55 protein-coding genes and 1 pseudogene (2 of these 56 running past the window's edge) are annotated in these 55,829 nt (G+C 63.7%); 12 read left to right on the forward strand and 44 right to left on the reverse strand.

Going from position 1 to position 55,829, the window contains the following annotated elements; translation table 11 throughout:
• Window positions 1-2,280, reverse strand: a pseudogene (locus tag ABQZ00_RS08785) (hypothetical protein) (its annotated part extends 876 nt beyond the left edge of the window); the annotation flags it as partial.
• Between the two features lie 555 nt (window positions 2,281-2,835).
• Between ABQZ00_RS08785 and ABQZ00_RS08790 the strand changes: the two are divergent.
• Window positions 2,836-3,093, forward strand: coding sequence for a hypothetical protein (locus ABQZ00_RS08790; RefSeq protein WP_323537068.1), 258 nt, complete (start codon window positions 2,836-2,838; stop codon window positions 3,091-3,093).
• Window positions 3,094-3,103: 10 nt separating this feature from the next.
• Here the strand turns inward: ABQZ00_RS08790 and ABQZ00_RS08795 are convergent, their stop codons facing one another.
• The 38 genes from ABQZ00_RS08795 to ABQZ00_RS08980 all read right to left on the reverse strand — a co-directional run bounded on the left by ABQZ00_RS08795 (window position 3,104) and on the right by ABQZ00_RS08980 (window position 40,902).
• Window positions 3,104-3,751, reverse strand: coding sequence for a DUF1629 domain-containing protein (locus ABQZ00_RS08795; RefSeq protein ID WP_228316116.1), 648 nt, complete (start codon window positions 3,749-3,751; stop codon window positions 3,104-3,106).
• A 497-nt stretch (window positions 3,752-4,248) separates the two neighbouring features.
• A complete protein-coding gene (locus ABQZ00_RS08800) occupies window positions 4,249-4,572 on the reverse strand; it encodes a hypothetical protein (protein ID WP_228316117.1) in 324 nt (107 codons plus the stop codon).
• A gap of 67 nt (window positions 4,573-4,639) precedes the next feature.
• Window positions 4,640-5,218, reverse strand: a complete 579-nt coding sequence (locus ABQZ00_RS08805; protein WP_274342056.1) for a hypothetical protein — start codon at window positions 5,216-5,218, stop codon at window positions 4,640-4,642.
• Between the two features lie 137 nt (window positions 5,219-5,355).
• A complete protein-coding gene (locus tag ABQZ00_RS08810) occupies window positions 5,356-7,626 on the reverse strand; it encodes a helicase-related protein (protein WP_323537067.1) in 2,271 nt (756 codons plus the stop codon).
• 99 nt (window positions 7,627-7,725) lie between these two features.
• On the reverse strand, window positions 7,726-8,031 hold the full coding sequence (locus ABQZ00_RS08815; RefSeq protein ID WP_323537066.1) for a hypothetical protein: 306 nt from the start codon (window positions 8,029-8,031) through the stop codon (window positions 7,726-7,728).
• Between the two features lie 83 nt (window positions 8,032-8,114).
• Window positions 8,115-8,441 carry a methyltransferase gene (locus ABQZ00_RS08820; protein WP_323537065.1) on the reverse strand — a complete coding sequence of 109 codons (327 nt, stop codon included), beginning with the start codon at window positions 8,439-8,441 and terminating at the stop codon, window positions 8,115-8,117.
• A gap of 58 nt (window positions 8,442-8,499) precedes the next feature.
• A complete protein-coding gene (locus tag ABQZ00_RS08825) occupies window positions 8,500-9,609 on the reverse strand; it encodes a DUF6094 domain-containing protein (protein ID WP_323537064.1) in 1,110 nt (369 codons plus the stop codon).
• A 65-nt stretch (window positions 9,610-9,674) separates the two neighbouring features.
• Complete coding sequence (locus tag ABQZ00_RS08830) at window positions 9,675-10,328, reverse strand: hypothetical protein (RefSeq protein ID WP_323537063.1); 654 nt, start codon at window positions 10,326-10,328, stop codon at window positions 9,675-9,677.
• A gap of 75 nt (window positions 10,329-10,403) precedes the next feature.
• Complete coding sequence (locus ABQZ00_RS08835) at window positions 10,404-10,664, reverse strand: hypothetical protein (RefSeq protein ID WP_323537062.1); 261 nt, start codon at window positions 10,662-10,664, stop codon at window positions 10,404-10,406.
• 14 nt (window positions 10,665-10,678) lie between these two features.
• Complete coding sequence (locus ABQZ00_RS08840) at window positions 10,679-11,086, reverse strand: hypothetical protein (protein WP_323537061.1); 408 nt, start codon at window positions 11,084-11,086, stop codon at window positions 10,679-10,681.
• A 104-nt stretch (window positions 11,087-11,190) separates the two neighbouring features.
• Complete coding sequence (locus ABQZ00_RS08845; RefSeq protein WP_503064254.1) at window positions 11,191-11,661, reverse strand: hypothetical protein; 471 nt, start codon at window positions 11,659-11,661, stop codon at window positions 11,191-11,193.
• Window positions 11,628-12,308 carry a DUF3275 family protein gene (locus ABQZ00_RS08850; protein WP_323537060.1) on the reverse strand — a complete coding sequence of 227 codons (681 nt, stop codon included), beginning with the start codon at window positions 12,306-12,308 and terminating at the stop codon, window positions 11,628-11,630. Before ABQZ00_RS08850 ends, ABQZ00_RS08845 begins: the two co-directional genes overlap by 34 nt.
• 94 nt (window positions 12,309-12,402) lie before the next feature.
• Window positions 12,403-13,230, reverse strand: a complete 828-nt coding sequence (locus tag ABQZ00_RS08855) for a DUF932 domain-containing protein (protein WP_323537059.1) — start codon at window positions 13,228-13,230, stop codon at window positions 12,403-12,405.
• Window positions 13,231-13,386: 156 nt separating this feature from the next.
• On the reverse strand, window positions 13,387-14,295 hold the full coding sequence (locus ABQZ00_RS08860; RefSeq protein ID WP_323537058.1) for a DUF3577 domain-containing protein: 909 nt from the start codon (window positions 14,293-14,295) through the stop codon (window positions 13,387-13,389).
• 348 nt (window positions 14,296-14,643) lie between these two features.
• On the reverse strand, window positions 14,644-15,009 hold the full coding sequence (locus ABQZ00_RS08865; RefSeq protein ID WP_323537057.1) for a DUF3085 domain-containing protein: 366 nt from the start codon (window positions 15,007-15,009) through the stop codon (window positions 14,644-14,646).
• An 82-nt stretch (window positions 15,010-15,091) separates the two neighbouring features.
• The gene (locus ABQZ00_RS08870; RefSeq protein ID WP_323537056.1) at window positions 15,092-15,868 is read right to left on the reverse strand and encodes a GTPase; all 777 of its coding nucleotides are present in this window, start codon (window positions 15,866-15,868) and stop codon (window positions 15,092-15,094) included.
• A gap of 222 nt (window positions 15,869-16,090) precedes the next feature.
• Window positions 16,091-16,459, reverse strand: a complete 369-nt coding sequence (locus ABQZ00_RS08875) for a hypothetical protein (RefSeq protein ID WP_323537055.1) — start codon at window positions 16,457-16,459, stop codon at window positions 16,091-16,093.
• Between the two features lie 101 nt (window positions 16,460-16,560).
• Window positions 16,561-16,953, reverse strand: coding sequence for a hypothetical protein (locus ABQZ00_RS08880; protein WP_323537054.1), 393 nt, complete (start codon window positions 16,951-16,953; stop codon window positions 16,561-16,563).
• A gap of 18 nt (window positions 16,954-16,971) precedes the next feature.
• Window positions 16,972-17,229, reverse strand: a complete 258-nt coding sequence (locus tag ABQZ00_RS08885; protein ID WP_323537053.1) for a hypothetical protein — start codon at window positions 17,227-17,229, stop codon at window positions 16,972-16,974.
• Between the two features lie 343 nt (window positions 17,230-17,572).
• Entirely contained in the window at window positions 17,573-17,857 is a 285-nt protein-coding gene (locus ABQZ00_RS08890) for a HigA family addiction module antitoxin (RefSeq protein WP_323537052.1), read from the reverse strand.
• A 689-nt stretch (window positions 17,858-18,546) separates the two neighbouring features.
• Entirely contained in the window at window positions 18,547-19,971 is a 1,425-nt protein-coding gene (locus tag ABQZ00_RS08895) for an HNH endonuclease (protein ID WP_323537051.1), read from the reverse strand.
• Window positions 19,972-20,651: 680 nt separating this feature from the next.
• The gene (locus tag ABQZ00_RS08900; RefSeq protein ID WP_323537050.1) at window positions 20,652-22,115 is read right to left on the reverse strand and encodes a DNA cytosine methyltransferase; all 1,464 of its coding nucleotides are present in this window, start codon (window positions 22,113-22,115) and stop codon (window positions 20,652-20,654) included.
• A 521-nt stretch (window positions 22,116-22,636) separates the two neighbouring features.
• A complete protein-coding gene (locus ABQZ00_RS08905) occupies window positions 22,637-24,679 on the reverse strand; it encodes a DNA topoisomerase III (RefSeq protein ID WP_323537049.1) in 2,043 nt (680 codons plus the stop codon).
• Between the two features lie 174 nt (window positions 24,680-24,853).
• Complete coding sequence (locus ABQZ00_RS08910) at window positions 24,854-25,240, reverse strand: single-stranded DNA-binding protein (protein WP_228316139.1); 387 nt, start codon at window positions 25,238-25,240, stop codon at window positions 24,854-24,856.
• A gap of 131 nt (window positions 25,241-25,371) precedes the next feature.
• Entirely contained in the window at window positions 25,372-25,911 is a 540-nt protein-coding gene (locus ABQZ00_RS08915; protein ID WP_323537048.1) for a DUF3158 family protein, read from the reverse strand.
• Window positions 25,908-26,729: a PFL_4669 family integrating conjugative element protein gene (locus tag ABQZ00_RS08920; protein WP_503064255.1), complete on the reverse strand. Its 822-nt coding sequence runs from the start codon at window positions 26,727-26,729 to the stop codon at window positions 25,908-25,910. The genes ABQZ00_RS08915 and ABQZ00_RS08920 overlap by 4 nt, the downstream gene beginning before the upstream one ends.
• A 354-nt stretch (window positions 26,730-27,083) precedes the next feature.
• Window positions 27,084-28,346 (reverse strand): STY4528 family pathogenicity island replication protein, encoded by a 1,263-nt coding sequence (locus ABQZ00_RS08925; RefSeq protein WP_323537047.1) that lies wholly within the window; start codon window positions 28,344-28,346, stop codon window positions 27,084-27,086.
• Between the two features lie 4 nt (window positions 28,347-28,350).
• On the reverse strand, window positions 28,351-28,911 hold the full coding sequence (locus ABQZ00_RS08930) for a DUF2857 domain-containing protein (RefSeq protein WP_323537046.1): 561 nt from the start codon (window positions 28,909-28,911) through the stop codon (window positions 28,351-28,353).
• Window positions 28,912-28,924: 13 nt separating this feature from the next.
• On the reverse strand, window positions 28,925-30,562 hold the full coding sequence (locus ABQZ00_RS08935) for a ParB family protein (RefSeq protein ID WP_349775718.1): 1,638 nt from the start codon (window positions 30,560-30,562) through the stop codon (window positions 28,925-28,927).
• A 246-nt stretch (window positions 30,563-30,808) separates the two neighbouring features.
• Window positions 30,809-31,660 (reverse strand): ParA family protein, encoded by an 852-nt coding sequence (locus ABQZ00_RS08940; RefSeq protein ID WP_323537426.1) that lies wholly within the window; start codon window positions 31,658-31,660, stop codon window positions 30,809-30,811.
• Between the two features lie 35 nt (window positions 31,661-31,695).
• Window positions 31,696-31,929, reverse strand: coding sequence for an AlpA family transcriptional regulator (locus ABQZ00_RS08945; protein WP_323537044.1), 234 nt, complete (start codon window positions 31,927-31,929; stop codon window positions 31,696-31,698).
• Between the two features lie 58 nt (window positions 31,930-31,987).
• Window positions 31,988-32,830, reverse strand: a complete 843-nt coding sequence (locus ABQZ00_RS08950) for a hypothetical protein (RefSeq protein WP_323537043.1) — start codon at window positions 32,828-32,830, stop codon at window positions 31,988-31,990.
• Window positions 32,831-33,219: 389 nt separating this feature from the next.
• Entirely contained in the window at window positions 33,220-33,621 is a 402-nt protein-coding gene (locus ABQZ00_RS08955; protein WP_323537042.1) for a DUF2628 domain-containing protein, read from the reverse strand.
• 73 nt (window positions 33,622-33,694) lie between these two features.
• A complete protein-coding gene (locus ABQZ00_RS08960; protein WP_323537041.1) occupies window positions 33,695-35,356 on the reverse strand; it encodes a tetratricopeptide repeat protein in 1,662 nt (553 codons plus the stop codon).
• Between the two features lie 236 nt (window positions 35,357-35,592).
• Window positions 35,593-36,000: a hypothetical protein gene (locus ABQZ00_RS08965; protein ID WP_323537040.1), complete on the reverse strand. Its 408-nt coding sequence runs from the start codon at window positions 35,998-36,000 to the stop codon at window positions 35,593-35,595.
• Between the two features lie 124 nt (window positions 36,001-36,124).
• Complete coding sequence (locus ABQZ00_RS08970) at window positions 36,125-39,187, reverse strand: TonB-dependent receptor domain-containing protein (protein WP_323537039.1); 3,063 nt, start codon at window positions 39,185-39,187, stop codon at window positions 36,125-36,127.
• A 106-nt stretch (window positions 39,188-39,293) separates the two neighbouring features.
• A complete protein-coding gene (locus ABQZ00_RS08975; RefSeq protein WP_323537038.1) occupies window positions 39,294-40,346 on the reverse strand; it encodes a FecR family protein in 1,053 nt (350 codons plus the stop codon).
• The gene (locus ABQZ00_RS08980) at window positions 40,327-40,902 is read right to left on the reverse strand and encodes an RNA polymerase sigma factor (protein ID WP_323537037.1); all 576 of its coding nucleotides are present in this window, start codon (window positions 40,900-40,902) and stop codon (window positions 40,327-40,329) included. The genes ABQZ00_RS08975 and ABQZ00_RS08980 overlap by 20 nt, the downstream gene beginning before the upstream one ends.
• Before the next feature lie 187 nt (window positions 40,903-41,089).
• Here ABQZ00_RS08980 and ABQZ00_RS08985 point away from each other — a divergent pair, with 187 nt between their 5' ends.
• Window positions 41,090-41,752, forward strand: coding sequence for a LuxR C-terminal-related transcriptional regulator (locus tag ABQZ00_RS08985; protein WP_323537036.1), 663 nt, complete (start codon window positions 41,090-41,092; stop codon window positions 41,750-41,752).
• A 147-nt stretch (window positions 41,753-41,899) separates the two neighbouring features.
• On the opposite strand, the gene ABQZ00_RS08990 is transcribed toward ABQZ00_RS08985, so the two are convergent.
• From ABQZ00_RS08990 to ABQZ00_RS09000, 3 genes are all read right to left on the reverse strand, one after another.
• Window positions 41,900-42,463, reverse strand: a complete 564-nt coding sequence (locus ABQZ00_RS08990) for a hypothetical protein (protein ID WP_323537035.1) — start codon at window positions 42,461-42,463, stop codon at window positions 41,900-41,902.
• A gap of 98 nt (window positions 42,464-42,561) precedes the next feature.
• Complete coding sequence (locus ABQZ00_RS08995) at window positions 42,562-42,990, reverse strand: hypothetical protein (RefSeq protein ID WP_323537034.1); 429 nt, start codon at window positions 42,988-42,990, stop codon at window positions 42,562-42,564.
• Between the two features lie 223 nt (window positions 42,991-43,213).
• Complete coding sequence (locus tag ABQZ00_RS09000) at window positions 43,214-43,552, reverse strand: hypothetical protein (protein ID WP_323537033.1); 339 nt, start codon at window positions 43,550-43,552, stop codon at window positions 43,214-43,216.
• Between the two features lie 378 nt (window positions 43,553-43,930).
• Here ABQZ00_RS09000 and ABQZ00_RS09005 point away from each other — a divergent pair, with 378 nt between their 5' ends.
• The 10 genes from ABQZ00_RS09005 (at window position 43,931) to ABQZ00_RS09050 (ending at window position 54,771) form a co-directional block, all read left to right on the forward strand.
• On the forward strand, window positions 43,931-44,386 hold the full coding sequence (locus ABQZ00_RS09005) for a hypothetical protein (protein ID WP_323537032.1): 456 nt from the start codon (window positions 43,931-43,933) through the stop codon (window positions 44,384-44,386).
• Between the two features lie 53 nt (window positions 44,387-44,439).
• On the forward strand, window positions 44,440-46,995 hold the full coding sequence (locus ABQZ00_RS09010; RefSeq protein WP_323537031.1) for a TonB-dependent siderophore receptor: 2,556 nt from the start codon (window positions 44,440-44,442) through the stop codon (window positions 46,993-46,995).
• A 221-nt stretch (window positions 46,996-47,216) separates the two neighbouring features.
• Window positions 47,217-49,556 (forward strand): type VI secretion system Vgr family protein, encoded by a 2,340-nt coding sequence (locus ABQZ00_RS09015; protein ID WP_323537030.1) that lies wholly within the window; start codon window positions 47,217-47,219, stop codon window positions 49,554-49,556.
• Between the two features lie 16 nt (window positions 49,557-49,572).
• Complete coding sequence (locus tag ABQZ00_RS09020; RefSeq protein WP_323537029.1) at window positions 49,573-50,691, forward strand: DUF2169 family type VI secretion system accessory protein; 1,119 nt, start codon at window positions 49,573-49,575, stop codon at window positions 50,689-50,691.
• The gene (locus tag ABQZ00_RS09025; RefSeq protein WP_323537028.1) at window positions 50,684-52,189 is read left to right on the forward strand and encodes a GH-E family nuclease; all 1,506 of its coding nucleotides are present in this window, start codon (window positions 50,684-50,686) and stop codon (window positions 52,187-52,189) included. Before ABQZ00_RS09020 ends, ABQZ00_RS09025 begins: the two co-directional genes overlap by 8 nt.
• 11 nt (window positions 52,190-52,200) lie before the next feature.
• Window positions 52,201-52,641 carry a hypothetical protein gene (locus ABQZ00_RS09030; protein WP_323537027.1) on the forward strand — a complete coding sequence of 147 codons (441 nt, stop codon included), beginning with the start codon at window positions 52,201-52,203 and terminating at the stop codon, window positions 52,639-52,641.
• Between the two features lie 52 nt (window positions 52,642-52,693).
• Complete coding sequence (locus tag ABQZ00_RS09035) at window positions 52,694-53,134, forward strand: tetratricopeptide repeat protein (RefSeq protein WP_323537026.1); 441 nt, start codon at window positions 52,694-52,696, stop codon at window positions 53,132-53,134.
• Window positions 53,134-53,589, forward strand: coding sequence for a tetratricopeptide repeat protein (locus ABQZ00_RS09040; protein ID WP_323537025.1), 456 nt, complete (start codon window positions 53,134-53,136; stop codon window positions 53,587-53,589). The genes ABQZ00_RS09035 and ABQZ00_RS09040 overlap by 1 nt, the downstream gene beginning before the upstream one ends.
• An 18-nt stretch (window positions 53,590-53,607) precedes the next feature.
• Window positions 53,608-54,165: a hypothetical protein gene (locus ABQZ00_RS09045; RefSeq protein ID WP_323537024.1), complete on the forward strand. Its 558-nt coding sequence runs from the start codon at window positions 53,608-53,610 to the stop codon at window positions 54,163-54,165.
• Between the two features lie 18 nt (window positions 54,166-54,183).
• A complete protein-coding gene (locus tag ABQZ00_RS09050) occupies window positions 54,184-54,771 on the forward strand; it encodes an AP2/ERF family transcription factor (protein WP_323537023.1) in 588 nt (195 codons plus the stop codon).
• A gap of 34 nt (window positions 54,772-54,805) precedes the next feature.
• On the opposite strand, the gene ABQZ00_RS09055 is transcribed toward ABQZ00_RS09050, so the two are convergent.
• The gene (locus ABQZ00_RS09055) at window positions 54,806-55,423 is read right to left on the reverse strand and encodes a hypothetical protein (protein WP_323537022.1); all 618 of its coding nucleotides are present in this window, start codon (window positions 55,421-55,423) and stop codon (window positions 54,806-54,808) included.
• 283 nt (window positions 55,424-55,706) lie between these two features.
• Window positions 55,707-55,829 carry the 3' end of a hypothetical protein gene (locus tag ABQZ00_RS09060; RefSeq protein ID WP_323537021.1) on the reverse strand. Its footprint extends 213 nt past the window's final position, so the window shows 123 of its 336 coding nt (coding positions 214-336); its start codon lies beyond the right edge, outside the window — the gene reads right to left on this strand; it ends in the stop codon at window positions 55,707-55,709.

The following is a 55,829-nucleotide window of genomic DNA, read 5'->3' on the forward strand; positions in this document are numbered from 1 at the left end:
GTCGCGCTGTTCTGCGGCGACCGGCATGGCGAGCGATGGAGCGGAAGGCGCAGTCGCAGGCTGGGCCAGATACGCGTCTGCCGGCTGCTCTGGCTGCTGCGCCGGTGCATCTTGCTGCGCACCCGAGGCTTGCGCCGTCATCGGCTGTTGGCCGCTGTGCAGGTCCGCAACCTGCTGCTGGACTTCCTGCGTGTGCTCTTCTTGCGTTTGTCGGCTTTGCGTCCGCTGCTGCGCTACGTCGGATGCATGTGCTTGCGCAGGCTCTGCCAGCTGCTCCTGGCGCCGTTGGGCCACGTCATCCGGGGTATACCGCTGTTCGGGCTGGCGCGGCGATGTGTCTTGTGAGTGGAGCGACGACGGCTCGCGAGAGACGGGCTCCTGTGCCGGCTCCTGTTCGCGTTGTGGAGTCGTTTGGGCGTGCGGCGGCTGTCGCTCGGGATGTTGCACCGTCTGCGCCTGCAGGCGTTCCTGCTGGCTCTGCTGGTCGTCCTGGGCCTGGCGTGTTTCCTGCTCGCGCTGGCGCGTCTCCTGGGCCTGTTGCTGCGCTTGTTCGCGCTGCTCAATCTCGTGCGCCTGCTGCTGGGCTCGTTCGCGTTGTTGGGCAGCCTGTGTCTGGCGTTCTTGCTGCTCCAGCTGTTGCGACTCTTGTTGGCGAAGCTCCTGCAATGCATGCGCCTGCAGCGCCTGAGCGTCCTGCGCTCGGTCTTCGTGCGAGGCCTGCTCCTGCAGCGTGTGCGCGCGTGCCTGCGCCAGCTGCTGGTCTTGCGCTTGCCGATCCTCCTGCTGCCGTTCCTGACGCTCCTGGGCGGCGCTGGCCGCCTGGCCCCGCGCCTGCACGTCGAGGGCATGCTGGTTGGAGGGGACGGCAGACGACGTGTCCGCATCTGCGGATCCGTCCGATGAGCGAGGCGCAGAGGCCAGCTGCTGTATCGGCAAGGCTGGGTTCTGCCGCGCCTGTACCTCCTGCAGTGCCTGGCGGATGTCCTCGGTGCTGGTGACTGCTGCAATGCGCTCTACACCATCAGGGCCGCGTTGCAGATGCGCAATCGGGCTATCGGCGCCAAAGGTGCCACCAGGGCCGCGCTGCAACTGCATCGCGCCATCGCCCGCAAGTCCCTCTGCCTCGCGGGTGCGTTGCGTCGCCAGCTCGATTGCTTCACGCCATGGCGGCTGCAACTCGGTGCCGACGATGCGATAGCGGTAGAGCGTCTGCTCGCCTTGTACGTCCTGCGGCGATTGCCTGATGGCGGCAATGGCCTGCGCCTGCTCGGCCAGTGCCGATTGCAGCATCGCGCGCGTGGCCTCCAGTTCCAGCACGCGGTTGCCATCGGGTGGGGCGCCGTTGCTTGTCCACTGGCCTTCGATGTTGCGGTAGTAGCGCTGGCCGTTTGAGGCGGTCAAGGCATCTGGATCCGGCAGCGCCTGCTGCACCGCTGGCGATATCGGCAGGCCATTGGCCGCCCAGCCGTTGCGGTGATGCGCCAGTTCGTAGCGCGCAGCGATCGCGCCCGGGCTGTTGGCGATGTTGCGGGCGATGGTGTCCTGCGCCTGCGCGTCCAGTTCGGCTTTGCGGTGCGGCAAGGCGGTTTCCTGCACGTAGCTGCCGCGATCATTGGCGCCAGCGATCTCGGCCTTGACCAGCCGATGCCACTGACCGTCCGTTGCATCGCGTCGCCAGTCGGCGCTGCTCAGGCTGGGACGGTCAGTGGCATTGGCCGGCTGGCGATACGGATCCTGCGGAGCGGGGGCATCCTTGAGGGCGAGCGCTGCAGCGGCATTGGTGGCCTGGTAATTGAGTTCGCGTGCCTTCTCGTAGCTGGCGACGATGGGGGTGGAGGTGGGGTTGTCTATCCCGTCATTGGTAGTGTCGGCCTTGCCCTCGCGCGCCCAGGCGGTGCCGTTGAACGACCACTGCGTGCCCTCGCGATCGGTCTGGGTGTAGATGGCGCGGTTGTCGAGCAACGCGGCGGCCTTCTCGCCAGCGGTACTCAAGAAATACGCATCGGCGGCGATCAGCACCATCGGCCCGGCGCCCGAGCTACCCAGCGCGTAGGCAGCGGCGGTACCGCCGGCCCAGCCACCGACGTTGCGGCCGGCAAAGTGCGCAAGCTCCGATTGCGCGGCGAGCGGGTTGTCCTGGCCGAGCAAGCGTGTGGCGCGCTGGCCGGTCATCACCGTGTCGGCGGCGGTGGCGAGCAGGCCGGCGGTGCGCAGTGCCTGGCCTGCAGATAGATCGCCGGCTAGCAGCTCGGCGTTGGCGAAGCCGCGTTGCGAGCGCGGGGCAACTGTGGAATGCGGATCCAACGCGGTGGAGCTGGATGCCATTGGCACCGTGCGTGGGGGCTGCGCTACGGCCGCGTTGCTGGCAAACGCTTGACTGACCTGATCGGTGCCCTGCGCTGAAAGCGTCAGGCGTCCACCTGCCTGCGCCTGCTCGACCGATTCCCCCAACAACTGTCGACCGATTGCCGCATCGCCTTTGACTGTCTTGAAGCCCGGTTGATCGATCGCGTGAAGACTGTGGATGAGATTGGGTTCGGACTTGAGTACCGCAGGCCAACGTGCTTCCGGACCCGTCAGCTTGATGGCTTCATCGATCTGCAGGCTGTGGGTTTGCTGGTAGGCGGGCAGCTTCTTGAAGAAATCTCGGTTGAACTGGTTGGCCTGCTCTACCGTCATTCCGATGGGCGTGTTGGTCAGCAGATCGTTGTTCACCATGGCCACTTTCAAAGTGGCGCAAAGCCTGTCCACGTCTTTGGCGACTCTCGTGGCCGCCCCACGATCGCCAGCCATTGCCGCTTGGCCATCAGAGCTCTTTTGGAGGAAATTCAGTTCTTGTCTCAGGCCCTGGGAATACTGTCCGAGAGGGCCGCCATTGTGAGGAGAGACGTCAAGCTGCAGCGCCAGTTGCTTGTCCGCCGGGAGGTTCAGCAGATTGGCGTCGCCATCCAGACTGAAAAGCCCCACATTGGAGAGCTTCTTGAGCAGAGCGCTGTCGCGGAATGCTTGCTGCTCAACAAGGTGGTGTCCCTGAAAAACCGGCTTGTCATTCTTGGCCACGGTCCGAAATTCCGAGTCGGCATATCACAGTGAGTGCAAGCCACTAGAAATCGGCGGCGTCCTTCCACCACAGGCCATCGGAGCTAGGTTTCACTCCAATTCCCGCGCTTCGTATCGCTTCATACATCGTGCGATCACAGATCACGCTGGATGGATCCTCTCCCATCCTGAAGACATGGGCATCCCCAATCAATTCCTGCTTGAAGAATAGCTTCGCTCCTCCCGAAAACGTAATCATCTCCACGTCTTGATTGGCAGCGTGATCCCGGGCGATTCGCGTTTGAAATTCAGAGCTGGATTTGTCCAGCGCAAAAATGGTCCGAACCACGTCGCACAGGTAATGCTGAGGGCCCTTCGAGCCGTCCGGCAATGTGTAATCGCAGGGGACGAATGCAAAGCCCTCGGCGTCCACTGACTCGAAAGCGCGCTTGAGCCGCTCCGAAACCAGCCAGTAACCACTGAATCCTCCTTCGAGATCTCGAGGGCGCCTTTTTGAATTGCGCTCGTGAGCCAGAACCGGCGTTTCCGCGAGCGTCGGAAATCCGCCTTCCACGGGCCGGATGATGAGGCGTGGAGGTGTCAGAAGGGCTTCTTCGTTGGAGATTTCAACATCGGTTCCAGGTCCGCCTCCGCGGATATCCGGATCGAGGAGGTAGAAGCGTCCCTTTTGAGAATTCTGATTGCTATTCATTGGGTCACTTCAATTGATTTTTGTGCCATTCGATGATTGGTGAAGACTTGTTGGAAGTGAAACATCAAAGCTGCAGTGTTAACCCATTCGACCAGCTTGCCACCAGCCAAGAGGAGCTTCACCACAATCAGGGTGGATCAGCAATTACTGTATCTTCAAGCCAGACACCCCAGCAATCTCGTAGTTTTCCGAAGCTACGTTCGGACAGAGCATCGCGCTACACGCGATCACAACGCACGAGTCGACTGTTGTATGGCGTTCTCACGCCCGGAGAGCCCGGGGCATGCCGGACACCTGGACTTCGATAGGATGCCAGTTCGGTTGATGGCGCGCAGTAGGGGAAGTCTGACCGCCTCGCTTGCGGCAAGCCAGTACCGTGATGTCGTTCTCGGCTATCAAGGAGACGCATCGCGGCGCGTACAGCGCCCGTGGTCTGGACACCAGGTGCTGAGGATATCGATCGTGTTCTTCTCCCTCAGAGCCCCGCCTGCGGCGACTCACTTGCAGTACGCCAGGGCCGTCACCCGGTACTTTTCGGTAAAGCTGCGGGGGCTGGGGTTTTCCGTGGCACCGACGCTGGCAAGGTTGAACCCGTTCGGGCAGTGCCTTCGGAGAGCGCTCTCGCAAGGAGGCGCGGTCGTCGCGTCGAACGTGTTGCCAGGCTCGTTGCAGGTGGCGAGGTAGCCGCCATCATCGCGGCTCTTGAACGAGCCCAGCCAACTGTCGAAGCGATGCATGCTTCTGTCCATCGAAGCGCAACCAGCCAAGGCCAGGATCAGTGCGATCAGGATTGCCCGAGCGACGAAGGATTGCGGCAGCATCTGCGTCCACCGTAAGGTTCCGAAAACTAGTGCGCGGCACGCAGCGCACACAATCAATGCTATGCCGTCACTCGACCTTGAGCGTGAAGTTGGCGTTAATCGACCAACTGCCGCCGCTGTTCTCGAAATTCAGTGCCGTCTGGAAGCTGCCCGCAGCCGGGGAGCTCCAGCTCGCGTTCCATGCCCCGTCCGTACTCCTGCTGATCGCGGCGCTGGCGCCGTTGGCGAACTTGAACTCGGTGCCGATGGAGTCATTGGAAAACGAGAACGACGCATCGCCCACGGTAACTTTGCCCGATCCGCTGAGTTCTCCCCCCGGGGCGAACGAGGCGCTCAACTCGAAGTTCTCCAGGCCAGTCCTGAACCCCACGCGGCCATCCATGGACGTGCCGTTGGTGGAGGCGGAGCCGAAGGCATTGCCTCGCTCGACATTCACCTCGGCGCCGCCGGTCTTCACCCGTCCGTTGAATCTGGTGGTGGAAATCTGCCCTTTGAAAGTCGCTCCGACGATGCGCCCGTTGTCCCTCCAGACATCCGCCTTGAACGGGATTTCATCGTCGGGAAGCGGTTGGCCGGGTGTCGGGGGACGTGCGTTCGGTGCTGCGTCCTGGTTGGACGTGGCTGCAAGAGTGCGGGAAGAGATCATGCTGTTCTCCGGGTCGTTCTACACGGTGCAAAGTGTCGGGCGTAGTTCATCCGCCGTCGTAACGGCTGGTAAGCGCGCTTGGCTGTTGCACTAAAAAAAACGGCTCCCGAAGGAGCCGCGAACGATTACCCGAACGATCAAGCGACCAGCTGCCGCGCGAGCGCTACCTCCACGGAATCCCCATCCTGGTTCAGCACGTCGAGCCCGCTCTCCGGGATGTCGCCCGAAGTGCTCTGCGCCACCATGATCTTCTTGGCCATCAACTCCAGGCAGGTCATCTGCGAGGTGGCGCCGTAGCCCAGGTAGATCACGCGCACCGGCTGCTTTTGGCCGATGCGCCAGGAGCGGCGAGCGGCCTGTTGCAGCGAATACACGTTGTAGCCCGATTGCATGAACACGATCGTCGGAAACTCCAGCAGGTCCAGTCCCGTCTTCACGAGCTCCGGATTGGTGATGAGCACGTCGATGCCGCGGTCCAGCTGCTCGGCGATCCAGTCCTCTCGGCGTGAGGCTTCCACGCTCGCACGCAGGACCGCCACCTTGAGGCCTTCCAACTCCAGCAGCCGCTTGAGCCGCGCCGTCGTGTCTCGCGTACCGGTGTACACCGTGTAGACCAGCGTCTTGCGGCCCAGTGCCTTCTCCTGCCGGCAGATCTCGACCAGTTCCCGTTCCTTGGGCATCGCGTCCAGTTCGTGGAACTGGGCCGGCACGAACGCCAGCGTGTCGCGCGTGCGGGGATGCACCACCGTCTCCGAGCGGAAACATGTGTCCGGCCAGGCCAGCAGCACGTTGAGGACCACCCCCAGCAGCGTCGTGTCGCGGCGTGCCAGTGCCTGCCGCAACGCCGCGGTGAGCCGGCCTGCCAGGTTTTGGTAGGCCGATGCCTGCGCCGGCGCCATCGCCACTTCGCGGAACTCTTCGTCGTAGGGCGGCAGCACGTCGCCGCCGATGTCCTTCAACTTGAGGAACACCGTGAACGGCAGCACGCAGCGCAGCACGCCCTTCGGCCCGAATCCCGGTGCCTTGACCGTGCGCACCGACACCTTCGACCCCTTGGCCGTCTTGTGCGAGGTGCCCGTGCTCTCGGAATAGATGTCCTTGAGCACGCCGTGGTCGCGCATGAACGCCATCGCAGCAGACGTCATCGAGCCGCTTTTCGAGGGCCGGTAGCCGTCTTCGATCATCCGCCCGGGAAGGGCACGGAACAGGAGATAGAACAGGTCGTCGCCATAGCCACCCATCAGCGTGCCGGTCAGGTGCAGCGTCTTTCGCGCCTTTGCCGCCAGCACGCCCATGGCCTGGCCCTGGGCCGAGCCGCCGTTCTTGTACTCGTGCGCTTCGTCGGCGATGAGCAGGTCGAACGTGCCTTGCGGCAGATAGCGTTTGATGAACTCGGACGGCTGGTAGCCGCCCTCGCCGAAGCCGAACTCCATGTTCGCCATCGCGCGCTCCATGCGGTGCGCCTGGCGGTCCGAGAAGACCAGCTCGCCGCGGTCATCCATCAGGTTGATGAACTCGTGGATGTTGTCGCCGAGCATGGAGGCGAGAAAGCCGTCGCCGAACGTGCGCATCAGCCGCTGCGCGGTGACCTGTCCGATGGTGGGAATGCGCTGCAGCGCCTTGAGCACCGCGCTGGACTGATCGGTGGCCGAGAGGCTGCGCGGGCGCATCAGCGTCCACAGGGGAAAGCGGCATCCGCCGCAGGTGCGGCGGGTTTCCTCGGCATCGAGTTCGGCGGTGCCGATGGGCTCGCCGTCCTCGTCGGTGATGGCGGTGCCGCAATGCGGGCAGGTGCCGATATCGCCGTGGCGGGTGCGCCGCACCGCGAAGGCGGGCTTCCAGTGAAAGCCCATCCGCATGCGCACGCGCCCGAGGACGAAGAACTCCTGCGCATGCGCGGGGACCTGCAACTGCTCGCGCAGCTTGAGCAACTTGACCAGTGTGTCTGGGCCGTTGAGCACCCAGACCTTGGCGCCAGCGACGGTTTCCTGGATTTCGCGGCGCCACTTGTAGACCAAATGCGGCGGCGAGAGCACCAGCGTGCGGCGGTAGCCTTCGGCGTGCAGCACGGCTGCGGTGGCGATGCCGACAGTCGTTTTGCCGCAGCCCATCTCGCCGTTGACGAACGCGGCGCGTTCGCCGCGGTTGACGAGCAGCTCGGTGACCGCGTGCACGACATCGGCCTGCGCGGGGAAGAGCCGGCGCTTGAGGCCGGCGAGTACCGATTGCCGATGGATGCGTACCTGGCCGGTATAGACCGGCGGGTTCGCACCGTTGAGGGCTTGCAGCAAGTCGTCGCCGAACTCCGAGACGAAGTCTGGGAGGGCGATGGTGAGCGGAGACGATGCGTCGTCCAGCAGTTTGCCCTGCACGGGCACCGCATCGTTGGATTCGAGATCGAGGGACATGGTGATGCTCCAAAGAAAAGGGGCATGCACCCGCCCCGAGGGGCAGGTGGCATGCCCCAGGGATGGGAAGAGCGACGGCGATCCGTCAGGGAAGAACGATCAGAGCTCGGACGGCAGCACGACGTGGGTCGCGCTGCGGTCCGGCAGCGTGAAAACGTGGAGATTCAATTCGCGGGTGACGACATAGAACGAGTCCAGGCGTTCGCCTGCGGGCAGTGCGGCGTGGTTCGCGTGCCAGTCCTCATCGGAGACATCGCCCCAGTCACCGCGCATGTGGCGTTGGACATAGGGCAGGGGGTCCAGCCGGCCTTCGCGGACCAGCCGGTAGACCCCTTCGCTGTAGACCAGTGCGCCGATGGGAAACAACTGGTTTTGGCGCTGCGCGGTGCGGTGAGAAGACGACATGGAAGGCTCCTTTCAAAATCGGAGCACGCCCGGCCCGGGGCCGCGACGTGCCCCATGGGGTGGATGAAAAAACGCGGAACCGCTCAGCGGGGATCCGCTTCCTCGGGTAGCCGCACGACGGTGCGCTGGCGCGCTTCGTCGGTGAGGACGAGCAACGCCAGCCGGGGCGTGATGCGGTACTGCGACTGCAGGACGCCGCCTGCCTGGAGCGCGCCTTCGTTGGCGCGGCGCCGGGCTTCATCGACCTCGCCCCAGTCGCCGCGCAGATGGCGCTGCACATAGGGCAGTGGATCGAGGAGGCCCTTGCTGTCCAGCCAATGCACCTGCTCGCTCAACTGGAGCTGGCACACGGAAAACAGCGGGGACGGAACGGATGCACGCCGCTGGCGTGCGAAGAGACCTTGCAGCATGGAATGACTCCTTGGGTTGGAAGAAAAAAAGCGGCGAGGCCGCCGATGGGATCGAACGTCAGCGGATGGTCAACACCTCGCCCCAGGTCGGGGAGGACGGCGTCATGTCCCAGGCGCGGATGACCGGCACGAACTTGTCGGTGAGGATGCGGGTCTCGGCGACGGAGCCGTCGTCCCGCTCGGTGTACTGCCTGGAGAGCGTCTTCTCCTTGTGCGTGTCGCCCTTGACGGCCAATACGCGGCCGCTCTTGGAGGTCACCACGCCGGAGATCGCACCGGCTGCGAGCGCCAAGGCGAGATGCCAGGAGGACAAGCCCCGCGCTGGCGGACGCAACGCCTGCTGGGCGGCGCCCAGGTGCGTCTGCACCGAGGACCACAGCCCTTGCAGCCGGCCGACCTCGTCGGCGAACTGCGCGGGCTCCATCGTCACGCGGTAGAAATGCTCCGGGGGCGCCGGGCTGGCGGGCACGGCGTATGGGAGGAATGGCCATTCGGTCGGCAATGCGTCGGCTTCCGCGTCGCCATGCCCGACCTGCAGCAGCAGGCCGCGCGCGGCTTTCGCTTCGTCCGAGGCCAGCTCGCGTTGACGAACCCGGCGACCGAAGACCACCACCTGGCGGAACTGCGTGTCCACCGCGCGGTAGACCCTCAGGCCGTCGAAGTGGCGCGTGAGCCATCCGACCAGTTCGGCGTCGAGCACGTAGCACGGCAGGATGAAGACGAGCACGCCGCCGTACTGCAGCAGCGGCAGGCAGCGCTGGTAGAAGAGCTTTTCCAGCCGCGCACGGCCTTGGCCCTGGTAGCCGATGTTGCCGTTGGCGTCCCGGGACAGGTCGCCGTAGGGCGGATTGAGCCAAAGCAGGCCGAAGGCCTGGCGGGAGATCATCGTGTCCATCAGGTCGCCGTGCAGGCAGTGGTCCACCAGCGAACGCGCGTGGGCCGCGCGCTCGCCGTCGTATTCGACGGCATACGCGGTGACCTGCTCGCGCCCGAGGGCGTGGGCCGCCTCGGCAATCGCCACGCCTTCGCCGGCGCAGGGATCGAGGATGCACATCGGACCGCCGGCTGGCGCGAGGGCGGACAGCACCCGCTCCAGCGTCGGTTCGTCGGTCGGGAAGTAGCCGGCCTTGATGAAATTGCGCGCGAGGCGCGGAAACATGAGTGCCATGGAATGCTCCTGTTGCGTTGGGTAAAAAGGCAAGCAGGGCCTGCGCTGCAGGCCTGCCGAGGAAGTCAGGCGCGCCGCAGAAGCGGCTCTGCCGAAAGAGCGTCTTGCGCGCAGGCGCTGAGCACGCCGCGGCGGATCAACTCGCCCAGTGCTTGGGTGAGCACGGGCACGTCCAGGGCCAGGCGATGGCCTTCGAGTGGCCCGAGGGCCAGCGGAAGGCGGGTCAGCATCGCGTGGGTGGACAGCAGGTCCAGCACGGGGTCGCGCCAGTGGTCGAGCAGGGGCAGCGGACAGGTCTGCCGCACCAGCGTCCATAACCGTTCGGTGGACGCGGCGTCGGCTTTGGGGATCAGGGCGAGCGCGCTGGCGTTCGCCTTGTCGGGCTGCACGCAGCGGCGATCGAACAGCCACAGGTGGACCATGGAGCCGAACAGGGTGCGGCGGAAGGCGCGCGTCGTGCGTTTTTCCAATTGCTCGACGTTGCCGACGAACACGGGAAGCGATGCGCCCTCCCCGGTGACCAGGTGGAACTGGTCCAGGCCCTGTGCGTCGCCTGGCAATGTCAGGCGTGCCAGAAACTCCTGGATGGCGGTATCGCGTGCCCAGACGGACAGAAAGACGAGTTCGCCCTGTGCACCGCAGACGCAGGCATCGGCCATCAGGTCGGCGCATTCGTCGATGCGGTACAGGGGCGGGTTGGACGAAGGATTTGTGGGCATGGTGCTGTCCTCGGATGAACGGGAACAGCACCGCCCGCTGGGGCAAGCGCTGCCCCATGGGTGCAAGAAAATCGCTCAGTCCGGCGTGAACCGGCGGGCGTGCGGGTCGAAGTGAAGTGCCTCGTCTGCCGAGGTGATCGGGGTGAAGCCTTCCAGGTAGACGTGGTCGAGGTACTGGTCGCGGTAGGTCAGTGCCTGCCGTGCCTGTTCCTTGGTGAGGCCGCTCCTGACGAAGTGCTCCCGCATTTCATCGTCCGAGGACGTTTCGTCGTTGGACAAGCTCGCCTCGACGAATGCCAACAGCGAGGGCGAAAGCGCCGCCAGGATCGGGTCCATGTCGGTTCCTCCGCTCAAGCCGTCAGTGCCGCAGCGGATGCCGTGGCAACCTTGGGTGTGCGGCGCCGTGCGTGATAGGCGCGAACGCCTGCACGCCAGTCGGCGGACTGCTCCGGGGCGAGGTCCAGGTAGGACAGCGGGCACGAGTAGTAGTACGGGTGCATGGACTCTTCCAAGGGCTTGTAGCCCCATTGGCCGCCGCTGCGTTGCAGCAGGTCGCAACGGATGAAGCGCAGGGACTGGCCCGGTGCGAGATCACGGTGCACGCCTTCGGCCTTGGCGGTCACTTCCGTGACGGACCAAAGGACATTGCCGCGCAGCGCGTGGGCGATGACCTTCACGCTGGCGCGCTCGGTCTCCTGCGGTGCGATCAATTGCGCGATCAGTTCAGACCGCGATTGGGGAGAGAAATACCAGCCCATGAGAGGCCTCCTGAGATAGAAGAGCCGGAGGTCTCCCCGGGGGGAAGAACCCCGGCGGGTGGTGAAAACGCCGCGTGTGCGGCGATGGAGCGAAGTGCCAGTCCTCAGTGCGAACCGCAACCGGCGGGACAGCAACCCAGTTCGATGCCGTGCGAGCAATAGCCGTTATCCGCATTCCAGTCCTTGGATTCCTGCCGTTCGGCCGGTGTTGCGTAGTCCCATTCCCGTGCGATTTTCAGAGCCTGTGCACGCTGGTCTTCGGGCAATTGACTGGCTTGCGCATCGATTGCCGAACTGAAGCGTTCGACGTAGTAGTCGTGAGACAAGCCGCAACCCTTGTTGGCTTGTGCGGCGACTGCCTCGCAGACCGTGCGCCACGCGGGTTCATCGAACGCGTCGGGCGTGTGACCATTGGGATGTGATTGAGTACTGCAGTCGATCGTTGACATGGTGAAGATCTCCAGAAAGAGGCCAGAGTCCCCTTCCGCGCGGGAAGGCGCTCCAGCGGGTGGATGAATCACCGCCGATGCGGTGCAGAGACTTACGCCGCCTGAAGGTCCGGCTGGCGTTTCCATTCCTGCGACCTGAAATCCAGCGCATAGCCCAGCGCGCCCAGGCGTGCGATCTGCATGCGCAGCGTGCGACGGTCGATGGTCGAGTCCAGCTTGACGAACTCGCCCAGGGGCCACAGCACGCCGAACAACGCAGCGTCCTCGCTGTCGGCACTACCGGCGGCAGTGATGTCAGCCGCGGCAGCGGATGGCGCGTCCACGCCGAACGGCGTGGTATCGATCAGCGGATCTTTCGATGTCCGCACGGGTGCAGGCTTGGACGCGGGCCTTGGCTCGGGGACCGGTGCCGGTGCACCCAGGTCCTCGTCCAGCGGATCGACGTCCTGCGGCGCAAAGCTGCGGACTTCGTCGCGGCTCAACTGGTCCAGGCCCGAGAGGGTCATCCCGTCGAGGTTGGCCCGGATTTCGAAGCGCATGCCGCCGGCGGTGGGATACGCCTTGGGATAGATGTAGCGGATGGCGAAGCTCCCTTCGTACTTGCCTTCGGGGTACTGCTCCAGTTCCGCGTCCTTCACGGCGAACTCGCCAATCGGCGTGACGAGCCGACCGACGTTGAACGGGCCGTTGCGGCCACGGATGGTGCGCAGCGTCAGCTGGCCGGTAACGATGTGGGGTTTCGTGGACAACGGCGGTTGGTTGGTGGCCACCATGGGATGTCTCCTCGGAAATGTGATGGGCGCCTGAGGGCGTCCGGTCGATGCAAGAAAAGCGGACCCGCCCGCGAGGGGCGAGGTCCGTGCGGCGCTAGGCCTTGAGTTGGCGCAGGCCATCGGCCAGCATCCACAGCGCGCGGTTCAGGCGCAGGTTCTGATCGATGCCTTGCACTTCGCGTGTGCGCTGGCGACGGCCATTGGCCGTTCGCGCAGACAGACCGCCCTTGACCAGGTTTTCCTGAACCCGGTTGAACACGGACCACAGGTCTGGCCGCCGATCGTCGAAGCGGCGCGGCGAGAGCAACTGACTTTCCGCGACCGGTGCAGGCTTGTCCGAATCGTCGTACTTGAGCGCCAGTGCGGAGCGGGCGAACACCTGCGCCTCGCCCTCGTCGAGGGTCAAGGCACGCATGGCATCGCGGGATGCCCGCACGGTGTCGAAGCCGTCGAGCACCTTGAAGGCGCCTTCGATCACCTGGCCCGACACGTCGCCCTTGTGGGGCACGCGAATGTCGGCGGCGGTGTCGCCGCAGACCAGGCCGTTGTGGCAGACGAACCGGTACATGCCGGCGAGCATCTGGTAGCTGCTGGTGCCGTCGTGGCTGTTGACGAGGATGATCTCCTGGGCCTCGGCGCCGTTGATCTGGCTCGCATGGCGCAGGCGGATCAGGTGCTTGGTGAACTCGCGCCGATCCTCGTTGCGGACCCGCGTCTGGCACACCATGAAAGGCTCGAAGCCTTCAGCACGGAGCTTGGAGAGCACGGTCGCGGTCGGAATATAGGCGTATCGGTGGGACCGGCTGCCGTGGGGTTCATCGGCGAAGATGGAGGGCGCAACGGCGCGGATCTGGTCGTCCGACAGCGGGCTGTCCGCGCGCAGTACGGGTGAGTGTCGCGAAAAGCGTGTGGCAAGAGACATGTCCGTTCTCCTTGAACAATGCAGCAGCACGCCGGCCGGTGAATGGCCTTGCGGGATGCGTGGGATGGAAAGTGCGAACGCATGCACCTCCGGGGAAGGAGGTGCATGGGCTGCTGGGGAGGAATGGCAGGGTCCCGGCGATGGGACCCTGTCGGTTCAGCACGAGGCAGCCAGGGCCGGCTCGTGTTCTTCGGTCTCGCGCTCGGCGGACTCGGACGGCGGGACGCCAGCGTCGTCGTCGGCAGGGCCGGCGGCATCGCGGGCGCTGTTGTCCAGCGCCGCTGGTGCCTCGGTGGTCGCGGGAGCCTCGGGATAGACCTTCTGGCCGTCGATCTTGATCATGCCGACGTGGATCAGCTTGGACTCCAGGCTCGCAGCCGCTTCGCCCGCATGCTCGCCCCGGGTGCGGATGTACGGATCGATCTTCATGTCGTTCAGACGGAAGGCGATCAGTACCTTGCGCTCGGCCTCGATGGCCTGCACGCAACGCCGCACCAGGTGCTGGGCATCGACGGTTTCGACGATCGCGTCGATGTAGCGGTATTCCGGTTCGTCGACCGGGCCCGCCAACGCGGCGATGGAGCACGAGAGAAACGCATCGCGGTCCTTCGGACTGACTTCCTTCGGACGGTTGAGATAACCGATACCGCGGGTGATCAGTTCGTGCACACCGACCGTTGCCAGTTCGGTGCGCTCGATCGGTTCGGCTTTCAGCAGCCGGCCCTTGATGCTCGCGGCGGCCTCGCCCTTGCGTTCGCCGCTCGGACGGATGTACGGATCGCCCCACAGGTCGCCGATCCGGAAACGGACCAACGGACGCTGACGGGGATCATCGACACCGATGTAGCGCTCGACCAGCTTCTTGGCCTCGGCACCCGAGACCTTGACATCGAAATACCGGTAGCTCGGATCCCTCGCAGGACCGACCAGCGCGGCGATCGTGCACGCCAGGAACGGCTGCGCGCGTCGGCCGCCTTTGACAGGAACTTCGCGGGCCCGCTGCACATAGCCGATGCCCGAGGTGTGGAGGTCGAAGTACGACTTCGTATTGGAGGGGGTGTTCATGGTGGATCTCCATGGGAAGAAAGCGGAGACACACCGACCCCACGCTGCGGGGGAAGTGCGTAACCCCGCGGTGGGTTGATAAGGCGATCTGCATCCCCCACGGGGCAAGCCCGTGGTCGTTCGCGTCAAGGATGCGTTGCGAACTGGTCCGGTCACGCAGCGGATGGGCTGCGCGCAACCTCGAAGACCGGAGGTTGCCTGGCATGTCACCGACATCGGTCGGCAGGCATGCGCGAAGCGTCGTGCGTCCTGGGCCGGTGCGCTACCCACAAGGCGGGCTGGCATCCGACCGCATTGCCGGAAAAGAAAAAGCCCCCGCATGGCGGGGGCTGAGGTGCAATGTGTCGATCAATGGTCTGGCGCGGCGGGCGGCACGGCCTGCAGGGACAGATGGGTCGGTGTGGCCCAAAGCTCCAGATCGTCTTCGCTGGCCAGGATGCGGGCCAGCACGCCTTCGGACGGATCGAGGTGTTCCCCGAAATCGTCGCCGCCCAGTTCGGTGCGCGCCAGCTCCCACCAATGATCGAAGGGATCGACATCGGGGTTGCAGCCGACCGCATAGGCGATCAATTTCTGGCGGCCATCGGGTCGTCGCTCGCCGCGCTCGGCGAGCCAGTACACGCCCTGGTCCTTGACGAGGATGACGCGGCACTGTTGGGCGATCGCTTCGGCCAGCACGGGCCGCAGATCGGTGCCCCAGAATCGAAGGGACATGGTGGACTCCTGAAGAAATGAAGAAAGGCTCCTCGCCGGGTGGGCGAGGAGCGGGGCGGGTGTCATCGCCGGACGGGTGCGATCAAGGCACGCGCTGCACGCGGATGCGGCGCCAACTGCCGTCGTCGATCAGCCTCTCCAGAACCCGGCCGAGGTCGTCGAAGAACACATCCTCGATGCGATCAATGCATTCGCCACCGCGGTGCAGTTCGATCACGTACTGATCCGTGCCGCGGTCGTACAGCACGCGGACGTCGCCCGTGAACTTGCCCGTGGAGACGGTGAAGCCGATGGCGGGCGGTGTCTGGAGGATGTTCCCGGGCGTCGGATCCACCCAGGTGAAATCCCGCGCGGCCGCATCGACCAGCAGGTGCGTGATGCGACGAAAGCCGTCGGGTGCCGGCAACTGCTCCAGCTGCTCGATCAACGCTGCCAATTCGGGACAGCGGGGCTTCGGGATGGGCAGCTTGGCAGGCGCGGAGCCCAGCACCGTGGTGTGCACCGAATAGGTGAGACCGTCAACCGTCCGTTCGACCTGCTTTTCGGGGGTGTCCGCCCGAAGGCCGTCGAAGCAGCGCCTGGCATAGGGTTCGACGTGCACCTTGGCGCCCTCGTCGGGCACTTCGGTCACCAGCGCCCTGTCGAGCACTGCGAATTCGGCACGGCCCGTCTTGACGACGATGGCCTCATCGGTCTTGGCGATGACCTTGCCGTCGAAGGGCTTGGGATCGATGGGAATGCCCAGGATGGAGACCTTGGGTTCGCCGTCGAAGACCTGGAACTTGAAGCGGTGGACGTTGGAGGGCACGTGGCCGCAAACCAGTGTCGGCATCTGTGCGCGGATGGCTTGGGTATCCATGGAAGACTCCTTGAAAAAATCCAAGGGACTTCCGCCCGCAAGGGGAGGAAGTTCCCTTGTGGGTTGGCGTGGAAGAACGCATGACGCGTCCGATGAGGAACGACCTGTGCGGTGAACCGCACCGCAGCCTGGATAAGGTCGTGGCTGCTGGAGCAGTGCCGCTGGCGTATGGGAGGAACGACCTTCCGGACCACTGCGCCTCGTCAGCTCAGAGTCCTTCGATCAGATGCCAGGCGACACGGCGTTGCAGTTGCCTGCGATCGGCGGCGTTGCGGATGCCGGCGAGCAGTCGATCCGTTTCGCGCGCGATGACGGTGGCGCGACGGATTCGTCCAGAGCGGTGAGTACCGCCCGTGGCGACAGCGAATCCGCCAATTGTTCGTGCACCGTGGGCGTCTCGCTCCGGCAGATCGCTTCGGCCTCAGTGTTGCCGATGGGAAAACGCGTGATCTCGTGATCGGCGGCACCTTCGGTGTCGTAGTCCACGACCGCGAATAGCGGCAGAGGCCGGTGCTCCGGCCAGTCCTGGACGAGGATCGCCTGGACGAGGCCGCCTTCGAGAACGACGGCGAAAGAGGAATTTCGGGACATGGTCCACTCCTTGAAAAAAGGTGGAGGGACACCGCCCCCGAAGGAACGGATGTCCCTCGATGGGTTGAGAAGAAATACCTGCGTGGTTCGCTGGTGTCAGCTCACCATCCGACGTAGGTCAGCACCAGATCGGCGATGACCTGGCGCCGCTGAAGATCGAGGCCGCCCAGGTCGGCGAGGCCCTCGAAGCCGCAGCGGCGCAGCATGGCGGCGCCTTCGCGGGCGTTGTAGAAGCTGACCATCGCCGACAGGAACATGCGCTGGCCGCTGCTCAGCACGCCGAGGGCGTCGCCAAGCCGCAGCAGGTTCGGGCGCAGGTCCCACTTGGTGCGGGCGCGCTGCAGGCCTTCGTGCGTGCCGTCGCCGAACCACTCGGGTCCAGCGATTTCCACGCCGCGCTTCCACGCCTGGAAAAACGCATCAGGCGCCGCGGCGAAATGCCGTTCCTCGCGTTCGATCTGTTCGACGACTTCCGGTGGGAGAAGCGGGTGCATGGGAGCTCCTTCGATGGATCACGGTGTGGGCAACTGGGACCAGGCGCCGCGCTCCAGTGCCTGCTGGGCGGCGGCTTCGCTGCGGAAGTACTCGTTGGACTCGCGGGAGACCGGGCCGTCTGCATCGCGCGTACCGATGTAGTGGCCGGCCGCGCTGTGCAGGACCTGCAGCGGCAGGTACTTGCCGGCGTAGGCGAGGGCCAGGCACCCAAAACGTCTTGGCTGTGACGTGGCGTGGGCGCTGGTTGGCTGGGACAGGTGGGACAGTTGGGACATGGGGCGAACTCCTGGAAGAAGCGAGATCGAGCAATCCCTGACGGGATGGCAGCTCCCGCAGGCGGTGGATGAATCGGCATCGGCGTCATCAGGACGCTTGTCCGCGGACTCGATGCGATGGCGGACGGGCGGATCGCGCGGGAGAAACTCCCGCGGCAGCCTTGGGGACCCTGGCTGCTGGCATGGTGCTGACGGCGTCAGCGACACATGCAGCCAGCTTCGCGCGCGCGCCTGGCCGCGTCGGCCGGAAATCGGAATCCCGCGGTGTCCGGATTGCCGAGGCAAAAAAAAGCCCCGCATCGCAATGCGGGGCCATGGGGAAGGGGATGGAACGGGTGGTGAGTCAGGCCAGTTGCAGGCGTGCGATGCGGGGATGCTCGCGCTGTTCTGCCTGCCACAGGTCGTAGGCCGCCTGTTCGGCCAGGTATTGCCGGGCACTGCCCAGGCCCGCCAGTTCGAGCCGGTGTGCGAGGTCGGCGCTGATGGCCGCCCGCCCATTCAACACCGTGGACAGTTGTCCGCGGGAGTAGCCGATGTGCCGGGCGAGGCCCGACACAGACAGCTGGGCCGCGGGGAGCACGTCCTCGCGCAACGCTTCACCCGGGTAGGGAGGATTGTGCATAGCCATGGAGGCCTCCTGCTCAGTGATAGTCGAGGTAATCGACCAGCTCCACGTCGGAGCCGTCAAAGCGGAAAATGACGCGCCAGTTGCAGGACACGCTGACCGACCGTTGGCCGGTAGGGATGGAAGTGGGCAGAGTCGCCCGCGGAAGGAATGGCATCAACACACCGGGAAGGGCGGCGTCCGTTGGCGTGATGCGGAGCGGACTGGTGGATCGCGCGGTTGGAGCTCCGCGGCAGCCCTGCGATCCCGGCTGCTGGCAGGGTGCTGGCGGCGTTACTCGTCAGCCGTTCCTGCCGTCAGCATCCCCTACGAAAGCGCCGCTATGCACCCGGCAATCGGAAGCCTGATGTCACGCAAAGGGGGGGCGGAATTTGCTGCTGGCCCGTGGCCTGCCCGTGCAGGTTGGCGGTGGCGTGTCGGACTTTTGTGGGCTGGTGGCCGACGGCGGGCGGGGCGCCGTCGAGCGGTGAAGACCTCCTTCCCGTTCCGGTACTTGTTCTCAACCTCGGACTTTTCCATGCCCCGTGAAGGCCCAGTCCAGAGGCATCGCGACGACGCCGTCTGTCAACCTGAGCGGACGGCCGAGGCTGCTCCACGATCGCACCCTGGTGAGGCGCTGCGTGTTGCTTGCCGCAGAAGGGTCACGGCCGCAATACTCCCGCGCAATGTGGGCGCAGTTCGACTGAATGTGCTCAACTTCCAGTCGGCTGCATTGTGCTTATGGCCTCAGAGAAGCTGAAGTTCATCGGATACGGCTCATTGCGCCTGAAGTCCGGAGACGACAGATCTTCTTCGATGCATCGAGCCGGTCCATAAGCAGCGATGTGGTCTGCTGCTTCCCACGGATGCGGAAAGTAGGCGATGGATGTCTGGATCGGTTCACGGCCCATGCCATCCTCCGTCGGCATAGGCAATGCGATTTGGTGAACATGATTGCCGTATTGAACCATGAACATCATGTAAGGGCAGCCAGAGACCGATGCCTTTCTGCGGACCAGCATGAAGCTGATTTCATCATTAGGAATTGGTCCGCTGATGAACTGGGTATACAGCATAAGTGGATGGAACGGGAAGCTTTCGATGGTGTGCTTCTTCTCTAAGATCCAGTTCTTCAAATGTTGGCATTTGCTGGCTTCGATTTCGGGCATCACAGAAATAGCCATTTTCACGAAACTCTTGAAAACGCCCATCGGAATGTATGGCGGGCGCTCCAGTTGCATCTCAATGCGCTTTGCGTTCTCGTCAAAGCGAAGCCTAGGGTCATCTTTGTAGGCGGTTACGTTCAGGACGTTGTTCTTGAAAACGATCCGAACATCCTCGTCTGAACTGACAAATTTTGGCACTTTCCTCTTGCCGCGGATGCGGCCAGTGGAGCGCGCTAGCAGAGACCAGTCTCCTAACGGGCTATCGATGGCTGTAGCAAAATGTTCGTTACAGCCGTCGCATTCGCGACTATCCACGAGCCATTTGTTTCCAATCTGCTCAGGGAACGCATGCGAGACATTTTCAAAGGTCGCTGCGGGAGTTGACCTGCCACAATAACGGCAAACCTGCGGTTCACCAGCGCCAAGAACTATTTCGGCTGATTTCCGATTGAAGTGGTGCCCGGCAATGACGTCATACCGCTCGTCCAACCACTGGCATTTGAAGTCATAAGATGGATGCATTCTTGGTAATGGAATCGTCTCCGGTTCCTGCTTTATCTCAAGACGTCCGGCGTTCGGGAAAGCTTCGAGGATCGCTGAGCGTTCCTCCTCGTTCTCCGGCACTGCAATTACCATTGGGCTGCGATCAGCGTTGAGCAGCGCGAGCCTTGGCGCGTCAACGCCAACGAACAGCACCAACCCAACAAAGTTTTCGACCCCTGCATCATCAATCAGCATCAAGAGCGGGCCAGAGCTAATGCTCAAAGTCTCCCCCTTTACGAGCATCTCGACCGCGGTGGGATCGAGTAGAGCCAGCAACTTTGGCATGTGGTACTGGGAAGCGTTCAGCGCAAGAGGCGCTCCTTGTTGCTTGGCGAAACCGATCGCGAAGTTGAGGGCTCCAAGAAGGTGCTCCTCGCATTCTTCAAGCGAGCCGCTCAATATGGTCTTGTCTTCGTTAGTCGGTGTCATTGGTCTTCCTCCCTCAAGATATTTTCCGATACGCGACTTTAGACACCAAAGCGGGCAATCACTGATGTCTTTGTTGGCGTCGCATGTGTTTGCTTGTGTGCACGCCGGTACAGCAGCCACGATACTGACATGTGACTTTAATTTAGATTGATGCGCCTTCCCTCTTAATTTGCGCGCTAGGCGTTTCTCCTCGCAGCAGGGGGGGCGGGCTCCGGGACCCTTCCCGGCGCACCGGTCTCCACTTCGTCCAGAAGTCGCATGGCATGCGCGTAAGCCCAGCGCTCCACAGAGCGCATCGCCCCTGCGAGTGGAAGTGGGCGTGTGGGTAGCTGGCTGTTCTCTCGTCGTGCCGATTACGTTCGCAGTCCAGCGCCCGTCAGGAAACACCGTCTTGCTCACGCTCGCGACAATAGCGCGATGGCACCGCAGCCAGGTCTTGCCCCACTGGTTGGTGTCCCACGCAAAGTGTTCGGGCAGCGGCATGCGGGCCATGCTATCGGCCAGCGTCTCATCGGCGGAGACGCCGCCTGAATCGTTCGGTTGCCGGATCGGCGCTGCTCAAGCGCCCCTCGGGTCGAGCGGTCAATGGCCCCGGGTCGGCAGCGCCATCCTCGCGCATCGGCCCGGGCCTGCACCATCGGGAACCAGCCCTGGGCAGGGTCGGGTTTTCTGACAATGCGTCAGGGGGCTCCCGACATGGCGCGCTGCAGCCGCGCGCCGATCCAGGCGACACACGGTACGGCCATCGAGTTGCCGATGGCCTTGTAGCGCGGCCCATCCGCCGCGGGCTTGCCGCGGTAGGGCACCAGCGTGTGATCGTCCGGCATGCCCTGCAGTCGCTCACACTCGCGTGGCATGAGCCGCCGCACGCGCCAGCGTAGGCCCCAGCTGCCGACGCCGGCCGGTTCGCACACAAAGTGGTCTTCGTGGGTCGCGGGCTGCAGCACCATGGGATGCCCCTGGCCCGGCTTCCCGCCGGCAGTGGAGAGCGTGCCCGCGATCTTTCCGTGGCCGCCCTCACACCGCAGCTCGTCGCGGGAGTTCTGTGCGAATGCGATCGCCGGGACAACACCGCCGTTTCCGTGGCCGGATCGGTGGCCCCCGGCCCGCAAGGTCGGACACCGCCCGCTAAGCGCGTCGGCACCGTTGCCTTGCGCAGTGAATGCGATGATGGGCACGCCCTTGCCCGTGCCGTCCTCGCCGCTCCCCTTGCCGCCGTTGGCCGTGTCCAGCGTGTGGCTGATGCGTCCGGCCACCGACTGCACGAGAACCGTCTCGGTGCACAGGTCATGCCGGGGGCCGGCGGCCATGAGGCAGGCCGAGACATCAACAGGCCCCTGGCCGTTGCCGAAGCCGAGCGACACGGTGACCTGGCCGTAGGGCGACTTCAGCCCTGTTGGGCCGCCTGCTCGCGCAGGGCGTGGTCCAGCAGCGCCGGCAGCGCCTTGCCACGGTGCGCGGCCCGGCGAAGGATCCCCGCGCAGGCTTTCGCGCTCAAATAGTATTTCGGCGGGATCGATGTGGTCTCCACCACTTGCCACAAGAAACACGCGGCGGCGGCGCTGGGCGACGCCGAAATATTGGGCGTCGAGCACGCGCCAGGCGATGCGCCGGCGCGGTCCAGACACACAACCTGCGTTCGTCCACCGCGGCCCTGGCGGTTCGAGCGCACGGTCTTCGCCGGCCAATGCGCCCAGCAGGCAGCCAAAGGCATTGCCGCGGTCGCTGAGGACGCCCGGGACGTTTTCCCAGACGAGCGTGGCGAGCGGGCGGTGGGAACGGGCGCGGACTTGGTCGATGGCATTGGCGATCTCCACATAGGCCAGGGTGAGCGCGCCGCGGGGATCGGCGAGTCCCTGGCGGGCGCCGGCGACGCTGAAGGACTGGCAGGGCGTGCCGCCCACCAGGATGTCGGGCGCGGCAATGGCACGCGCGCGGATGCGATGCGCCAGCTGCGTCATGTCGCCCAGGTTGGGTACGCGGGGGTGGCGGTGGGCGAGCACTGCGCTTGCAAACGGATCGGTCTCGGCGAACCACGCGGGCACGAGGCCGAGCGGTTGCCAGGCGAGGCTGGCCGCCTCGATGCCGCTGCACACGCTGCCGTACTCCAATGCGGTGGTGGTGGTTGCGGGGTTGGGTTCCATGGGGGTCTCCTGTTCGCGGTGGGGGGGGAAGTCAGGAAAGGCGGCAAACCGGAAGAAGACGCCGGAGACCGTGGGTCTCCGGCTCGCGAGGAAGCGACCACCCGTGGACTGGCACAGCACGCGGTCGTCGGTAGAACCGTCCGCTGTCGCAGCCTTCACCCGGCCCGTGTCGTGGCTGGGGCCGACAATCCCTGGCACGCATCCGCGCACAAAGGGCACCTGTTGTTTCACCGGTAGGCGCCGGCATGGACTGCCGTGGACCCAGCGGGTCTCCAGGCGGCTCGCACCGCAAGGCGCCTGGGGACCCGCCGGAACCACGGGAACACGCGATGAGGTCGTCCCGCTGGTGCGGGCTGGGCAGGAAGACGCCTTCACGCCGGCCGGTGCACGAAGGCCGTGCCGGCGGGCACACGTTGCAGAAGGCTTGAGCGTGCTGGGGCCTCGCGGGGGCGCGAGGACAACAACGCATCGGCGCGGGGGGCGATGCGAGCGGGTGAGGTGCCTGTCGGGACGTCGGGGCGCTAGTGGGAGCGCCGGCGCGGGGTGCGTGCCGCGGCGCCGTTGCCGCCGCTGGCGCGGCGCGTCTTGGGACGAGCGATGGGGAGAGTGCCCTTGCAGTCGGGATAGCGCGAGCACGACCAAAAGGCACCGGTCTTGCCGCTGCGCTGGCGCGTGGCCGCGCCGCACAGCGGGCAGTCGGGGCCCTGGGGAATGCGGATGGCCAACGTCGCGCCGCGGTACTGCTGCACCAACTGCACGACCCAGGCGGACTGCTTCTCGACGAACGTGTCCAGGCGCATCTGGCCCGATTCGATCATGTCCAGGGCCTGCTCCCAGATCGCGGTCGTGCCGGGATCGGTGATCGCCGCCGGCACCGCATCGATGAGCGTCATGGCGGTGTCCGAGGCGCGGACCGTGCGTCCTTTCTTGAGCAGGTAGCCGCGGCCGAGCAGGCCGCTGATGATGTTGGCGCGCGTCGCCTCGGTGCCGATGCCGGTCGTCTCCTTGAGCTTTTGCTTCAGGCGCGGGTCCGTGACCAGCTTGGCGACGGTCTTCATCGCCTTGACCAGTTCGCCTTGCGTGTACGGCCTGGGGGGCTGGGTCTGCAGCGACTGCAAATCGAGGGCCTCGACCCGGCACGCCGTCCCTTCGCGCAGCAACGGCAAGACTTGGTCGCGTGGCCCTGCGTCGTCCGTCTCGGCGCCCGCATACTGCGGCGGGGAGGGCGGTGCTGTGATGGCCAAATGCCAGCCTGGCACGGCGATCTGCTTGCCGACGGCCTGCAGTGCCTGGCCGTCGCTGGTGAACCGCGCCGTGGTGCGATCGAATTCGTGGTGGGGAAGGAACTGGGCGAGATAGTGCGCGCGGATCAGCCGGTAGACCGAGAGCTCCTTCTCGCCCATGGCGGACAGGTCGGCCGGCTCGAGCGTGGGGATGATCCCGGGATGCGCCGTGATCTTGGCGTCGTTCCATGCGCGCGAACGCTGGGTGGGATCGAGCTGGGCGATCAGCGGGCGCAGGCTGGGATCGGTCTGGACCAGGCTGTCGAGAACCCGGGGCACTTCGGCGAGCATGCTGTCCGGCAGGTAGCCCGAGTCGGTGCGCGGGTACGTCGTGGCCTTGTGCGTTTCGTAGAGCGCTTGCGCGATGTCGAGGGTTTCCTGCACGTCCAGTCCGAGGCGCCGGGAGCAAACCTCCTGCAACGTGCTCAAGTCGAACGGCAGCGGAGGTCCCTCGCGCACCCGTTCGGTATCGATGCCGACCACTTGCGCCGCTCCTGCGGCGCGGATGCGATCGGCCGCCTGCCGCGCCACCGCGGGCTGCAGGCACCGGCCGGCCTCGTCGGTGCAGCCCGCCGGCGGCGTCCAGCGCGCAGTGAACGTCTTTCCGCAGGTGGACAGCGAGACCTCGATGGACCAGAACGGCACCGGCACGAAGGCGACGATCGCCCGGTCGCGGTCGACCACCAGCTTGAGCGTGGGGGTCTGCACGCGCCCGACGGACAGCACGCCGTCGTAGCCGGCCTGCCGGCCGAGCAGGGTGAACAGGCGACTGAGGTTCATGCCGATCAACCAATCGGCACGCGAGCGCGCGAGCGCGCAGTGGTAGAGCGGCAGCGTCTCGTCCGAAGTCCGCAGCGCGCCCAGCGCCTTGCGGATCGAGGCATCGTTGAGCGCCGACAGCCACAGGCGCTTGATCGGTCCGCGGTAGCCGCAGTAGTCGATCAACTCGCGGGCGATCATCTCGCCCTCGCGGTCCGCATCGGTGGCGATCACCAGTTCGGTGGCCTGTGCCAACAGTTGCCGGACGACTTTGAATTGCGCGGCGGTCTGGGTCTTGACGACCCACTGCCAGCGCTGGGGAAGGATGGGCAGCGTCTCCAGCGCCCAGCGCTGGTACTGCTCGCCGTAGGCCTCCGGGGGAGCGGCCTCGATCAGGTGGCCGATGCCCCAGGTGACCTTGATGCCCGGGCCGGCGTAGCAGCCCGCCTCGCGCTGGATTGCGCCCAGGACCTTGGCGATGTCCTTGCCTTGGGAAGGCTTCTCGCACAGAACCACGCGCATGATGCCTCCCGAAGGTGCGTGACGGTCATCGAATGGCCATCAGCATTCCGGGCTTGCTCGCACACCGCAGCCAACAACGCGCACGCCGCGGCCACCGCGTTGCGCCGCCCGGCCCCCGGCCAGGCGAGGCAGCGCCGTCGCAGGTGTCGACCCGGGGGTGGGATTGCGCATGGGTCAATCGCCGGCGGTGCCCGGCTTCGGGCTGAGCGCCACGGACTCCAGTCGGTAGGGCAGGATGCCGACGCTGCGCGCGTTGATCCGGTACGTCGTGCGCGGCTGGTTGTCGCTGTCGGTCCAGTCGTCGCGCTCCTGGCGGCCGCGGACCATCACGCGCATGCCTTTGGCAAAGAGCGTGGCCCAGTGCTCGGCATCGCGGTGCCACCACTCCACCGGCGCCCAGTACCCTCCGCGATCATCGAACGAGCCGTCCTTGTTGGGAACGGGATTGTCGAAGTACACGTTCAGGCGCAGGACGCGGCGCGGCTCGTCGTTGCCGTTGGGATACTCGTCGAACTCGGGGGGCGAGCCGATGTTGCCTTCGCCGCTGAAATACGTGCTCATGGGATCAGTCTCCAGGTGGGTTGAAAGGACTGCACGGCAGTCGCCGATGCAGGTGTCGCGGATCGGTCAAGCGCCGGGTCTGGCGCAGGTTGCTGCCTTGGCGGTGCGTCCTGGCGCCGTCGCTGCTGCGTTCATGGCGCAGCACCTTCGGTGCGGGAGGGCAGGCCCCTGCGGCGCAGATGGCAGTCGTGGGCTTGTTCCAGCTTGGCTGCGCAATCCAGGGCCTGGCGGCCCAGCGTGTGCAGCAGGCTCACCTGCATGTTCAGCACCACGCGCTCTACCTCCATCGCGTACAGGTCGTCGACCAGGCTGTCCGGTGTCGCGGGGTTCGCCATCAGGTCTTGCCACAGCGCCACGCCCATCGCCGAGCGATCGTGGCTGCGCCAGCGCAAAAAACGCGTGCCTGCGCCAGTGGTTTGCTGGGCCAGCTGGACCGGCAGCAGCAGGAAGGGATACCGGCTCGCCTGCGCCAGCACGCGCTGCTGCGCCAGGGTGGCGAGGTCGTCGCGCAGCGCGTGGCACTCGCTGGCCCAGTGCATCAAAGGCCCCTTACCTTTAAAAGGCTGTAAAAGGCCTTTTAGAGAGGCCGCCTGTCGCAGATTGCGGAAGTCCGTCTGTTCCAGCGGCACGAAGCGGCGGCCCGGTGCGCTCGTGGTTGATGCGTGGTTCATGCCGGCGTGCCCCCGCCATCCTCGGCGTCAGTGGCGGCCGACGGGCTGTCTTCAGCAGTGCTTGGCATGGCGAGGCGATCGCCATCGCCATCGCTTCCGTCGCTGACGCTGCTGCGCGCGGGCGCCGCCAATGCCGAGCGCCGCACGATCGGTGGCGCATAGCGGGAGCGGCGCGTGCCTTCGAGCACGTCCTGCGGCAGCTCGCCGAACTTCTCCAGCGCGGCGCGGGCAGCGGCGTTCTTGGCGGCGAAGTCGTCGCGCGTGCAGCCGGAGTAGCGGTACTGCTGCGCCAGCGAAAACAGGCTGCGCAGGGCATGGGCACCCTCGTTGAGCCAGCGTTCCAAGGTCGAGCGGTCGATGAGCGCGGTGTGGTGGGCCAGGATCAGCTTGCGCGCCAGTTCGTCGTAGTCGGCCAGCAGGTAGACCGCCATGAAGCCGAGTTGCGCATTGACGAACAGGGGCAGGCGGATGGGCTGCACGTTGAGGTTGTCGCCCAGCGACAGGGCAGGCGGCACGTCGGCGAGGGCGCTGTCCACCTGCTCGCGCAGTTGGCGCAGGGCGGTGTCGGTCTGCGCGAGCTTCTCCTCGATGCGAAGCATCCACCAGTCCGAGTACGGATCGTCCTGTTCGGCGCCGCGCTTCATCTTGTTCATCACGGCGATGTAGCCGTTGAGACCGACGATGCCCGGCCGTCCCTCGGCGGCGGCGCGGCCATGCCAGATGCGGGAGGCGTGGTGGGTGTGCAGCGTCAGCGACATCGCGCTGCGCAATGATCCGAGATTGAGCTGCAGGGCGGGGGATTGGGGGGCTTCGGCCATGGGACGACTCGCTGGGGGATGTACGAGCCGCTAGCGTCGTCGCGGGCAGGGAAGGCTGTCCGTGAACAAAACGCAGTCCGTGGCGGCCTGTTTTGCGCGGGTTGTCGGCGATGCGTGGCGCGTGCGCATTCGCGCGTGGCCGGCACGCGGCCGCCGGCGCCTTGGTGCCAGGGAAGGCTCCCTGTTGCGCCTATACCCTGGGTCTAGCGCCATGGACGGCCAGGGATGTCTGCGGACCCCGCGTGGGCCGTGTGCGATTCCCCGTTGCGCTTGCGCGTCGCCCTGAGCCGCAGGAAGGCGGTGTGTTCCGTTGATACCCGGGGTCTGATTCCGCCAAGCGCCACGGCGTTCTGCTCAGGGGCCGCGCAGGATGGCCCGCAGCCGGTCCAGATGGGCCTGCACCACTTCGCGGCTCGCAGGCTTTGGAGCCGCAGGGGGCGGTGGCGCAGCCTGCGGTGGTGGTGGCGCTGTCGCAGGCGCGCCGCCACCGCTAGCGCCTGGGGCACCGGCCCGTGCGTTGAACTCTCCGCGCAGGGCTTTCTGGATGATGCCGAACAGGTAGCCCGCCGGGCTGCGCACCGCGCTGTCCCGGCAGCGCGCGGCCCACTCGTCGAGCACGGCCTGGCGCTGAGCCGCCGGCACCTGCTCCAGGGCCACCAGCGCGCCGGCTTGCTGCTCGTCCTTCAAGCGAAGAAACAGCGCAGGCAGGCGCAGGTCCGTGCGCTCGTGCACCCGCGGTACCGTACGTATTTCTGAGAGAGAACTACTACGTACTGTACGGTCCCGCTTCGGATTCCGAAGGGGGGCCTGCGACGGGGTTGGGCGCCCGGCATCGGAATCCGAAGCGGGGGCATCGGCCATCCGAAGGCGGCCTTGTGCACCGCCTTCGGATTCGTGGGAGGGCGCCTCCTGTGGATAAGTGTCTACTCCATGCAAGGCATCCATCCCGCCACGGGCCAGGCGGTCGGAGAGCACCTGCAGCCGCGTGGGCAGCACGCGTCCGTTGAGCAACGGGTCCTCGGCGATTTCCTGCAACGTGTGCAGCCCGACCTGCTGCACGGCCTTGCTGGCGTGCGTGAGGGCCTGGCTGACCAGGCCGAGGTAGCCGGCGTCCAGTTGCATCGCCTCGAAGGGCGTGAGCGGTTCGTCGTGGAGCACGTACAGGTTGCCCAGGATGCGCCCGGTGCGCGGATCGCGGCGGCGGCGCACCAGGCTCAGCCAGCGCGTGAGTCGCAGCAGCGTGAGCGCACGCGCGACGGTCTCGGTGGAGGCCTTCGGTCCGCAGGGCATGGCCGACAGGTAGGGACGCAACTGCTCGTAGGTGGGCAATGCGGTGAGTCCATCGCCCTGCAGCTGCAGCCGGAACACCTGCCATGCATTGCGCTCCAGCGGCGTGAGCCGCCGGTCCAGGAACAGCGCGCGGGGGACGCTCTCCTGGCGGTTGCCGCTGTACAGGAACCCGTCCTGAAACGCGGGTGCGGACGGCGCGGCGGGAGGTGGCGGGAAGGCCCCTTCGGGTGGGCCGAGGGCAGGGGCCTGGACCTGACGCCAGGCCTCATCGAGTACGGCCGAGAGCGGGCGCGGTCCAGCCGGCCGGGGCGTCCCCGACGTCGCCATGGCCCTACACCAGTCCTTGCGCGATCCAGCCTTGTATCGCGGCCCACACGACCGACAGCGGGAGGGCCATGTCCTCGGCCAGGTCCATCGCGACGTCCAGCATCGCCATGTCGTCTTCGAGCGCGACGCCCCGCTCGCGCGCGGCGGCGCGCCAGCGCGCCCAGAGGTCGGCATCCTGCGCCTCGCTCAGGACCGGGTGGCGTCCCTTGCGCTTGGGCAGTCCGAGGATCTCGCGGCGCAGTGCCACTTCCTGGTGCGAGAGCCCGAAGAAGGTGCTGACCATTTCCGTGCTGGCGCCCAGGCGCAGCATGCGGTCCACCGTGGAGATCTCGCGCTCCACGTCCTGCACCTGGCCGAGCAGCCGCCGCACGACCTCGCGGTTGACCGTGACCGAACACCACGACACCGACGCGTTGAGCAGCACGCTCACCAGGTCGGGCCGCTTGAGCGCGGCCAGTTCGGCATCGCCGAAGCCCATCGAGCGGGCGCGGCGCAGCTGGCCGTTGCGCAGGTCGTGCAGCGCCTGTGCGATCACGGCCTGGTTGAGCGGGTGGGGTGCGGTCATGGCAGCAGGCCGGTCAGGTGGGCATCGCGTCGGCGCCGGCCTCGACTTCGGCCAGCCGGCGCGCCAGCCGCAGCAGGCGAAACAGCTTCACCAGGCCACTGTCGCTGAGCCGAGGCGCGATGCGGTGGGCGCGCAGCAGGGGCGCCATCGCCTCGGCCAGCGTGGGAGGTGCGGCAGGGGCCGCCGTTGCCGTGTATCCCGCCTCCAGCGCCTGCAGCAGCGCGAGCATGGCGTGGGCCAGGGGCGCTACTGCAGCGGCGTCTTCGTCGCATGCGAATCCCAGGCCGTGGTCGGTGGCGGCAACGCGGTCGGCCGCGCCGCCCTCGGCGGCGATCTCGCGCGCGAACTGCGCGATGTGCACGCGCAGGCGATCGGGGGAGTCCAGTCCGGGATCGATGTGCCAGACGTCCGAGATGGGGTAGAGGCCGCCGGCCTGCACCGGAATCGCCTGCACCACGTTGTCGGCGAAGGAGGGCGATGCCTCGCCATGGTGGTCGGCCACCAGCCTCTGCAGGGATTGCAGGCGCTCGGTGCTCGCGGCAGGGGAGACGACGTGCTCCTGCACGCGCGACACCATGGAATCCGGCGTGTCACTGGGCGAGGCGGATGCGGCAGGCTCCCCGGCCTGCGTGCTGGCCGCGCGCGGTGCGGATTCGGACGGCGCGCTGGGCGTTGCGCGGGGCGTTGCAGAGCGTGTTTCAAGGCCCGTGGATGCCGCTGCCTGCGGGACAGGCGGTGCCACGTCGCCCGGCTTCGGCGAGGGCGCAGGCACGCTCAGCAGGGCCCGCTGGCGGCTTTCCACGCCGGCGATGTCCAGGGCCAGCGTGTCGTAGTCCGCCTCCAGCCATTGCGCCATCTGCCCGATCAACTCGTCCTGCACGCGCTCGTAGGAAAAACCGTCCGGCAGCGCATCGAATCCCGCGAGCACCTCCTGGAACAGGTCCGCGAATTCCATCGCCGGCGCCTGCGCTGCGGCACGCTGCGCCCAGGCGTGCTCGGCAGCCTTGCGCAGTAGCGACAGCCGTTCGACCTGGTGACGCCCCAGGCCCGCATAGAGGACCGAGGGAATCGCGGGCAGCAGGTACTGCACGGCGTCTCGCATCCGGCTGATGTGCGGCTGCGGCACGGGGTAGCCATCGGCCGCCAGGCGCCGCGCGAGCTCCGCCTGCGTCATCGGCTTGCCGCCATGCTCCTGTTCGTAGAGTTCGCGGGCCTTCTCCACGCCGAGCGCGCGTTCGATGAAGGTCAGGCTCCCGTGCAGTTCGTTCTCGGCCAGGTGGCCGGTGAGCGCGATGATTTCGCCGCGGGCGGGCCAGGGCCGGAACAGGCAGGGAATGCGAAAGAACCGTTTCTCCTTGGTCTCGGCCCACAGCTCGCGCAGGATCGCCAGCCGCGTGTTGCCGCCGTTGCGGATCGTGTAGTGCGCCTCGCCCGGCCGGCGCGTGATCGCGGGCGCCGCATCGAGTCCGCGCTCGCGGATGGAGGCCTTGATCTCGGCATACAGCGGATTGACGGTGACGCGCGGGTTCAGGTCGTACGGGCGCAACTGGTCCAGCGTCACCACCATCGGCGTGTCGGCGATGGGGTCGCTGAGCGCCGAGGCGGCCGGGCCGCTGCGCTGGAAGGTCTCGGCCAGCAGCTGGCCGGCCATGTCTGCGTCCTGGTGCGCCATCACGGCCTCCCGCGCGGGTCAGGGCACGTCTCGTGCGCACGCTCGCGGTGCGAACGTTCGCTCGTGAGAGAGGCGTCGCCTGGCTCCCCCGGCATGCCGAGGTGGATGGCGGGCAGTCCCGGCTTGCACAGGCGCGGAAAGCCCTGTGCGCTGGCCACGAGCTCCCATCCTTCGCCGCGGGCGAACGCCACGAGCCGCTGCAGCGCGGTCCCGCGAGAGGGCGTATCAGTTCGCCGCGGCATGGGTCGCCTTCCCCGTGACCTGCTCGAAGCGGTCGCGCCACTGCGGGAACAGTTCGCTCGCGAGCGCGCGCTGGCTCTCCAGCGCCGCGGGTGCCGAGCGGCCGTGGGGACGCCGGCTCTCGACGCGGTGCACGGGCAGGCCGCGCAGCGCGGCCTTGGGGTACGCCTCGATCGCCGGGATCGAGGTGTCCAGTACCTGGATGCCGGGGCGCTGCTGGAAGATGCCGCGCAGCGCCTGCTGGATCTGCCGCGCGTTGGCCGAGACCGGGTGGACCCGGTTGATGAGCAAGCGCAAGGGCGGTGGCTCGATGCCCAGATGGCGGTACGGAGCGATCTCCTGCATCAAATTCAGGGTGCCGCGCTGCAACTCGCGCGCGGCGAGGATCTCCGGCGTGACCGGCGACAGCGACAGGTCCGAGGCCAGCACGGCCATTTCCAGCAAGACGCTGCGCGCGCCCTGCGTGTCGATCAGCAGCAGGTCGTAGTGCGGCCGAAAGATGCCGAGCAGGTTGCGCAGGCGCAGCCGGCCATCGGCCGCATGCAGCAGCAGCGTGTTCAACTGGCCCTGCGCGTCGTTGGAGATCACCACGTCCAGGCCGCTCACGGCGGTGCGCGAGACGAGCACGGCGAGGTCCTGCGCATTGAAGGCCAGCAGTTCGTAGATGCCGCCGGCCGCGCGCCGATCGAGGGAGAAGTAGCTCGACAGGGTGGGCTGGATGTCCAGGTCCATCAGCAGCACGCGCAGGCCGGCGTCCGCCATGAATCCGCCCAGGTTGGCGGCGGTCGTGGTCTTGCCGACGCCGCCTTTGGTCGAAATGATCGAGACGACCTGCATCGCGTGCGCGGCGCTCCCGTGGGCGTGCGTGGTGCTCATGCGCGTTTCCGGCCGGCGAGCCACTGATCGATTTCATCCTCGTACCAGCCGACGGCGCGCACACCCAGGCGCACGCGCTGGGGGAACTTCTGGTCTTTCATCAGGCTGTAGATGTGGGCGCGTTTGAAGCCGGTCCGGGCTTCGACGTCCGCACGGCGCAGGATGCGGCGGCTGTGCTGCGTTGGGACCGTGGCGGGCGTGTTGCCCGAAGGCGTGCTGTACGAGGACATGGTGGCCATTCCTGACGCTTACTGGCGTTGTTCAGACAGGCGGCCAGTGGAATCTGCTTCAGTCTCGTTGAACACCGCCAATGCGGTTTTCGCGACCGCACATACGGTCTTGCGCTGGAGGTGGCTGGCGTGCATTGATCTGCCGCTTGGCGCGTGCGAACTTGCCCTGCAGTGTGCGTTCCGTCAGCCCCATCAGCCCGTCGTTATGGGCCATTAGTGCGCTGATGACGGCCTCCTGGGTACGAAAGCTGGAGTACGGCTTTCCGGAAGGCGCCTTGCCAAGCAGTAAGTCCAATAGCGCGCCGATAATATTGAGGTAGGTCGTCTCTGCACGCTCGCTGAGCGCTGAGGCTGACGGGGAAATAGGCCCAGTGGCTTGCCGCGACAGCAATGCGTCGTAGCGCGCCTGCAGCGATCGGGCGTCTTGCTGGCACTGGCGTAACAGCGCATGCGTTGCCGCCTGCTCGGCCAGCATCGCTTGGCCAGTTTCCAATGTGATGATGGGGTGCGCCGCGCGCTCGGAGGCTGTGAAGAGAAATCGCGGGCGTTGGCCTGGATAGCAACGTTGCATCCATTCTCGGAGCGCCGTGTGCCGTACGGTCAGTCGCGTCTGATCAATGTCGTCTTCAGTGCCATTGCCTGCCCTCGTACCACGGGCAGTCAGTCCGTCGTATCCATACGCCAGCTCATCGTTGAGGATGCCATCGTAGATGCGCTCGGCATTCAGCCGCAGCAGGGGCCAACGCGGGAAGTCATGGAGGGTGGGCGTCTGGCGCTCACCGAGGACATCCAGGATCATTGCTTCGTGACGGTGCAGGCCACTCCATCGGATCGCTGCTTCGATGGGGCGGTAATACACTTTGCATAATGGGCTCGATCGTGCTTCGTTTTTTGAGAACATGTGTCGCAACTCCATTGCGAACTCCTGCGTCCCCCTGTCGCGCGTGATCTATCCTCCAGCATTCCATGGCAGGGTGATTCGTGGCGGATTCGAGCTTGTGTACTTGACCACGGCCCCTGGCCGTTTCATTTTCATCCGCATTGTTGGTAGGAGTTCGAACTACGGGAATAAGGCTGCATCGCAGCCTGCGTGGTATCGGAAACGCCTGTTGTTGCTTGCACGCAATGACTCTCACATTGCACATGCTCTTGTGTTCCACCAGATAGAATCTGCGCTGGCCACCGCGGGGTAAATCCCCCCGCAGTGGGTGTCCTGTAACGCGCTGTACGGCTCCGTGCGCCCTATTCGAACGCTAAAGAAAAAAGGGGCGCCCTATGCCGAGCATGTGCTTACCAACGTACCCCTTCCAGGGGATTCCAACTGGTACTGCCCTTGATCTTGTGAAGGTAGTAGGCGTAGTTGGCGGTCATCCCCACCAGCAGGGAATACGACAGGCCGAAAGCGCGCAGTACGTATTCCGGCAGGAATGAGCAAATGAAACCGACGACGAAGGAGACGCCGATCAGGACCAATGCCTTGCGCCACATTCCCAAAATGAAGTAATAGATGAACCCAAAGAAGAACGCGTAGAAGTTCATGTTGAGCTTGATCTTCTGCCCGAAGGACAACGTGCTGGATCGCATGGCTGCCTTGAAGGTAGAGGATTTCGGTTCGCCGTATCGATCATAGAAATCGAATCGGAATTGCCACTTGGGGCTGTACTGCGAATAGTCCTGCGCCGTGTCGTTCATTGCTGAGTCCTGCAGATAGAGAGGATGAGTCGATGAGATGTCGGCCCCTTGGCCGCGCGGGCGGGCCTGTGCGCTAGCGCATCAGCCTTGAAAGCCAGCTTTTTTTGGGTTGAGCCATTTGCTGGGCCAGCACGTAGTTCTCGCGGACGTCCGCCCTGTCGTCGAGCGCAAGCGAGGCCTCGTAGGCAAGCACCGCAGCACCAAAGTCGCCTGCGTCGAAATGGCTGTTGGCCAGCATCATGTGCAGTTGTGCGACCGACTGCGGATCGTCGCGTGTGATTGCATCGGTGATCTGTTCCAACGCGCGTCGGCCTGCCGCCAATGTCGCCTGCACATCCTTCAACACGTAGTGGCAGTTGGCCTGGTAGTAGCAGGTATAGAAGTCCAGATGGCCACTGTGCTCAATGGCGTTGTAGTCCTGCAGTGCCTGCAGTGGATCGTTCAGGTGATATAGCTGCAAGTAGCCGCGCGCGCTGAGTGCATTGCGAAATACCTTTGCGTCCTGTGCCGCGGCGGCCTGGTGCACCAAGGTGCCGTAGGAGGCGAGAGCTTCCGGATAGGCCTGTCTGTTCACCAGCAGGCTGCAATACGCCAGGTGCAGCTCAAGATCCTCAGGACTGTCCTTGAGTGCTTTCTGGAGAAGATCCTCGTTCATCGCTGATGGGGGCGTACCGCCGAGTAGCGATGCAGCCGGGGCCCGATGCACCGACAGCTTGGCGTAAATGGCCAGGCACTCTTGCTGCATGTCCTCCGGCAACGACTGGTAGGTCTCATCGGCTGCGTCGATGATCTGCAACACGTCCTCGCTCTGGCCGATGCGGTTGAGGTAGCTGCAGGCCGTCTGCGCACAATCGAAGAACAGGGCCGGATCCAGGTCGTAGTGCTGCATCAGCGTCAGGGAACTGTCAGCCGCTTCTTTGACCATGCCGAGGTGGCGATAGGTGTCGCGCAAGTTCTGGCGCAGATACTGGAACTCGCTGTACTCCAGGCCCTGCTGCAGCAGTTTCAAAGCTTCTTCGTGCCGGCCCTGAGCGTTGTACAGCTGGCCCAGGTTGTTGCAGCACATCGCAAAGGTATGGCCGTCCGCATTGAAGGGATTGCCCTCGCGGTGAACAAGGCAGAGGACGTAGAGCGCGATGCAACGCTCATACAGCGCGACTTGAAGTGCCGCGATGTACGCGGCATCGGCGGCGTCATCGCTATTGGCAAGCCATTTGCCCAAGGTGACGCCAGCGCGATAGTAGTTGCTCGCATCTTCGTCGCGAAGGTCCAGCGGTAGCTCGCGAAAGCTGACGCCCGCAGGACGTGATGCCATCTCGAACAGCCGCACCTGCAAGTCGACCTGAGGCTGCAAGGTGTCCGATTGCCGATAGGCCGCGATGGCGCCCGGACGTTCGTCCATCCAGTAGCAGGCGCTGCCTGCCAGCCGATGCGCCAAGGCATTGCCCGGGGCGAGACGGATCGCCTTCTGGGCCCACTCCCAGGTGGTGCGCAGTGCAGTTTCCCGGTTGGCATCGAACTGATCGCTGCAATCGAGGTAGATCGAGCATTGCATCAGCAAGGGCCACTCAGCGCCCTCACCGCGCTCGGCAGCGGCGTGGCATTGCTGAAAAACCGCCGAGATCACCTCCTCTTCCATGTGGTTGAACACGGTGCTTCCAGACCATAGCCGGCACAGCTGTGCGTAGTCGCCGCGGTGAAGCGCCTCTTGGCCGGCTCGGATCAGCGCGTCCATCGGACAATTCTCTGTTGCAAAGCCAGCGGTTGGATGTGTGCGGACGAGAGGCAAGGACGCCTGCTGCGGATTTCAATATTCATTCGATGGTTTGTATGCAGTCTGGAGAGAAGTTCTGCAATCGATAGACCAGCGCGCATGCAACCGTCGGATATCCGAGGTCGTACGGGGCGGGCGGATGGCAGGTGCGTTGATGAGGACCGGCACCCGTGGCCTGGGCGCCGGTCTCCGATGCCTCAGGCGCGACCGAAGCTGACGTCACCGCGCCCCTTGGCGAAAAACGCATTGGCTGCCGGCCGCAGGAGGAAGAACACGACGACCGCAAACAGAATCATGCCGGGGATCAGCGCCAGCTTCGTGGGCGATGTCGCAAATCCGATCACCAGTCCGAGGACGCCCCAACCGATATAGAGCGTTCGTCCCCAGGACTTTCCCTTGAAGAAGGCGAGTGCGCAGAAGAATTGCACGGCCATGCCGAAGTAGCCGATCGCGTATTGAATCCACAGGGGCAGGACGCCCTGTCGCATGATGCTCTCTGCCGCAGCATTGCCATGGGCCATCACGAAAGCGATGACCGATAGCACAGAGGACACGATCAAGAGCCAAGCGATCACGGTGATGGAGGTGGGGCGGGGTGCTTTCATTTCCTTTCCTTGGGTTGGTGTGAACGAATGCCCATTCGGGGCGGGTAGTGCGGGCGGCGTCGCATTGGGATGGACTCGCCGGTACGGGGTGATCGCCAAGCAGCGTCACCGCTCGGGTGGCTGGCTAGTAAATCGACGCGCCACCGAACTTCTGGGTGTACTGCAGGGTGAATCGCCGTCCGATCGTGTCGAACCAAGACACGTCGTAATACGGGTAGACCGTCGCACTGCGATCTACCGGAGGCATGGCGTCGAAGAGGTTCGTCGCGGCGAGCGACACCTGAGTCCGCGCGTTTAAGCGGTATTGCAGCGTGCCGTTGAAGCGGTAGGTCGCCGCGATCCAGGGACTGGCTCCGCTGCCTGGTGCGTAAATCTCCAGCGACGATTCCGCACTCGGAAGACGGCCCAGGCGCTGCCCTTGCAGGCTGGCTGACCACGCATTGCGTGACCAGAGCAGGGTTGCGTTGGCTTTCGTGCGTGGCGCGTCGTAGCCACTGTTGACCGCGAATGCGTTCTCCGTGGCATCGCTGCCTTGAAGCTGGATCCGGTGTTGGTGCACCCAGGTATAGCTGCCGACGAGATCAAACGCTCCTCCACTGGTTTCGATCTGGTAACGCAGGCTGGCATCCACGCCGCTGGTCGTTTCCCGCGCCACGTTGATCGGTGCCACCGAGACCGCATACAGGGCACCGTCTGCATCCCGTTCCACCCGGGCGACTGCCTGTAGGCATGCGCTGGAAGCCGGATCCCGCTGTCCGAGCCGGCACTCGGCTTCATCGCGCAATACGCGGTCTACGCGAAGGTCCTGCACTTGGTCGCGCATGTCGATCGAGAAATAGTCCGCCGATAGGTCCAGGCCTTGCCGAGGAGACCACACCGCTCCCGCAGTCCAGGCCGTGCTCGTTTCCGCCTTGAGATCCCGGTTGCCGCGACGGCGGCGCACCAGCGACTCGTCGTTGAAGCGGCATGCGGCGGTGCTGGCCTGGGCGTCCTGGGTAGCACAGCGGTAGTAGTCCACGCTTGTGGCTTCGTCGTTGCCTTCGCCGGCATAGAGGTAATGCAGGTCGGGGGCACGAAAGCCTGGTCCATAGGAACCCCGCAACAGCAGGCTGTCGCGGGGGCGCCATTCCAATCCTGCGTTCCAGGTGAAGCGACCGGGATGCCGTCCCGTGTAGCGGTACTGGTCGTAGCGGCCGGCCAGGCTGACATTCAAGCGTTCGGTCGCTGGCAGGCGCAACTCGCTGGCCAGCGCCCAGCGATCACGGCTTCCGCTGCCATCGGCATCGCGCCAGCTGTAGTAGTAATACTGCGTCGCCAGGGGATCGGGGTGCAGGTCGTAGGACTGCCCGCCGACTTCGGCCGTCACCGAGAGTGCGGCATTTCCGCCTGGAAAGGCTCCCAGCTGGGCATTTGTCAGTGTGGCCGAGAGGGTGTCCGTGCGGGACCGCGGCGTGTACTGCGTGCGCGCCGCAATGGCCTCGTAGTCCTCGCGGCGCAACGGGGCATACAGGCGAGCGGGATCTGCATCGAACACCGCGGTATTCGAGCCTGGATCCGTGCCGACCGGTTGCCCGAGGAACAGCCCGTTCGCACGCGCAGCCACGATGCGTGGCCAACTGATGCGTGCCCGGTATTGCGAATGGCTCAGGGTCGTTTCGTAGGACCACGCTTCGCCAAGCTGCCCCTTGATGCCCGTCGCAATGCCCAAGGTCTGTTGGCGGGTGTCGATCATGTTGTGTCCCAGCCCCCCGATTTCCTCAGGGGTGAACTGGCGGCTCCAGTACTCGACCTGGCCCGTCGCACGGTTGTAGAAGTCGCCTTGCTCGTTGCCGTCGGCGTCCATGTAGGCCCAGCTGGGCACATCGCGAAGCAGCGATACGGAGTGCGAGCCGAACTGAAGGTCGGCGAACCAGTGCGATGACGCGTCCAGCGCGTAGTGCAGCGACGCATGCGCATTGAATCCCTGGCGCCGATTCAGCACGGTGCCGTAGCCGATGGATGCGGGGCTGCCGCAGTAATAGCCGGCGCCACGCTGGCCGGTCGCTGGATCGACGGCAGCTTGCCCAGTGCGCGCACTGTAGGCGGTGCTGTTGCCGTTGAGTTCCTCCAGCGGCGCGCAGGCCGATTCGCCCGGATCCAGGTAGGCACCGGAGGCATCTGTGCGCAAGAAGGTGCGGCGCGGCGCGGCCGCGCGCTCGGTGGGCGCGTCGCGGGTCGAATCCTGGCGGCTGCGCTGGTAGGCCCAAAGCGGCTGTTGGGACGTGGCCTGCAAGCCGAAGACGCCATCGAAGGCTCCGTGCGAATAACCACTGGAAACCGCCAGCTCCAACGACTGTGCATCGCCGTGGTCAGTCTGGCCCGCACGCACATCCACCGTGGTGCCGTCGGCACGCTGCTTGAGGATGAAATTGATGACGCCAGCGATCGCATCGGAGCCGTAGATGGCCGATCCGCTGCCGGTCAGGACCTCGATGCGTTCGATCAGGCCCAACGGCAGGCCCGAGACATCTGCGAAATTGCTGCGTCCCATGAAGGGCATCGGGAAATCGGCGATGCGTTGGCCGTTGACCAGCACCAGCGTGTGGTTCGGTCCCAGGCCCCGCAGGTCCACCTGTTCCGATCCAGGGCTGTAGTCGGCGTTACCGAGTGACTGCTCGCTCTGTGTCTGGCCAATATTCTGCGTCATGGCGCGCAGCACCTGCGGCACGCTTGCGAAGCCGCCGGCCCGGATCTGCGCGGCGGTGATGACCGCGAGCGGCGCCGGTCCTTCAACCTGCGAGCGGGCAATGCGTGAGCCGGTGACCTTGATCGTATGCAGTGCGACCGGCGCCGATGTGCCAAGGTGCGCGGGCTGCGGCCCTTGCGTCGCAGCGGGCGTGCTCGCGGGTGCCGGCTGCAGCAATACGGCACCGGAGGCATCGCGGTGCGCCACGAGGCCAGTGCCACGCAGCAACTGCGCCAGTGCCTGGTCCGCGGTCAGTGCGCCGTGGGCACCGGGGCTCGATACGCCCTGGATCTGCTGCGGCTGGTACAACAACTGTGTCCCGGCCCGACGTGACAGGGTATCCAGCGCCACGCTCAGCGGGCCGGCGGGGATCTCGATCGTGGCGGGCGTGGCAATTGCCTGCAGCGCGGGCACTGCACAGCAGATCAAGCCGAGCCATTGCGAGCACGCACGAAGCGACATCCGGTCCTTCTTTCCAATTCACGGCGCACCGTTGCGCCCGCTAATAAAGACGATCAAATGCGCGGTATCCCCCATCGAGAAACGCGTGGTACCGCGCAGGCACGCCTCAGCGGGCGTGAAGGATGACCTGTTCAGCGCGTGATTCGGTGCGTATTGGATAGCTGCGTTCGAGCAGCCGCGCGAACCCGTCGGTGTTGCGCCAGCTGAAACGCCCGCCGATGCGCAGCTCTCCCAACTGGGGATCAGCCAATACCAGTGGTCGCGTGTTGAATCGGTTGAACTCAGCCACCGCGTCTCGCAGCGGCGCGTTGGTGAAGCTGAGGTAGCCCGAACGCCAGTCCACCTGCTGCTGCGCCTCGGCGATGGTGCTGCTACGCACGAGCACCCCATGGGGGCCGGCCACGGCGATGCCGCCCGCAGCAATGAGCACCGGCGACTGCGGTCTGCCATCCTTCGGATCGGTGTCCAGGCGCACCGTGCCCTCAGTGACGATCACCCACAGTTCGTCGGCATCGCGACGTACCGAAAACTGTGTTCCCACGGCAACGACGCGGCGCGTGCCGACCTGCACCACGAACGGGCGGCTCTTGTCCTTGGCGACTTCGAAAAACGCTTCGCCCCGCTGCAGCGCGATGTGCCGTTCACGGTGGCTGAGATCAACGCTGATGCGGGTGTCGCTGCCGAGGGTAGACCGAGAGCCATCGGCCAGAGCGAGCGCGCGCAGGGTGCCGGGTGCACTCTGGTAGGCATGGCCTGCTTTTGTCTGCGCGGGCTGGGTGTCATCCAAAAACATCGTGCTAGCGATGGCCAAGCCGAACACCAAGGCTGCGGCGAGCGGCAACTTCCATCGTCGCTTCTGACGCATGGCGTGGTGGGACGATGGATCGACCTGCACGAGCGTGTCATGGGCTGCCGGTGCAATGGCGGATCCAGTGAACCGGCCACGCGCAGGCGGCCCCCATTTGGGCAGGCCAGCAGCGATTGCCTTCAGGCGTTCGGCTTCCCGCCAGGCCGCATCCAGGCGCAGGAAGGCGACGCGGTGTGCCGTGGACTGTGCCAGCCAGGCGTCGAGCTCCACTTGGCTCGTCGCATCCCACCGATCGCCCTCACGCCGCGCCAACCACTGCGCGGCGATCTGCTCAATCTGTCTGCTGTCCATCGCGCGTTGATTTGACTGCCCTGGCGGGCGTCGAAAGCGATGACGTCGGGGAACCGTGGAAATAATCGGCCAGCAGGCGAATACCTTTGGCCATGTGTTTTTCGACGGTCTTCTCGCTGATACCCAGATGCATGGCGACCTCCTTTTGCGACATTTCCTGCACACGGCGCAGCCACACGACTTCGCGGCAGCGATCTGGCAACCGATCGAAAGCATGGGCCAAGCGGGCCAACAGCTGGCGTCCTCCCATCCAACGTTCCGGGGTGCACTCATCTACTAAGACGAGCAGGGCGTCCGGATCACCCACTGCCTCAATGGACACGACGCGGCTGCGACGGATGCGATCCGTCACGAGGTGATTCGCGGTGCTGAAAAGGAATGCCCGCGGGATGTCGGGAAGTTTGCGGCTTGCCGCTTCATAGACGCGGGCATAGATCTCCTGGCGAAGATCGTGCACGTCATCGGGGTTTGGCCAACAACGCCTTAAATAGGCGACTAGCGCCGTCTCGTGGATGAGAATGTGCTGGACGAACCAGTCGTCGACGGCGCTAGACATCCGTCCAGATTAGCCCAAATCAGCGCTGTCCGCACCAGCGACCCGACAAGCATCGGGGGTAGGGAAATCTGCTTCTCGCTCGACTAGGTAGATGAAGCAACGGGCGTTTGAGCTGCGGCAGTGCGTCTTCTTGGCGCATCAACCGCAACGATGCAAACGCAGGAAAAGGCACAAGCAGGGCAGTAGCATGGCAATCGCGGTCTACGTCATTGGACGACATAGGTTGGTGCGCGAGAGCATTGAGATGATCCTTTCCCGCGAACCCGGAATCACTGTGCGCAGCGGTACGGGCACGGGCAAGGAGGCCCTGCAGCAAATTCCCGTGACATGCCCTGACGTTGTGCTTTGCGATCTGACCTTGCCGGACGCCCGGGCCATCGATGTCATCCCGCATCTCATTGGGAATGACGGGATGCCGCGCGTCGTCGTGCTGTCCGAGATGGATGACGGGCCTTGGCCTGTGCGGGTGATGCGTGCGGGAGCGTCCGGTTGCATCAGCCTGAGTAGTGAGGTTCCCGAACTCATGAAAGCCGTGCGCAGTGCCGCTGCCGGTCACTTCTATCTAGGGAGCGCTATCGCGCAAAACCTGGCTTTCAATCCCCAGCCGGCAAGTGGTGATCCGTTCGATACGCTGTCCCCCCGCGAACTGGCGGTTGCATCTCTGCTCGCGCAAGGCATACGGCAAAAAGAGGTCGCTCGGCGCTTGGGCGTGAACTCCAAGACGGTAGGAACTTATAAGGCGAGATTGCAGAAGAAACTGGGGGTTTCCCACACCGTCGCACTGCTGCAGCTAGCCATACGATATGACCGGTTGAGAGAGCTCGACATGTCTTGGCTGCCACCACGATGAAAGACACAGCCTTTGAACAGTGCTTATTTATGCTGATCGCACCAACGGAACGCAAGCCATACGCGCATCAATCGCCTGTCTTGAGTTCGGTCTGTTGGACCCAACATACGAATTACTGCAGCGCGCTGAAGTCATGCAGATCGGGAACTATGGCGTTGTCGCGGGTGGCTTGAACGCCGCAATCCTCACTTGGGTGCCCACGCGCCGACACTGAGAGAACTCATGATCAACCCAGGAACGGCTCACGAGAAAGGTGCTGGTGCCGACATCCTCATCGGTCGGAACCACATCGGTGGTGAGATCCACGGCGTCTGTGCTGGAAGCCAGTGACCGCCCCTCGTTCAATGGATCCATTGCGTTATCGCGCTCGTAGCGCTCTCCCGATCTGACGAGATTGACAAGGTAGATCGCCTTGCCTTCATGCCAGATCATGGACAACACACTCATGCCTGGATCGGCCGTCTCCGGTCGGTCAAGTCGCCGCTGTACGAAACAGAACGTATTCGCCCGGCTGTAGCTTTTCGTTTCAGTCACGAACGCACGGAGCGTAGCCCGGCTCGGCATGCGCTCTGCGTCGGGCCGGGAGAACGACGTGTCGATCGCGGGATAGGGGACGGTTTGCGGGACAGATGCTGCCTGTGCAGGAGATGCAGCAGCCAGGGCGAATGCCAGTCCAAGGCTGGGAGAACTGAAACCTGCAGTAGTGGTCATGGTCCTGCACTTCGTTGATGGCAGCGGTATGGGGAAGGCTGGTTGAAAATTGCCAGCAGGCCGGCATTTCCATTGAGTTTCGACATGGGCATGCTGCGTCAAGGCCCACCAGGCTCGAATGCGTGTCCAGGCAGTCTCTTCGAGCACCACGGACAGAAATTCGCAAACGCATAGTGCTCGTTGATCAGCCAACACGGGTCGAGACGGAACAGCTCGAAGGAGAATCGAATCTCGGCCGCAGGATCTGTCACTGCCTCGAACATGTGAAGGCAGCAATATTTTGCCAGCCGTTCCCGGTGTTCGATCCGTTCTGGGGACTGCGTATCCAGCCAATTGCTGAGCCAATGTTGGCACGACGGGCAAGCTTCCACATGGGCCGCCGCCTCATAGGTCTGTCTGTCTGGAAAATTTTCTTGCTCCACCGAAATCGCGCCCTCAAGCGTCAGTTTCAGTGCGGGATCTGCCTCGATCTGGCTGTGCATCGTCGACACGGTTTGCCTGGCGGAACTGCAGCTAATGGTGGTCATCGGCGGTATGCTGTCATGCTCGGACTCGGACCTGAGCCAAGTCACTGCGTTGATGGGGTGGGGGAGGGAAACCTCGCGCAATTCTGAGGCCGGGGAGGAGCAGGTTCCAACGATGTAGACGGGAGGCATTCCATCGACCGGACCCAAGACGCAACCACGACAGCTCGACATAAGAGGCGTGTGTGCAGTGTTGCACCTCACATTGGTAGCTGCATGGTGTTGCTTAATGATGCTTTCGCGCGCGGGCGGATGCCCTGATTGTCTTGCGGCGTCGCAGCGCAAGGCGCAGTCCGAACACCAGAGTGGCAACGAAAACTCCCACTGCGAGATACGCCTGAATGTAGTAACTCCGACCTTGTTCTGCAGAGAGGTAAGGGCCGACATCGGGCGAGTTCATTTCCAGCAGCAGCCCGGTCAGCCAGAACGCAGGGAGCACCGCTACCGATACCCCCGCCCAAGGTCGCCAAGCGGTGAGCGCTGCACAGACCGCCGATGCCACGAGCGTGATGATCCATATATGCGTCGTAGTGGGCATCTTGTCGCTGACTTCAGCGACGGCCAAGCCCGGCATCAATGCAAGTACCAACCCTGACGCCGGTGCAGCCATTCGATGCATTGAGGGACAGTGGGCGATACGCCGCATCAGTGCAGGCCTGGCTGTAATGCAGTGGGTTGGACTACCAACGCTAACTGGGAGCGCTGGACGATACAAGCGGGGAGGGCGCTCGCGCGCCTGCTGCTGGAGTCATTGTTTCAAAGCGCGGCGGCTTGAATCGATGGCCTCAACTCTGCGGGTGGGGAAATCACTCCCTCGTTCGTCTTGATACAGGCAGGGCAGTTGAGTTCGTGGAGCGGCAATTGGAGTCCGATCCAGCCTGCCGAGCCTCAAACCCTCCGCCTGTCCGTGCTTTCCCTGAACTACCTACCAAGGAAGATGTTGATGAAACTTCGCTACCGCCTGCGCCAGTTGACTGCCACGGCCGTGCTCTTTCCCGTCCTGTTTGCCGGTGCTGTTGCGACGGTCCATGCAGACGCGCCTCGCGCGGAAATCGCCACGCAGGTGAAGACCTATGCGTCCACCGATGGCGTCAAGGCCTGGACCTTGCGTTACGGCCCGCGCGAGAAAAACCAGGCACTGATCCAAGTCACCGATTCCGACAGCACGATCGACAAGAAGATTTTGCTCGCAACGACCAGCACCACGGCCAAGGACACGCGTTACACGGTCCAGCTCAACGGCCGCCCCTACGTGCTGCTGATCCTCACTGGGAGCGCGGGCGAGCTGTATGTCCCCGGCTCGCAGAAGTCCACCTGGGTGCGCTATGACGAAGATCTGTCCGCGCAGAGCAACCCGGAGCACTACCTGACGGACTACGAGCAGCAAGGCAAGCCGTAACCGCCCGGGCTGCGTCCTTGCCTTGCAAGGCGAGGTGAGAAGGATCCTGCTGCTTGCCTGCCGCAGGATTCTGCCGCAGCCAGTCGGTCTTCCCACTGCCATACCGTTTTACCAAGGCAGCCAATCCGAGAGTCCGCTCGCGTATGCAGGGCGGCGCCGAGACGCAACCGCGCGAACCCGGCCCCTCATCGGTCGCCACCGAGGCAAAGGTCGTTCATTCTTGCCTGTCGGAGCCCGGTTCCATGCCCCATCGCGTGCCTTCCATTGTTTCAACCGGCATGGCTGCTGCCTTGCTTGTCCTTGGTGTGTCCGCTCCCGCATCGGCAACCGATGCGCGCGAGCATGAGGCGCCCATTTCCGTCTCGGTTCCCGCGCGACCGCTCGGCGAGGCGCTCAACGAGTTTGCCCGGCAAGCCGGCATGCAGTTGCTGGCGCCGCCTTCGCTGACGGCGGGCAGGCAATCGGTAGCCGTCTTCGGCCGTTTGAGCCGTCGCGAAGCCCTGCACCGGATGCTGGCTGGCACAGGGCTCGCCGCCGAGATCGACCTGCAAGAACGCCTGGTGGTGCTGAGATCCGCGGCACTACCCGCCGCCACCTCGCTTCCGACGCTCCAGGTCACAGCGGATGCACAAGTGCCCGAGCCCATCGGCTATGCGGCGCAGCGAAGCCGGACGGCCACCAAGACCGACACCGCGTTGCTGGAGGCACCGCAGTCAATCTCGGTGATTGGGCGCACCGAAATGGATGCGCGCGGCTCGCTGGACCTGATGGATATCGTGGCGCAGACGCCCGGTGTCTCGGTGGCAGCGTACGGACCGGACAACCGCGGCTGGGAGTACATCGCGCTGCGCGGCTTTCCGGGCAACACCAGCAGCTACAGGGACGGCTTGCCGCAGACGCAGTTCGGCGTGATCTATCGCCTGACCGAGCCGTATGGGCTGGAGCGCGTGGAGGTGTTGCGCGGCCCTTCATCGGTGCTCTTCGGCCAGGGCGACGCTGGCGGTGTCGTCAATCGCGTTAGCAAAGCGCCGCTTGCGGAGCCAGTGCGCGAGATCGAGGTGCAGGTCGGCAGCTTTGATCGCCGGCAACTGGCCTTCGATGTGGGCGGCGTCCTCGGCGATGGCGACGAGCTGAGGCTACGGCTGGTGGGCGTAGGACTGGACAGCAACGACCAGGATCGGTATCCCAGCGGCGACCGCATCAACCGCACACGCATCCATCTCGCACCGTCGCTTCGCTGGCAGCCCACGCCTGCCACGTCGCTCACGCTGCTGGGTGAGTTCATCAAAGACCGATCAGGCGAAGACCCTTACTACGCCAACTTCGTTGATGCTGACGGCCAGCTGCGCCGCGTCAAGTATGGTGATCCGTCGTTCAGTCGCTTCCAGCAAAATCAATACTCGCTCGGGTATCAGTTCGAGCATGCATTCCAGGGCGGTTGGATGCTGCGCCAGAACACGCGCTATACCGACATCGCGCTGGAACGCGATGCGCTATGGGGCGATGCACTGCTGGGGGACGGGCACACACTATCTCGCAGCACGCGCTCCTGGGACGACGGACTCAAACAAGGCTCCGTCGACACGCAGTTGCAGGGCAGTGTGCGCACAGGATCAGCCGAGCACACCTTGCTGTTCGGGGTGGACTGGAACCACTTGCAGGGCACGGCGCTGCGCTTTCGTGGCACAGGACCCAACTTGGACCTGCTTGCTCCGATCTATGGCATGGATGTACCGGCACCGCGCATGCCCATGGCGGATTTCAACCAGGAGATGAATCAGCTCGGGCTGTATGCACAGGACCAGATCCGCATTGGAAACCGCTGGGTCGCCACACTGGGCGTTCGCCACGACCGCGTCACGACCAACACAACCAACCGCCTGAGCGTGCAGCGCATTGCGCAAAGAGACGATGCCTTCAGTAGTCGCATTGGCGTGAACTACCTGCTGGGTGGTGGTTGGTCGCCCTACGCGAGCTACGCCGAATCGTTCCTGCCCACCAGCGGCGTGGACGCCCGTAACAACCCGTTCCAACCCAGTCGGGGCCAGCAGATGGAAGCGGGTATCAAATACCAGCCCGAAGGCGCCAAGAGTCTGTTCACTGCAGCGCTATTCGATCTTCGCAAGACCAACGTGGTCACCTACGACAGCATTACCTCCGATGCCCGCCAGATCGGCAAGCAGCGCTCGCGGGGGTTGGAGCTGGAAGCCAAGGGCGAGTTGGCCTCGAACATGAATCTCACGGCCTCCTACACTTGGCTCGATCTCAAGGTTGTCGACAGCGCGGACGTCACCGAAGTCGGCAAGATCCCGCCCACCGTGCCCAAGCAGACTGCATCGCTTTGGCTGGACTACGCGCTCGCTGGAGGCTTCGGTGTGGGCGCGGGTCTCAACTACGTGGGGGAGCGTCAGAACGACGAAGCCAACACCTCGGCAGAGGGCGGATTCACCCTGCTGGCAGCCATGCTGCGCTATGACACGGGGAAGTGGCGGGTGGCCTTGAACGTCACGAACCTGCTCAACCACCAATACAACACCATCTGCTACCACGGCGAGTGCTACCTGGGAAAAGAGCGCACGTTGACCGTCAGTGCCAAGTACCGTTTCTGATCGGTGCATGTGCGCCCGATGCAGGCGCTGCAACATGGCGAAGCCCTGCTAAAAGCATAGGATTATCATGAGGGAAATAAGAATGGCTTATCTTAAATATAATAAATAACATTTGAATACACATATGCCCTCATGGGGGAAGGGCGCATGTTGTCGGTTGCACGTTAATATCCGCGCCAATTGATACAACTGCGTGTCCTTCATGGGCACGTCCATGGAAAATGACCCGGCGCGTTACGATTCAAACTCCCGTTGGCGATCAACTGCAATTTAGGCAGTTGAAGGGGGAGGAGGCCATCAGTCAATTATTTCGTTTCGATATCGACCTGCTGAGCGACAGCAAGGGCATCGATCCCAAGGCGTTGCTGGGCAAGAATGCCACCGTCGTGGTGGAAACGCAGGGGGGTGGGGTGCGCCATCTCGATGGAATCGTCACGCGATTTGGTATGCAGGGTGAGGATCATCGGTATTACGCCTACCGGCTCGAACTGAGTCCCTGGCTTTGGCTGGCTACCCGCAAGAGCGATTTTAAGATTTTTCAGGGAAAGACGGCCCCGGAAATCATCGAGCAGGTCTTGGGGAAATATGGTTACCCCATGGAAAAACGCCTGACGCGCAGCTATCGCACCTGGGATTACTGCGTCCAGTACAACGAAACCGATTACCAATTCGTCTCGCGTCTCATGGAGCACGAGGGCATCTATTACTTCCATCAGCACAATGCGGGTCAGCACACACTGACCCTGGCCGACGACATCGTCGCCTCGCACAGCCCGTTGCCAGGGGCGGCGGTGATTCCGTTCTACCCGCCGGAGAAGGCGGCGGTCGCTGATAAGGAAAACATCCACGCCTGGCAACTGAGCCAGAGCATCCACTCCGGACGGCACTACAACGACGACTACGACTTTACAAAACCCCGGGCGGACCTCTCTAACATGCGCCAGACCCCACCGGGCCACGCGCACGACAGCTACGAGATGTACGAATGGCCTGGGGGCTATACCGACTTTGGCGACGGCGAAGCCTATGCCCGTGTTCGCCTGCAGGAGAGCCTGACGGGTCACAGCACCGTGCGTGGGCAATCGCGCCACAGGGCCCTTGCCCCTGGATACACCTTTACGCTGGAGAACTACCCCCGCGAAGACCAGAACCAGCAGTACCTGCTCACCGGCCTCGAATACCACTTCAAGGAAAACCCCCAGGTCAGCGCCGCGGCGCCCGGGCCGAAGGGCACGCCGCAGGAGGAGGGTTCGTTTCAGAAGTTCACCTTGCAGGCGCAGCCGACCACGTTGCCCTATACGCCGGCGCGCAACACGCCCAAACCCAAGACCACTGGCCCGCAGACTGCTGTGGTCGTCGGCCCGCCCGGCGAGGAGATCTGGCCCGACCAGTACGGCCGCGTCAAAGTGCAGTTCCATTGGGACCGCGTGGGTGCGATGGACGAGAACTCCAGTTGCTGGGTGCGCGTCTCCAGCAGTTGGGCCGGCTCCGGCTTCGGGGCCATGTTCATCCCGCGCATCGGCCACGAGGTCGTGGTGGACTTTTTGAACGGAGACCCCGATTACCCAATCATCACCGGCTGCGTCTACAACGCCAACAATATGCCGCCGTGGTCGTTGCCGGCCAACGCCACGCAGTCGGGCATCAAGACCAAATCGAGCAAGGGCGGGGCGTTCGGGGACGGCATGAAGAGCGGCGCGGGCGATGCCAACGCCATCCGCTTCGAGGACAAGGCCGGGGCCGAGCAGCTGTGGCTGCATGCGCAGAAAGACCAGCTCACCGAAGTCGAGAACGACGAAGACAAGTGGGTGGGCAACGACCGCAGGAAGACCATCGACCGGGACGAGACCAATGTCATCCACCGGGACCGCACCGAGACCGTGGACCGCAACGAAAAGATCACCGTGCACGGCTGGCGCACCGAGGAAGTCGATGGCGACGAGACCATCACCATCCATTCCAACCGCAGCGAGCGCGTGGATCACAACGAAAAGATCGACATCGGCGACAACCGCGATGAAACCGTAGGGATCAACGAAGACATCCGCATCGGAAGGAACAGGAGCAAGACGGTCGGGCGCAACGAAACCGACGCCATCGCGAAGAACTGGACCACCACGGTGGGCATCCTGAAAACCGAGACCATCGGGGTCGGCTGCATCCAGAGCACGGGCGTGTTCAAGATGACGAACGTCGGGGTTGCCTACAACCTCAACGTGGGCTTCACGATGATGACCAACGTGGGCATGAATCGCAGCGACTCCATTGGCATGGAGCACACCCACACGGCCGGCAAGAAATATGCGCTCACCGTGGGCGGTAGCGGTGGCGGTGCCCCTGGCGCCGCGCCCATGAACATCACCGCACCGTCCGGCGGTGGCGGTGGTGCAAAAAAGAGTTCCAGCCTCGTCATGGACGAAAGCAGCATCACGTTGAAGGTCGGCAAATCCGTGCTGGAGATGAAGGACGACGGCACCGTCAACCTCAACGGCAAACTGATCCAGATCACCGCCGAAGGCGACAACGTAGTGATCAATGGCGAAGACATCCATCTGAACTGAAGTCAATCAGCTCGGTATGGACGTCGAAAACCACAGCCCATTCCCGCACATGGTCATCGAGAAAGCGACCACCAAGGGTCGCTATTTCGACGTCATCATCGTCGTTGGCAGTTTCTCCCTGGCGCACGGCCAACCCGCGCTGGCCATGGACGAGCAAATCCCCATCAACTGCACGGACCGCTATCTGGGCGCGCCGGAAAGTTCGCCCTTCGTAGAGGAGACCCATCTCGTCGTGGCCAAGCAGCGCACCGACATCCACGTGATCGGGCATGCGCGGTCCCCAGATGGCAAGCCGCTGCCCCAATGGCCTGTTGGGGTGCGGGTGGGGCCGGTGTCGAAGACCGCGATGGTCACTGGCATGCGCGCCTGGAACTGGATGCCTCTGCGCGGATGGCACCTCACCAAGCCGGAGCCCGCCACTGCCGTGCCTTTGCATGCGGGCATGGCGTATGGAGGCGCCATGCGGCGCGCCGGCTATCGCGGACCGCCCAGCGACGACATCCACGACGATGCTGCCTTCGACACCTACCAACCCAACCCGGTGGGCCGGGGCTATGTAGGCGACGCGGAATTGAGCCGCTCGCAGTACTACCTGGCCTCGCAAATCGAAGAGGTGCAAAAACCGCTGCGCGACATCCGCGAACGCTACGCACCGGTCTGCTTCGGCCCGGTGGCCCGCTGGAATCCACAGCGTGCGCGCCATGCCGGCACGTACGACGACGCATGGCGGGCCGAACATTTTCCGTATCTGCCGGCGGACTTCGATTTCGCCTTCTACCAGTCCGCGCAGCCCGATCTGATCGCCCCGGGCTGGCTGCAGGGTGACGAGCCCATCACCTTGGTCGGTTGTGATGTGAGCGGGCGCATCGATAGCCAACTCCCCGGCATCGACATCCTGGCAGTGCTTGGCGACAAGGATGGATTGAAGCAGCCTTTGCCGCTGCGGCTGGACACGGTCACCATCGACCTCGACACGCAATCGCTGCAATTGGTCTGGCGGCGCACCGTTCCCAAGGAGTGGGGGCTGCGCAGCGTGATGCTTGCGGCCATTCCAGCCGGGCCAGCGCAGCGCGGCGCGGCGCAGCCCATCCACATCCATCGCAACCGCCTCCCCTCGGAGGTACAGCGTGGCTGAAAAGCACATCGCGAATGTGGAGGCGCAGTGGAAGGCGGTCTGCACTACGCCGGACGTGTGCAAGGTTGGCAAGACGACCGTGCCGTTCGACAGCTACCGCGACCTGTCCAACGAACTCAAGGCCTCGCCCAACGTGTATGCACGCGGCACGCACGTCTATCGGCTGACCGACTGGGTGCGCGGCACGGACGCCAATGCGGGGCAGGGCGTGGTATCGCAGACCTCGCAGAAGCCTGGGCATGTGCAGCTGGTAGGCGACGATACCCGCGTGAAGGTCAACGGGCTGGTCTGCGCCCGCCATGACACGGTGGTGTTGATGAACGTCGGACCGGGCGGGCCCAACACCGTCGGCAAGCTTGTCACCGCCCAGGGCGCACCGGCTGGCGTCGTGGAGAAGGGGAAGCTCCCTTGCAACGATCCGCCCAAGAGCTCCCCGGAACTGGAGAAGCTTCAGCAGATCAAGCAAAAAATCAGCTTCATGGACCCGAGCCAGTTGGACGAGTTCGTCCGGTTCGGCGACCTCAGCAAGATGGCAGATGAGGGCATTGCCTCGATCGACATCAAGGACGAGGGCGGCTGGTCCACGGTAGGAAACGTGGGTGCCCAGGCGACGCGTGGCGTGCTGGGCTTCGGCAAGGACATCGCGCTAGGGCTCGGACAACTGGTCTACACGGCCGGCAAGTACGCCAATTTGCCCGGCATGGTGCATGCCAACCTGGATGCGCAGATCCTCGGCGAGCAGATTCGACTGGGCAATATCTGTCTGGAAAGCCTCAAGCAGGCTGCGAAGGCGGCAGGCCACGAACTGGCCAAGCCTGTGACGGATGCCTGGGAGAAAGGCAACTATGTCGAGGCCGTGACCCGCGCTGGGCTGGAGGTTGGAAGCCTGGTGTTGGTGGTGGGGGATGTCGCCAAGCTGGCTCAGGGGGTTAAGGCGGCCGAAGCGGCGAGCGCGGCTACCAAGGCGGCCGAGGCTTCGAAGGCTGCAGAGGCTGCGAAGGCGGCTGAGGCTGCCAAAGCCGCTGAAGCTGCCAAGGCGGCGCAGGCAGCAAAGCCTGTGGAAGTGACCAACGTCGTCACAAGTAAGGGCAAGACGGTAAAGGAGTTCTCTACTGTCAAGGCGAATGGGGTGCGGATCAAAGCGCGAAGTCTTCGTGAGCTATTCTTAGGCAAAACGCCAGGAAAAACCTCTACAACGGGAAAGAAGGTTATCGAGCGAATGGAGGGGGAAGGTAAGATTAGAAATAATCCCCGTACGGGTGAGCGCGAGTTTATGGCATCTGACGGGGACTGGTACAGTATCAAAGAGGCTGATATGGCGCACTCGCCCAAGGATGCGGTATCTTGGTGGAATGAGGAAGGTAGGAGTTTTGGTGCAAGATCGCCCGAGGTTAGAGATTTCATGAAAAATCCAGATAATTATGTGCTGGATCACATGTCCCTGAATCGATCGGCGGGCGCTAGTTTGGGTGAAACCTATTTACCTCCATTGAAGTGAAGGATCTTGTTATGCCAGCGCAAGAGTTGCCACTGGAAATTGAGCGGAAAGAGTCGGAATATGGGAAGGCCTATGGGGAGGCCATGAAGTCTCATGATTATGAGAAGGCTGAAAGGATGTTGCTGTCCTCATGGGGCGTCTACCCAGAGCCAAAGCATCTATGGAGTTCATCTAAAAGTTTGATTAAAGATATTATTAATTTCTATCTTGATCGGAAGAGTTTTCAAAGCGCGGAAAATTGGGCGGGCGAGTTATTTAAGTGCAATCTGCTTCCTAACGATCCTAAGCCTTACATCATCCTTGGAAAAATTTATTTTGAATCAGGCAGGATGGCTCTCGCAGAGGAGCAACTTGTGAAGGCTTATGAGATGGGCGGCCGAAGAGGCTACGTCGGGGAAGATCCAAAGTACATTAAATTCGTGCTGGATAATAAAAAAAAATCTGCACAATGACGCTCGCCGTTTGGTAATAATTGCTTTCTCTCTTTGAACATAGAAGGTTGTGATGCGTGTCAGCGTTTTGCCTGCCGAGGTTTACAACCAGATGGTTGTAAACGGCAAGGTATACAGGGATGCAAAAGCCTCTGGCGATTACAAGTCGGCAGAGAGTAAGCTGTTGGCGACTTGGGATGCCTTCCCCGAGCCAAAGCATCTATGGGATTCTTCTGAAAGCACAATAAAAGTCATTATCGATTTTTATATTGAAAGGCAGGATTTTACTTCCGCTGAGAAATGGGCGAAGGAGTTGTTTAAATGTGATCCTTTGCCAAACGATCCTGAGCCGTATATTATTTTGGGAAAAATCTATCTTGAGTCTGGTCGGCAAGATTTGGCTACGCATAATCTAGTCAAGGCTTATGAGGTGGGTGGCCGAAGAGGTTACGTTGGTGAAGATCAAAAATACTTGAAATATGCTCTGGACCAGATGAAAAAGGCAGGAAAGTAATGGTCGAAAAAGATTTCGACGGCGAGGGACCGCAACTACCCGATGACATCTTTGAGAAAGTCACGGCATTGTCGGAGAAGGCCAATGACGCGCTTGAAAACGGCAGGCCATCGGCCGCGATCACGCCTTTACAGCAGGCCCTTGATCTGCTGCCGGCACCCCAACACGACTGGGAGGCATGGACTTGGCTGAACGGCTCGTTGGGTGAGGCCTACTTCGATCTCGCCGATTTCAAGATGGCGCGGATCTCTTTCCAGGATGCCATGAGCGGGCCAGAAGGCACCGACAACCCCTATCTGCTGCTTCGCACGGGGCAGTCATTGCTAGAACTGGGGGAGCAGTCGCATGCCAAACGCATGCTGGCGCAAGCCCACATGCTGGCGGGCGACGAACTGTTCTCGGATGAGGATCCGAAATATCTGGCGTTCCTGCTCTCGGACAGCAATTCGGCCTGATTGTTCCAGCAGTTGCCTATGCCTTTCCGGTTTGATCCTCTTCCCGATATGTTGCTGCGCAACCTTGGCCGTTTCAGCCGCCAGGAGCCACTGCATATGGCACTGCTATCGCTCACCCCTCCTGTTGCCGAACTTCGCCAAAGTAGGGGGAACGATCCCTACCATGTCAGCATCGAGAGCTATGGGCTCGCTCTGATGCTGCAGTGCATGAACCCCAGCGCACCGGAAGACGAGCAACTCTGGGGCCTGCACGCGCTGACTTTCCATTCGGCGCTCTCGCGACCGGCGAAGCCCTGGAAAGGGGAATGGCCTCGGGGCCTTGACGCCTCCACGGCGACCGTGCGCGAGGTCGTCGCCCTGCTGGCAGAGAAGGGCGACGAGACGGTGTTGGCTTTGCCCGCGATGGCGTGTTTCCTGGTTCCGGGCTTCGATGAGCAGACATGGGCCGTGCACTGCGTGTTTGATGGACCGGGTAAGACGTTGAAGACCATGAGCCTCGTGCGCACTGGAGAGTGGGTCGGAGCGTCCTGGCTTCCTCCATTCACTGCGAAAGACAAGTTGATTCAGGGTTCCTGAGTCAGCGCCTAAGACGCAATGGCTGCATACAAAGCCGAGGCCCCGATCCGGGCCGTTGGAACCAGCGCGCCACGTTCGACTGGTGATTCCCCTTCTTTGACGGGCTCGAAGACCTATGGTCTTTCACCCCAGGTTCGCGAGGGTGAGGTCGTTGGCTGGAATGTGAACATCCGCCGACATGATCACTACTATCAGCGCGATTTTTCTGGTGTGAGACACGGCGGAGTTGACGGTGCGAAGGCGGCAGCCATGGCATACCGCGATCTAGTGGTGCAGACCGCTCCACCCATGAGCATGCGGGACTTCGCATCGATCGTCAGGACCAACAACACGTCCGGCGTTCCTGGCGTATCTCGGCGTATCGAGGGGCAGTACGTCTACTGGACCGCGATCGTGTATCTGCCAACAGGAAAAACACGCAGGCGCTCCTTCTCCGTAAAAAAATACGGCGAAGAGAACGCGCGCGCTAAAGCGATGAGCGCAAGGCAAGAATTACTGGAGGCCTTGCATGGCTGGTTGACGCCATATCCCGAGGTGGTGTCAGAGTTTCACGCATTGCCTGAAACTCACCAGGACGGTCCCAAGCCACTAGACAAGAAGGCTTGAGCACTCGGTTGGCCCGCTGCCTGAGAAGGGGCAACTATTGGCGCTGCACGTCGATTCGGTGGCGGAGATGGTCGTGGTTTGGGGGCTTCCCTAAGCGTGAGAAGAAGTCATCCAAGAACTCAGTAGCCGAGTTGATGGCCCAGGCCGCACAATCAGGCGAAAGAAAGCGTGGAATGTAGGGCGTGTAAGCGGGTAGAAACACGAACGAAGCCTCCATGCGTGGTCGAAGCGCGCTGTCATACAGGTTGTTTTGACCTACCATGTTCTCTGTGCCGGAATCCAGCCAGTCGTGTCTGTAGTGGATTAGCCGGTTCCTAAGATCGATTAACGTGTGTGCTGCTTTCCACCTTTCGTCGTCCTGTTGAATCGTGGCCATGCCAGCGTCGTCCAAAACTTCGTTGAGGCGGAGTAACGATGCAGGCACCCCACGGATGTCCTTGCGTGGTCGGCCGTCGTTCTCGGAAAGCTCGTTGGCGGTAGCGTCGATGAAGGCGCCTGCGCAAATCACGGCGCCGGAGACGTGGGCGCTCATTGCAATTGCGTTTTCTTCAGAGCCATCGAGCTCGAGCGTCGCGGCTGTCCTGGCATGGTATGCCGCCATCTGTGCATGGTGCAGGGAGAAGTAGGTCCGCAGAAGCATGCCGGTCAACATGTATCAAGTACCTTTCATGGAGAAAGTGCTGCGTTGGAGCAAATGCAGGCTGAGCATCATGGCGTAAGCCAGGACGAACTGGCAGCATCGCTGCAGGGTTTCTATTTGGATAAAAGAAGTCTTGTGCCAAAGAAGGTTAGCAGCCTACCGGTCAACCGGTCGATGATCGGTTTGGCGTGGCGTAACGCTTGCGGACGGCGTTCTCGAAGCAAGCGAAAGATTGAATAAAGCGGGTCACAACGCTGGCATCGACGTCGACATCAATGTCACCGTGCACACGGCGTCACCTTGCCGAACTCAGCACAACAAGCACCATCCCAACAATGATCAAGCTGGCAGAGAAAGTCCGTTCCCACGGCGAGCGGGTTCTAGCGCCAAGGACTGCCTGTACCAGTGCCACGAGCGC

The organism is Xanthomonas sp. WHRI 10204 (genome assembly GCF_040202875.1).
Lineage (GTDB): Bacteria > Pseudomonadota > Gammaproteobacteria > Xanthomonadales > Xanthomonadaceae > Xanthomonas.

Coding starts and splice junctions, on each gene's coding strand:
- ABQZ00_RS08945 (WP_323537044.1), bottom strand. CDS start 31,929: ATGTCCTCGTACAGCACGCCTTCGGGCAACACGCCCGCCACGGTCCCA.
- ABQZ00_RS08980 (WP_323537037.1), bottom strand. CDS start 40,902: ATGTCTAGCGCCGTCGACGACTGGTTCGTCCAGCACATTCTCATCCAC.
- ABQZ00_RS08825 (WP_323537064.1), bottom strand. CDS start 9,609: ATGGCACTCATGTTTCCGCGCCTCGCGCGCAATTTCATCAAGGCCGGC.
- ABQZ00_RS08835 (WP_323537062.1), bottom strand. CDS start 10,664: ATGGACCCGATCCTGGCGGCGCTTTCGCCCTCGCTGTTGGCATTCGTC.
- ABQZ00_RS08840 (WP_323537061.1), bottom strand. CDS start 11,086: ATGGGCTGGTATTTCTCTCCCCAATCGCGGTCTGAACTGATCGCGCAA.
- ABQZ00_RS08880 (WP_323537054.1), bottom strand. CDS start 16,953: ATGCACCCGCTTCTCCCACCGGAAGTCGTCGAACAGATCGAACGCGAG.
- ABQZ00_RS08875 (WP_323537055.1), bottom strand. CDS start 16,459: ATGTCCCGAAATTCCTCTTTCGCCGTCGTTCTCGAAGGCGGCCTCGTC.
- ABQZ00_RS08845 (WP_503064254.1), bottom strand. CDS start 11,661: ATGGAAACGCCAGCCGGACCTTCAGGCGGCGTAAGTCTCTGCACCGCA.
- ABQZ00_RS08975 (WP_323537038.1), bottom strand. CDS start 40,346: ATGGACAGCAGACAGATTGAGCAGATCGCCGCGCAGTGGTTGGCGCGG.
- ABQZ00_RS08870 (WP_323537056.1), bottom strand. CDS start 15,868: ATGGATACCCAAGCCATCCGCGCACAGATGCCGACACTGGTTTGCGGC.
- ABQZ00_RS09050 (WP_323537023.1), top strand. CDS start 54,184: ATGGCTGCATACAAAGCCGAGGCCCCGATCCGGGCCGTTGGAACCAGC.
- ABQZ00_RS08960 (WP_323537041.1), bottom strand. CDS start 35,356: ATGGACGCGCTGATCCGAGCCGGCCAAGAGGCGCTTCACCGCGGCGAC.
- ABQZ00_RS08815 (WP_323537066.1), bottom strand. CDS start 8,031: ATGTCGTCTTCTCACCGCACCGCGCAGCGCCAAAACCAGTTGTTTCCC.
- ABQZ00_RS08915 (WP_323537048.1), bottom strand. CDS start 25,911: ATGAACCACGCATCAACCACGAGCGCACCGGGCCGCCGCTTCGTGCCG.
- ABQZ00_RS08950 (WP_323537043.1), bottom strand. CDS start 32,830: ATGTTCTCAAAAAACGAAGCACGATCGAGCCCATTATGCAAAGTGTAT.
- ABQZ00_RS08850 (WP_323537060.1), bottom strand. CDS start 12,308: ATGGTGGCCACCAACCAACCGCCGTTGTCCACGAAACCCCACATCGTT.
- ABQZ00_RS08925 (WP_323537047.1), bottom strand. CDS start 28,346: ATGGCGACGTCGGGGACGCCCCGGCCGGCTGGACCGCGCCCGCTCTCG.
- ABQZ00_RS08895 (WP_323537051.1), bottom strand. CDS start 19,971: ATGACACCGACTAACGAAGACAAGACCATATTGAGCGGCTCGCTTGAA.
- ABQZ00_RS09030 (WP_323537027.1), top strand. CDS start 52,201: ATGCCAGCGCAAGAGTTGCCACTGGAAATTGAGCGGAAAGAGTCGGAA.
- ABQZ00_RS09005 (WP_323537032.1), top strand. CDS start 43,931: ATGAAACTTCGCTACCGCCTGCGCCAGTTGACTGCCACGGCCGTGCTC.
- ABQZ00_RS08820 (WP_323537065.1), bottom strand. CDS start 8,441: ATGCTGCAAGGTCTCTTCGCACGCCAGCGGCGTGCATCCGTTCCGTCC.
- ABQZ00_RS08985 (WP_323537036.1), top strand. CDS start 41,090: ATGGCAATCGCGGTCTACGTCATTGGACGACATAGGTTGGTGCGCGAG.
- ABQZ00_RS08810 (WP_323537067.1), bottom strand. CDS start 7,626: ATGTCCCTCGATCTCGAATCCAACGATGCGGTGCCCGTGCAGGGCAAA.
- ABQZ00_RS08940 (WP_323537426.1), bottom strand. CDS start 31,660: ATGCAGGTCGTCTCGATCATTTCGACCAAAGGCGGCGTCGGCAAGACC.
- ABQZ00_RS08805 (WP_274342056.1), bottom strand. CDS start 5,218: ATGATCTCTTCCCGCACTCTTGCAGCCACGTCCAACCAGGACGCAGCA.
- ABQZ00_RS08955 (WP_323537042.1), bottom strand. CDS start 33,621: ATGAACGACACGGCGCAGGACTATTCGCAGTACAGCCCCAAGTGGCAA.
- ABQZ00_RS09020 (WP_323537029.1), top strand. CDS start 49,573: ATGGACGTCGAAAACCACAGCCCATTCCCGCACATGGTCATCGAGAAA.
- ABQZ00_RS08795 (WP_228316116.1), bottom strand. CDS start 3,751: ATGAATAGCAATCAGAATTCTCAAAAGGGACGCTTCTACCTCCTCGAT.
- ABQZ00_RS08930 (WP_323537046.1), bottom strand. CDS start 28,911: ATGACCGCACCCCACCCGCTCAACCAGGCCGTGATCGCACAGGCGCTG.
- ABQZ00_RS08855 (WP_323537059.1), bottom strand. CDS start 13,230: ATGTCTCTTGCCACACGCTTTTCGCGACACTCACCCGTACTGCGCGCG.
- ABQZ00_RS08995 (WP_323537034.1), bottom strand. CDS start 42,990: ATGACCACCATTAGCTGCAGTTCCGCCAGGCAAACCGTGTCGACGATG.
- ABQZ00_RS08885 (WP_323537053.1), bottom strand. CDS start 17,229: ATGTCCCAACTGTCCCACCTGTCCCAGCCAACCAGCGCCCACGCCACG.
- ABQZ00_RS08830 (WP_323537063.1), bottom strand. CDS start 10,328: ATGCCCACAAATCCTTCGTCCAACCCGCCCCTGTACCGCATCGACGAA.
- ABQZ00_RS08860 (WP_323537058.1), bottom strand. CDS start 14,295: ATGAACACCCCCTCCAATACGAAGTCGTACTTCGACCTCCACACCTCG.
- ABQZ00_RS08905 (WP_323537049.1), bottom strand. CDS start 24,679: ATGCGCGTGGTTCTGTGCGAGAAGCCTTCCCAAGGCAAGGACATCGCC.
- ABQZ00_RS08970 (WP_323537039.1), bottom strand. CDS start 39,187: ATGTCGCTTCGTGCGTGCTCGCAATGGCTCGGCTTGATCTGCTGTGCA.
- ABQZ00_RS08865 (WP_323537057.1), bottom strand. CDS start 15,009: ATGTCCCTTCGATTCTGGGGCACCGATCTGCGGCCCGTGCTGGCCGAA.
- ABQZ00_RS08965 (WP_323537040.1), bottom strand. CDS start 36,000: ATGAAAGCACCCCGCCCCACCTCCATCACCGTGATCGCTTGGCTCTTG.
- ABQZ00_RS08890 (WP_323537052.1), bottom strand. CDS start 17,857: ATGGCTATGCACAATCCTCCCTACCCGGGTGAAGCGTTGCGCGAGGAC.
- ABQZ00_RS09045 (WP_323537024.1), top strand. CDS start 53,608: ATGCCTTTCCGGTTTGATCCTCTTCCCGATATGTTGCTGCGCAACCTT.
- ABQZ00_RS08935 (WP_349775718.1), bottom strand. CDS start 30,562: ATGGCCGGCCAGCTGCTGGCCGAGACCTTCCAGCGCAGCGGCCCGGCC.
- ABQZ00_RS08990 (WP_323537035.1), bottom strand. CDS start 42,463: ATGACCACTACTGCAGGTTTCAGTTCTCCCAGCCTTGGACTGGCATTC.
- ABQZ00_RS08900 (WP_323537050.1), bottom strand. CDS start 22,115: ATGGAACCCAACCCCGCAACCACCACCACCGCATTGGAGTACGGCAGC.
- ABQZ00_RS09055 (WP_323537022.1), bottom strand. CDS start 55,423: ATGTTGACCGGCATGCTTCTGCGGACCTACTTCTCCCTGCACCATGCA.
- ABQZ00_RS08800 (WP_228316117.1), bottom strand. CDS start 4,572: ATGCTGCCGCAATCCTTCGTCGCTCGGGCAATCCTGATCGCACTGATC.
- ABQZ00_RS08920 (WP_503064255.1), bottom strand. CDS start 26,729: ATGGCCGAAGCCCCCCAATCCCCCGCCCTGCAGCTCAATCTCGGATCA.
- ABQZ00_RS09035 (WP_323537026.1), top strand. CDS start 52,694: ATGCGTGTCAGCGTTTTGCCTGCCGAGGTTTACAACCAGATGGTTGTA.
- ABQZ00_RS08910 (WP_228316139.1), bottom strand. CDS start 25,240: ATGAGCACGTATTTCAGCGGCGAAGGCAACATCGGCTCGCCCCCCGAG.
- ABQZ00_RS09040 (WP_323537025.1), top strand. CDS start 53,134: ATGGTCGAAAAAGATTTCGACGGCGAGGGACCGCAACTACCCGATGAC.
- ABQZ00_RS09015 (WP_323537030.1), top strand. CDS start 47,217: ATGACCCGGCGCGTTACGATTCAAACTCCCGTTGGCGATCAACTGCAA.